The sequence below is a fragment of the Streptomyces sp. TRM68416 genome (assembly GCF_014596915.1).
Classification (GTDB): Bacteria; Actinomycetota; Actinomycetes; order Streptomycetales; family Streptomycetaceae; genus Streptomyces.
This window is the reverse complement of record NZ_JACVWU010000026.1, coordinates 1-55176: the sequence shown is the minus strand read 5'-3', so window position 1 is coordinate 55176 and position 55176 is coordinate 1. Positions and strand designations below refer to the sequence as shown.

General features: G+C 69.9%; 56 protein-coding genes, 2 pseudogenes and 1 riboswitch (1 of these 59 only partly in view). Of the genes and pseudogenes, 30 read left to right on the top strand and 28 right to left on the bottom strand.

Annotated elements, in window-relative coordinates; genetic code table 11:
* Positions 1 to 1255 carry the 3' portion of a cytochrome P450 gene (locus tag ICC28_RS32790; protein WP_188292424.1) on the top strand. Its footprint begins 122 nt before the window's first position, so the window shows 1255 of its 1377 coding nt (coding positions 123-1377); the start codon falls outside the window, past its left edge; the stop codon is at positions 1253 to 1255.
* Positions 1256 to 1361: 106 nt separating this feature from the next.
* Here ICC28_RS32790 and ICC28_RS32785 read toward each other — a convergent pair whose 3' ends face one another.
* The 6 genes from ICC28_RS32785 to ICC28_RS32760 form a co-directional block, all read right to left on the bottom strand.
* Entirely contained in the window at positions 1362 to 2375 is a 1014-nt protein-coding gene (locus tag ICC28_RS32785) for a ribonucleotide-diphosphate reductase subunit beta (RefSeq protein ID WP_188292423.1), read from the bottom strand.
* Complete coding sequence (locus ICC28_RS32780; RefSeq protein WP_188292422.1) at positions 2375 to 4729, bottom strand: ribonucleoside-diphosphate reductase subunit alpha; 2355 nt, start codon at positions 4727 to 4729, stop codon at positions 2375 to 2377. Before ICC28_RS32780 ends, ICC28_RS32785 begins: the two co-directional genes overlap by 1 nt.
* Before the next feature lie 145 nt (positions 4730 to 4874).
* Positions 4875 to 4952: riboswitch (cobalamin riboswitch) on the bottom strand.
* Between the two features lie 77 nt (positions 4953 to 5029).
* Complete coding sequence (locus ICC28_RS32775) at positions 5030 to 5536, bottom strand: GNAT family N-acetyltransferase (protein ID WP_188292421.1); 507 nt, start codon at positions 5534 to 5536, stop codon at positions 5030 to 5032.
* 81 nt (positions 5537 to 5617) lie between these two features.
* On the bottom strand, positions 5618 to 7216 hold the full coding sequence (mctP, locus tag ICC28_RS32770; protein WP_188292420.1) for a monocarboxylate uptake permease MctP: 1599 nt from the start codon (positions 7214 to 7216) through the stop codon (positions 5618 to 5620).
* The gene (locus ICC28_RS32765; RefSeq protein ID WP_188292419.1) at positions 7213 to 7470 is read right to left on the bottom strand and encodes a DUF3311 domain-containing protein; all 258 of its coding nucleotides are present in this window, start codon (positions 7468 to 7470) and stop codon (positions 7213 to 7215) included. The genes mctP and ICC28_RS32765 overlap by 4 nt, the downstream gene beginning before the upstream one ends.
* 183 nt (positions 7471 to 7653) lie before the next feature.
* Positions 7654 to 8418, bottom strand: a complete 765-nt coding sequence (locus ICC28_RS32760; protein ID WP_188292418.1) for a GntR family transcriptional regulator — start codon at positions 8416 to 8418, stop codon at positions 7654 to 7656.
* Positions 8419 to 8727: 309 nt separating this feature from the next.
* On the opposite strand from ICC28_RS32760, the gene ICC28_RS32755 reads away from it, so the two are divergent.
* The 4 genes from ICC28_RS32755 (at position 8728) to ICC28_RS32740 (ending at position 13382) form a co-directional block, all read left to right on the top strand.
* Entirely contained in the window at positions 8728 to 10005 is a 1278-nt protein-coding gene (locus ICC28_RS32755; protein ID WP_188292417.1) for an extracellular solute-binding protein, read from the top strand.
* A 78-nt stretch (positions 10006 to 10083) separates the two neighbouring features.
* On the top strand, positions 10084 to 11067 hold the full coding sequence (locus tag ICC28_RS32750) for a carbohydrate ABC transporter permease (protein WP_188292416.1): 984 nt from the start codon (positions 10084 to 10086) through the stop codon (positions 11065 to 11067).
* The gene (locus ICC28_RS32745; RefSeq protein WP_188292415.1) at positions 11064 to 11894 is read left to right on the top strand and encodes a carbohydrate ABC transporter permease; all 831 of its coding nucleotides are present in this window, start codon (positions 11064 to 11066) and stop codon (positions 11892 to 11894) included. The genes ICC28_RS32750 and ICC28_RS32745 overlap by 4 nt, the downstream gene beginning before the upstream one ends.
* 9 nt (positions 11895 to 11903) lie before the next feature.
* Positions 11904 to 13382 (top strand): glycoside hydrolase family 3 protein, encoded by a 1479-nt coding sequence (locus ICC28_RS32740; RefSeq protein WP_188292414.1) that lies wholly within the window; start codon positions 11904 to 11906, stop codon positions 13380 to 13382.
* Between the two features lie 165 nt (positions 13383 to 13547).
* Here ICC28_RS32740 and nagB read toward each other — a convergent pair whose 3' ends face one another.
* Together nagB and ICC28_RS32730 are read right to left on the bottom strand one after the other, a co-directional pair.
* The gene (gene nagB / locus ICC28_RS32735) at positions 13548 to 14333 is read right to left on the bottom strand and encodes a glucosamine-6-phosphate deaminase (protein ID WP_188292413.1); all 786 of its coding nucleotides are present in this window, start codon (positions 14331 to 14333) and stop codon (positions 13548 to 13550) included.
* A 159-nt stretch (positions 14334 to 14492) separates the two neighbouring features.
* The gene (locus tag ICC28_RS32730; protein ID WP_188292412.1) at positions 14493 to 15245 is read right to left on the bottom strand and encodes an SDR family oxidoreductase; all 753 of its coding nucleotides are present in this window, start codon (positions 15243 to 15245) and stop codon (positions 14493 to 14495) included.
* Between the two features lie 96 nt (positions 15246 to 15341).
* Between ICC28_RS32730 and ICC28_RS32725 the strand changes: the two genes are divergently transcribed.
* Both ICC28_RS32725 and ICC28_RS32720 read left to right on the top strand, forming a co-directional pair.
* The gene (locus ICC28_RS32725) at positions 15342 to 15974 is read left to right on the top strand and encodes a TetR/AcrR family transcriptional regulator (RefSeq protein WP_188292411.1); all 633 of its coding nucleotides are present in this window, start codon (positions 15342 to 15344) and stop codon (positions 15972 to 15974) included.
* 415 nt (positions 15975 to 16389) lie between these two features.
* Positions 16390 to 17856 (top strand): sensor histidine kinase, encoded by a 1467-nt coding sequence (locus ICC28_RS32720; RefSeq protein WP_188292479.1) that lies wholly within the window; start codon positions 16390 to 16392, stop codon positions 17854 to 17856.
* A gap of 206 nt (positions 17857 to 18062) precedes the next feature.
* Here the strand turns inward: ICC28_RS32720 and ICC28_RS32715 are convergent, their stop codons facing one another.
* A complete protein-coding gene (locus ICC28_RS32715) occupies positions 18063 to 18320 on the bottom strand; it encodes a WhiB family transcriptional regulator (RefSeq protein ID WP_006142322.1) in 258 nt (85 codons plus the stop codon).
* A gap of 319 nt (positions 18321 to 18639) precedes the next feature.
* Positions 18640 to 19608, bottom strand: coding sequence for a diacylglycerol/lipid kinase family protein (locus ICC28_RS32710; RefSeq protein ID WP_188292410.1), 969 nt, complete (start codon positions 19606 to 19608; stop codon positions 18640 to 18642).
* A 136-nt stretch (positions 19609 to 19744) separates the two neighbouring features.
* On the opposite strand from ICC28_RS32710, the gene ICC28_RS32705 reads away from it, so the two are divergent.
* Complete coding sequence (locus ICC28_RS32705) at positions 19745 to 20179, top strand: hypothetical protein (RefSeq protein ID WP_188292409.1); 435 nt, start codon at positions 19745 to 19747, stop codon at positions 20177 to 20179.
* Between the two features lie 689 nt (positions 20180 to 20868).
* Here ICC28_RS32705 and ICC28_RS32700 read toward each other — a convergent pair.
* The 3 genes from ICC28_RS32700 to ICC28_RS32690 form a co-directional block, all read right to left on the bottom strand.
* Positions 20869 to 22011: an RNA polymerase sigma factor SigF gene (locus ICC28_RS32700; protein WP_317454143.1), complete on the bottom strand. Its 1143-nt coding sequence runs from the start codon at positions 22009 to 22011 to the stop codon at positions 20869 to 20871.
* A gap of 17 nt (positions 22012 to 22028) precedes the next feature.
* Entirely contained in the window at positions 22029 to 22442 is a 414-nt protein-coding gene (locus ICC28_RS32695; protein ID WP_015657891.1) for an anti-sigma factor, read from the bottom strand.
* Positions 22443 to 22662: 220 nt separating this feature from the next.
* Positions 22663 to 22962, bottom strand: coding sequence for a UBP-type zinc finger domain-containing protein (locus ICC28_RS32690; protein ID WP_188292407.1), 300 nt, complete (start codon positions 22960 to 22962; stop codon positions 22663 to 22665).
* Positions 22963 to 23048: 86 nt separating this feature from the next.
* On the opposite strand from ICC28_RS32690, the gene ICC28_RS32685 reads away from it, so the two are divergent.
* A complete protein-coding gene (locus ICC28_RS32685) occupies positions 23049 to 24644 on the top strand; it encodes a Na+/H+ antiporter (protein ID WP_188292406.1) in 1596 nt (531 codons plus the stop codon).
* A 32-nt stretch (positions 24645 to 24676) separates the two neighbouring features.
* On the opposite strand, the gene ICC28_RS32680 is transcribed toward ICC28_RS32685, so the two are convergent.
* Together ICC28_RS32680 and ICC28_RS32675 are read right to left on the bottom strand one after the other, a co-directional pair.
* Positions 24677 to 25570 (bottom strand): 1-aminocyclopropane-1-carboxylate deaminase/D-cysteine desulfhydrase, encoded by an 894-nt coding sequence (locus tag ICC28_RS32680; RefSeq protein WP_188292405.1) that lies wholly within the window; start codon positions 25568 to 25570, stop codon positions 24677 to 24679.
* Positions 25571 to 25671: 101 nt separating this feature from the next.
* Positions 25672 to 26250, bottom strand: a complete 579-nt coding sequence (locus ICC28_RS32675; RefSeq protein ID WP_188292478.1) for an N-acetylmuramoyl-L-alanine amidase — start codon at positions 26248 to 26250, stop codon at positions 25672 to 25674.
* 302 nt (positions 26251 to 26552) lie between these two features.
* Between ICC28_RS32675 and ICC28_RS32670 the strand changes: the two genes are divergently transcribed.
* The 3 genes from ICC28_RS32670 (at position 26553) to ICC28_RS32660 (ending at position 30020) form a co-directional block, all read left to right on the top strand.
* Positions 26553 to 27959, top strand: a complete 1407-nt coding sequence (locus ICC28_RS32670; protein WP_188292404.1) for a family 2B encapsulin nanocompartment shell protein — start codon at positions 26553 to 26555, stop codon at positions 27957 to 27959.
* 121 nt (positions 27960 to 28080) lie between these two features.
* Positions 28081 to 29229: a family 2 encapsulin nanocompartment cargo protein polyprenyl transferase gene (locus ICC28_RS32665; RefSeq protein WP_411158637.1), complete on the top strand. Its 1149-nt coding sequence runs from the start codon at positions 28081 to 28083 to the stop codon at positions 29227 to 29229.
* A 194-nt stretch (positions 29230 to 29423) separates the two neighbouring features.
* Positions 29424 to 30020: a GNAT family N-acetyltransferase gene (locus tag ICC28_RS32660; protein WP_188292402.1), complete on the top strand. Its 597-nt coding sequence runs from the start codon at positions 29424 to 29426 to the stop codon at positions 30018 to 30020.
* A 94-nt stretch (positions 30021 to 30114) separates the two neighbouring features.
* Here ICC28_RS32660 and ICC28_RS32655 read toward each other — a convergent pair whose 3' ends face one another.
* Positions 30115 to 30705: a TetR/AcrR family transcriptional regulator gene (locus tag ICC28_RS32655; protein ID WP_188292401.1), complete on the bottom strand. Its 591-nt coding sequence runs from the start codon at positions 30703 to 30705 to the stop codon at positions 30115 to 30117.
* Between the two features lie 113 nt (positions 30706 to 30818).
* Here ICC28_RS32655 and ICC28_RS32650 point away from each other — a divergent pair, with 113 nt between their 5' ends.
* The 6 genes from ICC28_RS32650 (at position 30819) to ICC28_RS32630 (ending at position 33986) form a co-directional block, all read left to right on the top strand.
* Positions 30819 to 31403: a dihydrofolate reductase family protein gene (locus tag ICC28_RS32650; protein WP_188292400.1), complete on the top strand. Its 585-nt coding sequence runs from the start codon at positions 30819 to 30821 to the stop codon at positions 31401 to 31403.
* 18 nt (positions 31404 to 31421) lie between these two features.
* Complete coding sequence (locus ICC28_RS32645; protein ID WP_188292483.1) at positions 31422 to 31703, top strand: hypothetical protein; 282 nt, start codon at positions 31422 to 31424, stop codon at positions 31701 to 31703.
* Between the two features lie 95 nt (positions 31704 to 31798).
* A complete protein-coding gene (locus tag ICC28_RS32640) occupies positions 31799 to 32215 on the top strand; it encodes a YciI family protein (protein WP_188292399.1) in 417 nt (138 codons plus the stop codon).
* Positions 32216 to 32220: 5 nt separating this feature from the next.
* The gene (locus ICC28_RS32635) at positions 32221 to 33420 is read left to right on the top strand and encodes an RNA polymerase sigma factor (protein ID WP_411158636.1); all 1200 of its coding nucleotides are present in this window, start codon (positions 32221 to 32223) and stop codon (positions 33418 to 33420) included.
* Positions 33421 to 33429: 9 nt separating this feature from the next.
* On the top strand, positions 33430 to 33747 hold the full coding sequence (locus tag ICC28_RS40860) for a DUF952 domain-containing protein (RefSeq protein WP_223190135.1): 318 nt from the start codon (positions 33430 to 33432) through the stop codon (positions 33745 to 33747).
* Positions 33744 to 33986 carry a hypothetical protein gene (locus ICC28_RS32630; protein ID WP_188292398.1) on the top strand — a complete coding sequence of 81 codons (243 nt, stop codon included), beginning with the start codon at positions 33744 to 33746 and terminating at the stop codon, positions 33984 to 33986. Before ICC28_RS40860 ends, ICC28_RS32630 begins: the two co-directional genes overlap by 4 nt.
* Here the strand turns inward: ICC28_RS32630 and ICC28_RS32625 are convergent.
* The 3 genes from ICC28_RS32625 to ICC28_RS32615 are packed head-to-tail and all read right to left on the bottom strand — an operon-like array spanning position 33983 to position 35577.
* Positions 33983 to 34711 (bottom strand): VOC family protein, encoded by a 729-nt coding sequence (locus ICC28_RS32625; RefSeq protein WP_188292397.1) that lies wholly within the window; start codon positions 34709 to 34711, stop codon positions 33983 to 33985. The two genes, ICC28_RS32630 and ICC28_RS32625, sit on opposite strands and share 4 nt — an antisense overlap.
* A gap of 15 nt (positions 34712 to 34726) precedes the next feature.
* On the bottom strand, positions 34727 to 35149 hold the full coding sequence (locus ICC28_RS32620; protein ID WP_188292396.1) for a VOC family protein: 423 nt from the start codon (positions 35147 to 35149) through the stop codon (positions 34727 to 34729).
* 35 nt (positions 35150 to 35184) lie between these two features.
* Positions 35185 to 35577: a helix-turn-helix transcriptional regulator gene (locus ICC28_RS32615; protein WP_188292395.1), complete on the bottom strand. Its 393-nt coding sequence runs from the start codon at positions 35575 to 35577 to the stop codon at positions 35185 to 35187.
* 78 nt (positions 35578 to 35655) lie between these two features.
* On the opposite strand from ICC28_RS32615, the gene ICC28_RS32610 reads away from it, so the two are divergent.
* Both ICC28_RS32610 and ICC28_RS32605 read left to right on the top strand, forming a co-directional pair.
* Positions 35656 to 36228 carry a TetR/AcrR family transcriptional regulator gene (locus tag ICC28_RS32610; protein ID WP_188292394.1) on the top strand — a complete coding sequence of 191 codons (573 nt, stop codon included), beginning with the start codon at positions 35656 to 35658 and terminating at the stop codon, positions 36226 to 36228.
* A 59-nt stretch (positions 36229 to 36287) separates the two neighbouring features.
* On the top strand, positions 36288 to 37313 hold the full coding sequence (locus tag ICC28_RS32605; RefSeq protein ID WP_188292393.1) for an SDR family oxidoreductase: 1026 nt from the start codon (positions 36288 to 36290) through the stop codon (positions 37311 to 37313).
* On the opposite strand, the gene ICC28_RS32600 is transcribed toward ICC28_RS32605, so the two are convergent.
* Entirely contained in the window at positions 37310 to 38125 is an 816-nt protein-coding gene (locus ICC28_RS32600) for a peptidoglycan-binding protein (protein ID WP_188292392.1), read from the bottom strand. The genes ICC28_RS32605 and ICC28_RS32600 overlap by 4 nt on opposite strands.
* Before the next feature lie 142 nt (positions 38126 to 38267).
* Between ICC28_RS32600 and ICC28_RS32595 the strand changes: the two genes are divergently transcribed.
* The 6 genes and pseudogenes from ICC28_RS32595 (at position 38268) to ICC28_RS32575 (ending at position 44498) form a co-directional block, all read left to right on the top strand.
* Entirely contained in the window at positions 38268 to 39020 is a 753-nt protein-coding gene (locus tag ICC28_RS32595; protein WP_223190133.1) for an SCO4225 family membrane protein, read from the top strand.
* 96 nt (positions 39021 to 39116) lie between these two features.
* Positions 39117 to 39311 (top strand): annotated as a pseudogene (locus ICC28_RS41605) (sigma factor); the annotation flags it as partial.
* Positions 39312 to 39336: 25 nt separating this feature from the next.
* A pseudogene (locus tag ICC28_RS32590) lies at positions 39337 to 39651 on the top strand (RNA polymerase sigma factor); the annotation flags it as partial.
* 29 nt (positions 39652 to 39680) lie between these two features.
* Positions 39681 to 40724: a hypothetical protein gene (locus tag ICC28_RS32585; RefSeq protein WP_188292482.1), complete on the top strand. Its 1044-nt coding sequence runs from the start codon at positions 39681 to 39683 to the stop codon at positions 40722 to 40724.
* Positions 40725 to 41341: 617 nt separating this feature from the next.
* Positions 41342 to 43156, top strand: a complete 1815-nt coding sequence (locus tag ICC28_RS32580) for a hypothetical protein (protein WP_188292391.1) — start codon at positions 41342 to 41344, stop codon at positions 43154 to 43156.
* Positions 43140 to 44498, top strand: a complete 1359-nt coding sequence (locus ICC28_RS32575; protein WP_188292390.1) for a hypothetical protein — start codon at positions 43140 to 43142, stop codon at positions 44496 to 44498. The genes ICC28_RS32580 and ICC28_RS32575 overlap by 17 nt, the downstream gene beginning before the upstream one ends.
* A 110-nt stretch (positions 44499 to 44608) precedes the next feature.
* Here the strand turns inward: ICC28_RS32575 and ICC28_RS32570 are convergent, their stop codons facing one another.
* The 4 genes from ICC28_RS32570 to ICC28_RS32555 are packed head-to-tail and all read right to left on the bottom strand — an operon-like array spanning position 44609 to position 47040.
* Positions 44609 to 44968 carry an ASCH domain-containing protein gene (locus ICC28_RS32570; RefSeq protein ID WP_188292389.1) on the bottom strand — a complete coding sequence of 120 codons (360 nt, stop codon included), beginning with the start codon at positions 44966 to 44968 and terminating at the stop codon, positions 44609 to 44611.
* Positions 44965 to 46080 (bottom strand): hypothetical protein, encoded by a 1116-nt coding sequence (locus ICC28_RS32565; protein ID WP_188292388.1) that lies wholly within the window; start codon positions 46078 to 46080, stop codon positions 44965 to 44967. Before ICC28_RS32565 ends, ICC28_RS32570 begins: the two co-directional genes overlap by 4 nt.
* 28 nt (positions 46081 to 46108) lie before the next feature.
* The gene (locus ICC28_RS32560) at positions 46109 to 46585 is read right to left on the bottom strand and encodes a hypothetical protein (RefSeq protein ID WP_188292387.1); all 477 of its coding nucleotides are present in this window, start codon (positions 46583 to 46585) and stop codon (positions 46109 to 46111) included.
* A complete protein-coding gene (locus tag ICC28_RS32555; protein ID WP_188292386.1) occupies positions 46579 to 47040 on the bottom strand; it encodes an ATP-binding protein in 462 nt (153 codons plus the stop codon). Before ICC28_RS32555 ends, ICC28_RS32560 begins: the two co-directional genes overlap by 7 nt.
* Positions 47041 to 47213: 173 nt before the next feature.
* Here ICC28_RS32555 and ICC28_RS32550 point away from each other — a divergent pair, with 173 nt between their 5' ends.
* Together ICC28_RS32550 and ICC28_RS32545 are read left to right on the top strand one after the other, a co-directional pair.
* Positions 47214 to 48470 carry an XRE family transcriptional regulator gene (locus ICC28_RS32550; protein WP_317454142.1) on the top strand — a complete coding sequence of 419 codons (1257 nt, stop codon included), beginning with the start codon at positions 47214 to 47216 and terminating at the stop codon, positions 48468 to 48470.
* Positions 48467 to 49285, top strand: coding sequence for a class I SAM-dependent methyltransferase (locus tag ICC28_RS32545; protein ID WP_188292384.1), 819 nt, complete (start codon positions 48467 to 48469; stop codon positions 49283 to 49285). The genes ICC28_RS32550 and ICC28_RS32545 overlap by 4 nt, the downstream gene beginning before the upstream one ends.
* 12 nt (positions 49286 to 49297) lie before the next feature.
* Here ICC28_RS32545 and ICC28_RS32540 read toward each other — a convergent pair whose 3' ends face one another.
* The 4 genes from ICC28_RS32540 to ICC28_RS32525 all read right to left on the bottom strand — a co-directional run bounded on the left by ICC28_RS32540 (position 49298) and on the right by ICC28_RS32525 (position 53854).
* A complete protein-coding gene (locus ICC28_RS32540) occupies positions 49298 to 50986 on the bottom strand; it encodes a relaxase/mobilization nuclease domain-containing protein (RefSeq protein WP_188292383.1) in 1689 nt (562 codons plus the stop codon).
* Positions 50976 to 51581 carry a hypothetical protein gene (locus tag ICC28_RS32535; protein WP_188292382.1) on the bottom strand — a complete coding sequence of 202 codons (606 nt, stop codon included), beginning with the start codon at positions 51579 to 51581 and terminating at the stop codon, positions 50976 to 50978. Before ICC28_RS32535 ends, ICC28_RS32540 begins: the two co-directional genes overlap by 11 nt.
* A gap of 319 nt (positions 51582 to 51900) precedes the next feature.
* Positions 51901 to 53073: a DUF3631 domain-containing protein gene (locus ICC28_RS32530; RefSeq protein WP_188292475.1), complete on the bottom strand. Its 1173-nt coding sequence runs from the start codon at positions 53071 to 53073 to the stop codon at positions 51901 to 51903.
* 586 nt (positions 53074 to 53659) lie between these two features.
* On the bottom strand, positions 53660 to 53854 hold the full coding sequence (locus tag ICC28_RS32525; RefSeq protein WP_019889361.1) for a helix-turn-helix transcriptional regulator: 195 nt from the start codon (positions 53852 to 53854) through the stop codon (positions 53660 to 53662).
* A gap of 120 nt (positions 53855 to 53974) precedes the next feature.
* Here ICC28_RS32525 and ICC28_RS32520 point away from each other — a divergent pair, with 120 nt between their 5' ends.
* Together ICC28_RS32520 and ICC28_RS32515 are read left to right on the top strand one after the other, a co-directional pair.
* On the top strand, positions 53975 to 54478 hold the full coding sequence (locus ICC28_RS32520; protein ID WP_186285306.1) for a helix-turn-helix domain-containing protein: 504 nt from the start codon (positions 53975 to 53977) through the stop codon (positions 54476 to 54478).
* 21 nt (positions 54479 to 54499) lie between these two features.
* The coding region (locus tag ICC28_RS32515) for a tyrosine-type recombinase/integrase (protein ID WP_188292381.1) at positions 54500 to 55176 on the top strand (677 nt) is incomplete at its 3' end.

The window sequence follows — 55176 nt, the reverse complement described above, 5'->3', positions numbered from 1 at the left end:
GCTGGCCTTCATGGCCCAGCTGCGCGAGCACGGCGACGTCGTCCGGCTCAAGCTCGGCCCCAAGACGGTGTACGCGGTCACCACCCCGGCCCTCACCGGAGCGATGGCGCTGAGCACCGACTTCAAGATCGACGGGCCGCTGTGGGAGTCCCTGGAGGGACTGCTCGGCAAGGAGGGCGTGGCCACGGCGAACGGCCCGCGCCACCGGCGTCAGCGGCGCACCATCCAGCCCGCGTTCCGGCTGGACGCCATCCCCGCGTACGGGCCGATCATGGAGGAGGAGGCGCACGCGCTGACCGTGCGCTGGCGGCCGGGGGAGACGATCGACTGCACCTCGGAGTCGTTCCGGGTGGCCGTGCGGATCGCGGCGCGGTGCCTGCTGCGCGGCGACTTCATGGACGAGCGGGCCGAGCGGCTGTGCGTCGCGCTCGCCACCGTCTTCCGCGGCATGTACCGACGGATGGTGATACCGGCCGGGCCGTTGTACAAGCTGCCCCTTCCGGCCAACCGCAAATTCAACCGGGCGCTGGCCGATTTGCATCTCCTCGTCGACGAGATCGTCGCCGAGCGACGGGCATCTGGTCAAAAGCCGGACGATTTGCTGACGGCATTGCTGGAGGCAAAGGACGAGAATGGCGAGCCCATCGGGGAACAGGAGATCCACGACCAGGTCGTCGCGATACTCACCCCCGGAAGCGAAACCGTGGCCTCCACGATCATGTGGCTGCTGCAGGTGCTCGCGGAACACCCGGAGCACGCCGACAAGGTGGCCGCCGAGGTCGAATCCGTCACCGGTGGCCGGCCCGTCGCATTCGAGGACGTCCGGAAGCTCAGGCACACCAACAATGTCGTCGTCGAGGCGATGCGATTGCGTCCCGCCGTATGGATTCTGACGCGGCGGGCGGTCACCGACACCCAGCTGGGCGGCTATCGCATTCCGGCCGGGGCGGACATCGTGTACAGCCCGTATGCGATCCAGCGCGACGCGCGTTCGTATGCGGCCCACCTTGAGTTCGATCCGGACCGTTGGCTGCCGGAGCGGGTCAAGGAGGTGCCGAAATACGCCATGAGCCCGTTCAGCGTCGGCAATCGCAAGTGCCCGAGCGACCACTTCTCGATGGCACAGCTCACGCTCATCACGGCGGCGGTGGCGGCCAAGTACCGCTTCGAGCAGGTGTCCGGGTCCAACGACACCACGCGGGTGGGCATCACGCTCCGTCCGCACAACCTGCTGCTGCGGCCCGTCCCGAGGTGACTCGGGCGGCCCGCGGCCCTCGTCCCGTACCGACGGGTGCCCTCCCCGGCACGACAGCGACCGCGAGGGTCATGCCGGCCGGGGAAGCCGTGCCGCTCAAGGTGACCTAGAAGTCCTCGTCCAGGTCGACGGTGCCCTCCACCGCGACCTGGTACGCCGACGGACGGCGCTCGAAGAAGTTGGTCAGCTCCTGGACGCCCTGGAGCTCCATGAAGGAGAAGGGGTTCTCCGAGCCGTACACCGGGGCGAAGCCGAGGCGGGTCAGCCGCTGGTCGGCGACGCACTCCAGGTACTGGCGCATCGAGTCGGTGTTCATGCCCGGGAGGCCGTCACCGCACAGGTCGCGCGCGAACTGCAGCTCGGCCTCCACGGCCTCCCGGAGCATGTCGGTGACCTGCTGCTGGAGCCGGTCGTCGAAGAGCTCCGGCTCCTCCTTGCGGACGGTGTCCACGACGTCGAACGCGAAGCTCATGTGCATCGTCTCGTCGCGGAACACCCAGTTGGTGCCGGTGGCCAGGCCGTGCAGCAGACCTCGGCTGCGGAACCAGTAGACGTAGGCGAAGGCGCCGTAGAAGAACAGGCCCTCGATGCAGGCGGCGAAGCAGATCAGGTTGAGCAGGAAGCGGCGGCGGTCGGCCTGGGTCTCCAGGCGGTCCAGCTTCTCGACCTCGTTGATCCACTTGAAGCAGAACTCGGCCTTCTCACGGATGGAGGGGATGTTCTCCACCGCGTCGAAGGCGGCGGCCCTGTCCTCCGGGTCGGGCAGATAGGTGTCCAGCAGCGTCAGGTAGAACTGGACGTGCACGGCCTCCTCGAACAGCTGGCGCGACAGATACAGGCGCGCCTCCGGGGAGTTGATGTGCTTGTACAGCGTCAGCACCAGGTTGTTCGCGACGATCGAGTCGCCCGTCGCGAAGAAGGCCACCAGACGGCCGATGAGGTGCTGCTCGGCCGGGCTGAGCTTGGCGAGGTCGGCGACGTCCGAGTGGAGGTCGACCTCCTCCACGGTCCAGGTGTTCTTGATGGCGTCCCGGTAGCGCTCGTAGAAGTCCGGGTAGCGCATGGGGCGGAGTGTCAGCTCGAAGCCCGGGTCGAGCAGGTTCTTGGCTTCGCTGGTCATTACTGGCAGGCCTCGCAGGACTCGGGGTTCTCAAGGGAGCAGGCGACCGCGTCGGGGTCGGCGGCCTGCTGGACGGGGACGGTCGCCTGGGCGGCGCGGGCGATGCGGGTCGCCGGGCGAGAGCGCAGGTAGTACGTCGTCTTCAGCCCGGACTTCCAGGCGTAGGCGTACATCGAGGAGAGCTTGCCGATGGTCGGCGTCTCCAGGAAGAGGTTGAGCGACTGGGCCTGGTCCAGGAACGGGGTGCGCGCCGCCGCCATGTCGATCAGACCGCGCTGCGGGATCTCCCACGCCGTGCGGTACAGGGCCCGCACGTCCGCCGGGATCCAGGCGAAGTCCTGCACCGAGCCGTTGGACTCGCGCAGCGCCTCACGGGTGCGCGCGTCCCACACGCCCAGCTCCTTCAGCTCCTGCACCAGGTAGGAGTTGACCTGGAGGAACTCGCCGGACAGCGTCTCGCGCTTGAACAGGTTGGACACCTGCGGCTCGATGCACTCGTACACGCCCGCGATCGAGGCGATCGTGGCGGTCGGCGCGATGGCGAGCAGCAGGGAGTTGCGCATACCGACGGCGGCGATACGTTCCCGCAGGGCCGCCCAGCGCTCGGGCCAGGTGAACTCGACGCCGTAGTGGTCGGGGTGCAGCACACCCCGGGCGGTACGGGTCTTCTCCCAGGCCGGCAGCGGGCCGTTGCGCTCGGCGAGGTCGGCGGAGGCCTCGTACGCGGCGAGCATGATGCGCTCGGCGATCCGCGTGGACAGGGCCTTGGCCTCGGGGGAGTCGAAGGGCAGGCGCAGCTTGAAGAAGACGTCCTGGAGGCCCATCGCGCCCAGGCCCACCGGGCGCCAGCGGGCGTTGGAGCGGCCCGCCTGCTCGGTCGGGTAGAAGTTGATGTCCACGACACGGTCGAGGAAGGTGACGGCCGTACGGACGGTGGCGTCCAGGCGCTCCCAGTCGAGGTCGCCCGCCGTCTGGTCGACGAACGCCCCCAGGTTCACCGACCCCAGGTTGCACACCGCCGTCTCCCCGTCGTCCGTGACCTCCAGGATCTCCGTGCAGAGGTTGGAGGAGTGGACCACGTGGCCCGGCTCGGCCGTCTGGTTGGCGGTGCGGTTGGCGGCGTCCTTGAAGGTCATCCAGCCGTTGCCGGTCTGCGCGAGGGTGCGCATCATCCGGCCGTAGAGGTCGCGGGCCGGGATGGTCTTCCTGGCGAGACCGTCGGCCTCGGCCTTCCGGTAGGCCGCGTCGAACTCCGCGCCCCACAGGTCGACCAGCTCGGGCACGTCGGCGGGGGAGAACAGGCTCCACTGCTCGTCCGCGTTGACCCGGCGCATGAACTCGTCCGGGATCCAGTGCGCGAGGTTCAGGTTGTGCGTACGGCGGGCGTCCTCGCCGGTGTTGTCGCGCAGCTCCAGGAACTCCTCGATGTCGGAGTGCCAGGTCTCCAGGTACACCGCGGCGGCACCCTTGCGCCGGCCGCCCTGGTTCACGGCGGCGACCGAGGCGTCGAGGGTCTTCAGGAACGGGACGATGCCGTTGGAGTGCCCGTTGGTGCCGCGGATCAGCGAACCGCGGCTGCGGATGCGGGAGTACGAAAGACCGATGCCGCCGGCGTGCTTGGAGAGGCGGGCCACCTGGTGGTAGCGGTCGTAGATGGAGTCCAGCTCGTCCAGCGGGGAGTCGAGGAGGTAGCAGGACGACATCTGGGGGTGCCGGGTGCCGGAGTTGAAGAGCGTGGGGGAGGAGGGGAGGTAGTCGAGGCGGCTCATGAGCCCGTAGAGCGCGGCGACTTCGTCGACGGACCGGGTGGTGTCGTCCTCCGCCAGGCCCGAGGCGACGCGCAGCATGAAGTGCTGGGGCGTCTCGACGACCTTCCGGGTGATCGGGTGCCGCAGGAGGTAGCGGCTGTGCAGGGTGCGCAGGCCGAAGTAGCCGAAGCGGTCGTCGCCGGCCGGGTCGATCAGCGCGTTCAGCCGGTCGCCGTGGACACGGACGAACTCGGCCGTACGGTCGGCGACGAGCCCTTCCCGGTGTCCGACCGCGACCGACTCGGTGAAGGACGTGACGCCCTGCGAGGCGGCCTCGGCGGCGATGGAGATCGTGAGGAGCCGGGCGGCCAGCCTGCTGTACGCGGGGTCCTCGGAGATGAGCCCGGCGGCCGTCTCGGTGGCCAGCTCGCGCAGCTCCGACACGTCGGCCCGGGCGGACCGGCCACGCAGCGCGGCGGCGGCGACCCGGCCGGGGTCGGCGTCGGGCAGGTCGGCGGTCAGCTCGGTCAGGGTCCGCAGCAGCGCGGCACCGGGACTGTCGGTCTCCACCAGGGCTGAAGCCGGATCGGCTGGCGCGATGGTCACGTGGGGGCTCTCCCTCGCTCGGCACGGGGGCCTTGCGGAGGGCAGGAGGCAGCTCACGAGCGCACACGGCGTCGCGTCCACCGGCCCATTCCACGAGACCCGGACGTCAGGGCACCCGGCCGGACGGCCGGGCACGCTGTCGGCAGGTCCTCGGACTGGACAGGCGTGCGGAAGCACGCAAGTACACCGTTGCGGGACAGTTCCGGATTCGCACCGGATTCCCCTGCGGCGACAGCGAGCATGAGCATACATCTTGTGCCGGGGCGCGGTGACGCCCCCAGATGTTGTGTCGCGTCGGCTTCAGAGCGTCAACCGATAGGTGAGGAGAGTGAACTCGCCGTGCTCCGGGATCGGGTTCCAGTCCCGTTCCGGGGCGCGGACGAAGCCGAGCCGTTCGTAGATGCGATGGGCGGCGTGCATGGCGGGCTGGGTCGACAGGATGACGGCCGTGCAGCCGGGGGTGTTTCTCGCGCGGTCGACGCAGGCGCGTACGAGCGCCTCTCCGGCGCCGCGGCCGCGGGCCGTGCGGGCGACGGCGAGCATGCGGATCTCGGCCTCTCCGGGGCGTGCGAGGTCGGCCATCGGGCCGCCGGCGGGGACGAAGGTGACCCCGCCCAGGACGCGGTCGTTCTCGGCGGCCACCAGGACGTCCGCGGCGGCCGCCCGCTTGGCCACGTCCCTCAGTTCGCCGAGGTACCGGTCGCTCCCGCCGAAGGTGAGGAGGCCGTCGTGCAGGTAGGCCTCGGCCGTGAGGGTGCCGAGGGTGTCGTATTCGGTGGGTTCTGCCTGCCGGATCACGATGTCCATGCGGCCGAGTGTGCCGGACGGCCGTGAGGACGGGCCGCCGGATTCCTCCGGCGGCCCGTCGGTCACGAGTGGGGCGGCTGCCTAGTGAGTGCCCACCGGCAACTCCGTCTTGACCCCCGGGTCCCCCGCGTCCGCCGTGTAGTCCTCCGGCTTCGTCTCGTCGACGCCCTCCGGAGCCTTCATCGCCTTCAGGACGAAGGTCAGGCCCACCGTCACCACCAGGTTCAGCACGAACGCCGTCAGGCCGATGTAGCCGATCTCGCCGATTCCGGGGATCTCCTTCGAGGAGCCGCCGAAGTGCTTCTGCGTGGGCGAGGCGACTCCGTACGCGGCCACTGTGCCGTAGATCATGCCGACCGCCCAGCCGCCGAGCAGGGCCCAGCGGTGGAACCAGCGGGTGAACAGGCCGCCGACCAGGGCCGGGAAGGTCTGCAGGATCCAGATGCCGCCCAGCAGCTGGAAGTTGATGGCGACCGTCTTGTCCATGGTGAGGACGAAGGCCAGCGCGCCGACCTTCACCAGCAGCGAGACCAGCTTGGAGACCTTGGTCTCCTGCGCGGCCGTGGCGTCGGGCTTGAGGAAGTCCTTGTAGATGTTGCGGGTGAACAGGTTCGCCGCCGCGATCGACATGATCGCCGCCGGCACCAGGGCGCCGATGCCGATTGCCGCGAACGCCACGCCCGCGAACCAGGCCGGGAACATGTTCTCGAACAGCTGCGGGATCGCCAACTGCCCGTTCTTGACGTTGACTCCGGCCGCGATCGCCATGAAGCCGAGCAGCGCGAGCAGGCCGAGCATCAGCGAGTACAGCGGCAGGATCGTGGTGTTGCGGCGGATCACCTCACGGCTCTTGGAGGAGAGCGTCGCGGTGATCGAGTGCGGGTACATGAACAGCGCCAGCGCGGAGCCCAACGCCAGCGTGGCGTACGTCCATTGGCCCGCCTCGGGCGGAATGAGACCGCCCGCCCCGGCGGCCTCGTACTTCTCGCCCGCCTTGGCGAAGATCTCGTCGAACCCGCCCAGCTTGATCGGGATGTAGATGATCGCCACCGCGATCACGAGGTAGATCAGGGTGTCCTTCACGAACGCGATCAGCGCCGGGGCCCGCAGCCCCGAGGAGTACGTGTACGCGGCCAGTACACCGAAGGCGATCAGCAGCGGCAGGTCCTTGATGAACCAGTTGGTGTCCTCGCCGCCGCCGACGCCCATCACGTCCAGTACCGCCTGGATGCCGACGAGTTGGAGCGCGATGTACGGCATGGTCGCGAGGATGCCGGTCAGCGCCACGGCCAGCGACAGGCCCTTGGAGCCGAAGCGGCCGCGCACGAAGTCCGAGGTCGTCACATAGCCGTGCCGGTGGGACACCGACCACAGGCGGGGCAGGAACGTGAAGATGAGCGGGTACACCAGGATCGTGTACGGCACCGCGAAGAAGCCGGCCGCGCCCGCCGCGTAGATCGCCGCAGGGACGGCCACGAAGGTGTACGCCGTGTACAGGTCGCCGCCGAGCAGGAACCAGGTGACCCAGGTGCCGAACGAGCGCCCGCCCAGGCCCCATTCGTCGAGACTGTGCTCGTTCTCGGCCTTGCGCCAGCGCGCGGCCAGGAAGCCCATGACCGTGACGGCCGCGAAGAATAAGATGAAGACGGCGAGCGCGACGCCGTTCACGCCGTCGTTCACCGGCCCGCACCTTCCCGGCGGGCGCGCTGGTCACGCTGCCACAGCTTGTACGCGATCATCGTCAGGGCGGTGGAGATCGGCACCCAGGCCATCTGGTACCAGTAGAAGAACGGCATGCCGATGAAGACCGGGTCGGTCTTCGCGTACGACCCCACCCACAGCATCGCCACGAAGGGCGCGACGAGGCAGAGGGCGATGACGACGCGCACGGGTGTCACCACCGGCTCTCTGCGCGCCTCTGGGGCATCTGACATCACTGCGACTCCGTCCCCTCACCGATCGCCTGTGTAACGCGCAGGCAATCTAGGTCACGGCGTCGCAGAAGCGGAACCCCTCGTCCGCATATCGGTCCCCGGTCTCATCCCCTTCGCAAACCCCGGGGTGTCAGCCCTTCACAAACCCCGACTCCGGCTTCACAGAACCCGACTCCGACCCGCTCAGTCCTGCGGCCGCTTCAGGCGGGCCACGAACTTGTACCGGTCCCCCCGGTACACCGAGCGCACCCATTCCACCGGCTGTCCGTCCCGGTCCAGCGAGTGTCGGGAGAGCATCAGCATGGGCAGGCCCACGTCGGTGCCGAGCAGGCCGGCCTCGCGCGGAGTGGCCAGCGAGGTCTCGATGGTCTCCTCGGCCTCGGCGAGGTGGACGTCGTAGCCCTCGGCCAACGCCGTGTACAGGGAGGTGTACTTGACGAGGGAGCGGCGCAGCGCCGGGAAGCGCTTGGCGCTCAGGTGGGTGGTCTCGATCGCCATCGGCTCGCCGTTGGCCATGCGCAGGCGCTCGATGCGCAGCACCCGGCCGCCGGCGGTGATGTCGAGGAGGCCGGCGAGCCGGTCGTCGGCGGTGATGTAGCCGATGTCCAGAAGCTGCGAGGTGGGTTCGAGGCCCTGGGCGCGCATGTCCTCGGTGTAGGAGGTGAGTTGCAGCGCCTGCGAGACCTTCGGCTTGGCGACGAAGGTGCCCTTGCCCTGGATGCGCTCCAGGCGGCCCTCGACCACCAGTTCCTGGAGGGCCTGGCGCACGGTGGTGCGCGAGGTGTCGAACTCCGCCGCCAGCGTCCGTTCGGGCGGGACCGGCGTGCCCGGCGCCTGGGTCTCCGTCATGTCCAGCAGGTGCTTCTTCAAGCGGTAGTACTTGGGCACGCGCGCGGTACGGACGGTGGGCCCACCCTCGTTCTCCGCACTGCTGACGTCGGTGCTCATGCTCTGCCTTCCCGGCTCCGGATGCGGGTCACATCGTGATCCCTTCTGTATACCGTCACCACCTGTTTTGGTCTAGTCCAAAAGGTCAAGTGGTCTAGTGGAGGAGAGTACTCCGCCGGGGCTGTTTTCGCTGCCTTCTTACTTAAAGGTTCCTTCATATGTAGGTCGGATAACGGCTGGTCAGAGGCGGTTCGAGCACCCTTGACACGCTTCCTGGTCTGGTCCAAGCTCCCGGTACTGGTCTACACCATTGGTCCAGGTCCCAGCTCCATGGGCGGGGGGGTGTGGGCATCCCTTGAGGAGGGTGGCGTGAAGCGCAAGCTGATATCCGCGATCGGTGTCGCGGCAATGATGGTCTCCATCGCGGCATGCGGTGGCGACGACGGCAGCGACGAGGGCAAGACCGGCGCCGACGGGTACGCGGGCCAGACCCTCACCGTCTGGGTGATGGACGGATCCTCCCCGGACCAGTGGCAGAAGGACGTCGCCGCCGCCTTCGAGAAGAAGACCAAGGCGAAGGTCAAGTTCGAGATCCAGCAGTGGAACGGCATCCAGCAGAAGCTGACCACCGCCCTGTCGGAGGAGAACCCGCCGGACGTCTTCGAGATCGGCAACACCCAGACCCCGGCCTACGCCAAGACCGGCGGCCTCGCCGACCTCGCCGACCTCAAGGCCGAGATCGGCGCCGACTGGACGGAGTCCCTGAACAACTCCTCCGTCTTCGAGGGCAAGCAGTACGCGGCCCCCTGGTACTTCGCCAACCGCGTCGTCCTCTACAACAAGAAGGTCTGGGCCGAGGCGGGCATCAAGGACACCCCCAAGACCCGGGACGAGTTCTACGACAACCTCAAGACGATCGGCGAGAAGACCGACGCCGAGCCGATCTACCTGCCCGGCCAGAACTGGTACCACTTCGTCGGCCTCACCATCGGCGAGGGCGCCGAGCTGGTGAAGAAGGACGGCGACAAGTACGTCTCCAACCTCGACGACCCCAAGGTCGCCGCCGCCATGGAGACCTACAAGAAGTTCCAGGCCCTGTCCAAGGCCCCCAAGGACAAGGACGAGGCCACCCCGCAGCAGGGCGAGGTCTTCGGCAAGGGCAACGTCGGTGCCTTCATCGGCATGGGCTGGGAGGCCGGCATCGCCATCGAGGCCAACCCGAAGATCGAGAAGGAGATCGGCTACTTCACGATCCCCGGTCCCACGGAGGCCAAGCCCGAGGGCGTCTTCCTCGGCGGCTCCAACCTCGCCGTCGCCGCGGGCAGCAAGAAGCAGGAGCTCGCCAAGGAATTCCTGCGGATCGCCCTGTCGGACGAGCACGAGGGCCAGCTCGCCAAGCTCAACGGCGTCATCCCCAACAAGGAGGCGCTGCAGACCAACCTGGCCGGCAACGCCGTCGCCGAGGCAGCCGCCCCGGCCGCCGCGGGCGGTGGCACCACGCCGCTGATCGCCGAGTGGGCCGCCGTCGAGAACGAGCCCAACCCGATCAAGTCCTACATGACCGCCGTGCTGAACGGTAAGTCCCCGGCCCAGGCCGCAAAGCAGGTCGAGGACGAGTTCAACAAGCGCCTTTCGCAGCAGCAGTAGAGGCACCGGGGTGGAGGGCCGCCGCACGGCGGCCCTCCACCCCGCGTATCGGCAGGTCGAGGAGAAGAGAACGCGAGCATGACCGTGCAGACCGAACGGCCGCCCTCCGGCCCGGCGGACGTAACCAAAAGGGGCGAACGGCGGCCCGCGGCCCCGCGATCCGCCTCCCGCGCCGGGGCCCTCGCCCCGTACCTCCTGCTGCTGCCGGCCTGCACGGCCTCCGTGCTGCTGCTCGGTTGGCCGCTGCTGAAGGACGTACTGCTGTCGTTCCAGAACCTCAACATGGCGCAGCTGATCCAGCACGCCACCGAGTGGAACGGCATCGACAACTACAAGGAGGTCCTCACCGGCGAGGACTTCTGGCGCGTCACCCTCCGCTCGATCGTGTTCACGGCGGTCAACGTCGTCCTCACCATGGTGCTCGGCACCCTGGTCGGCCTGCTGCTGGCCCGCCTCGGCAAGCGGATGCGGCTGCTGCTGATGATCGGCCTGGTGCTCGCCTGGGCGATGCCGGTGGTCGCGGCGACCACCGTCTACCAGTGGCTGTTCGCCCAGCGCTTCGGCGTCGTCAACTGGGTGCTGGACAGGCTCGGCTGGCACTCCATGGCCGACTACAGCTGGACCAGCAGCCAGATGTCGACATTCTTCGTCGTCACGCTGCTGATCGTCTGGATGTCCATCCCGTTCGTCGCCATCAACCTGTACGCGGCCACCACCGTCATCTCCGCCGAGCTGTACGAGGCCGCGGCCCTCGACGGCGCGGGCGCGTGGAAGAGCTTCACCACGGTCACCCTGCCGGTCCTGCGGCCCTTCCTCTACGCCACGACGTTCCTCGAAGTCATCTGGATCTTCAAGGCGTTCGTGCAGGTCTACGTCATCAACGCGGGCGGCCCCGACCGGCTCACCGAGATCCTGCCCGTCTACGCCTACATCGAGGGCGTCGGCAACCAGCACTACGGCATGGGTGCCGCCATCGCCGTCCTGACCATCCTGATCCTGCTCGCCATCACCGCCTACTACCTGCGGATCGTGCTCAAGCAGGACGAAGAGGGGGAGCTGTGAAGCGCACGCTCTTCGGCCGCATCTGGCCCAACGTCACGGCCGCCGTCCTGTTCGTCGGCTGCGTCTTCCCCGTGTACTGGATGTTCTCCACGGCCTTCAAGCCGACCGGCGACATCATCTCCGAGAACCCCGTCTGGTTCCCCACCGACTTCACCTTCGAGCACTTCAGGACCGCGACGAGCGTCGACCACTTCTGGACCTATGTGTCCAACTCGCTGATCGTCACCAGCCTCGCGGTCGTCTTCTCCCTGATCATCGCGCTCGCCGGGTCCTTCGCCCTGGCCCGGATGCGGTTCAAGGGCCGGCGCGGCTTCATCGTCGGCTTCATGCTGGCCCAGATGGCACCCTGGGAGGTCATGGTCATCGCGATCTACCTGATCGTGCGGGACGCCTCCCTGCTGAACAGCCTGATCCCGCTGACCGTCTTCTACATGATGATGATCCTGCCGTTCACCATCCTGACGCTGCGCGGCTTCGTCGCCGCCGTGCCGAGGGAACTGGAGGAGGCGGCCATGGTCGACGGCTGCACCCGCGTCACCGCGTTCCGCAGGGTGATCCTGCCGCTGCTCGCGCCCGGCCTGATGTCGACCTCCATGTTCGGGTTCATCACCGCCTGGAACGAGTTCCCCCTCGTCCTGGTCATCAACAAGGAGGCCGAGTCCCAGACCCTGCCCCTGTGGGTGTCCAGCTTCCGCACCGCCTTCGGTGACGACTGGGGTGCCACGATGGCGGCCTCCTCCCTCTTCGCCGTCCCGATCCTGATCCTCTTCGTCTACCTCCAGCGCAAGGCCGTCAACGGCCTGACCGATGGCGCCGTGAAGGGATAACGCCACCCGATGACGACTTTCGCCAGCGATACCCTGACGCGGGACGCCCTCACCGTCCTCCAGCCCGGCTTCTCCGGCACCACTGCCCCCGACTGGCTGCTGCGCCGCCTCGGCGAGGGCCTCGCCTCCGTCGGCCTGTTCGGCCGCAACATCGCCTCGCCCGAGCAACTGGCTTCCCTCACCGCCCAGTTGCGCGCCGAGCGCGAGGACGTGCTCGTCGCGATCGACGAGGAGGGCGGTGACGTCACCCGCCTGGAGGTGCACACCGGCTCCTCCTTCCCCGGCAACCACGCCCTCGGCGCGATCGACGACGTGGAGCTGACCCGGGAGGTGGCCGCCGAACTGGGCCGCCGCCTCGCGGCCTGCGGCGTCAACCTCAACTGGGCCCCGTCGGCGGACGTGAACTCCAACCCGTCGAACCCGGTCATCGGCGTCCGTTCCTTCGGCGCCGACACCGCCCTGGCCGCCCGGCACACCGCGGCCTATGTCACCGGCCTGCAGTCGGCGGGTGTCGCGGCCTGCACCAAGCACTTCCCGGGCCACGGCGACACCGCCGTCGACTCCCACGAGGCGATGCCGCGCATCGACGCCGGCCTCGACGTCCTCGCGGAACGCGAACTGCCCCCGTTCCGGGCCGCCATCGCCGCCGGGACCCGGGCGGTCATGACCGCCCACATCCTGGTCCCGGCGCTGGACCCGGCCCGCCCGGCAACGTTGTCCCCGCGCATCCTCACCGACCTGCTGCGCGGCGAACTCGGCTACGACGGCCTGGTCGTCACCGACGGCATGGAGATGCGGGCCGTCGCCGCCACCTACGGCATCGAACGCGGCAGCGTCCTCGCCCTCGCGGCCGGTGTCGACGCCATCTGCGTGGGCGGCGGCCTGACCGACGAGGAGACGGTACGACGCCTGCGCGACGCGCTGGTCACCGCGGTCCGCACGGGCGAGCTCCCCGAGGAACGCCTGGCGGAGGCGGCCGCACGCGTCCGCTCCCTGGCCCGCTGGACGACCGCGACCCCGGCCGCGGAGGCGGCACCCCGCCCGGAGATCGGCCTGACGGCCGCCCGCCGAGCCCTGCGGGTGACGGCTCCCCGGCCGCACGAGCCCCTGGCCGAGGCCCCCTACGTGGCCGCCCTCACCCCGGTGGCCAACATCGCGGTGGGCGACGAGACCCCCTGGGGCGTGGCCGCCGAACTCCGTGAGCTCCTGCCGGGCACGGAGACGGCCACCTACACCGACGAGACCGCGGCCCGGGCGGCCCTGGAGGCAGCGGGCCCCCGCCGCATCGTCGCCGTCGTCCGCGACGAACACCGCCACCCCTGGATGTCCAAGACCCTGGACACCCTCCTCCACGAACGCCCCGACACGATCATCGTCGAAATGGGCGTCCCCCAGTCCCCGCCCAGAGGCGCCCTGCACATAGCGACGCACGGCGCGGCAAGGGTCTGCGGCCGGGCGGCGGCGGAGATCATCGCAGGGCGCCGGTAACGGCTACGACGACAAAGGCGCCGGTCCCCGTGGAAAAGGGGACCGGCGCCGTCACGCGCCCAAGGGGCGCGGGGCTGTATCGATCTGCGGCTCCGCCGCGTGGGCGCGACAAGCCACACACCACCCGCACTCCGAAGACCACAGCCCCGGCAGACGAGCCCGCTGCTAAATCCCCTGCCAATCAGGCTTGTTCGCATACGTGTGCCGGAAATAGTCCGCCAGCTTCAGCTTGGAAGCGGCCCCCTCGTCCACCACGACCGTCGCATGCGGATGCAACTGCAACGCCGACGCAGGACACACCGCGGCAACCGGCCCTTCCACGGTCGCGGCAACGGCATCGGCCTTGCCCTCACCCGTGGCCAGCAGCACCAGGTGCCGCGCCTCCAGAATCGTGCCGATCCCCTGAGTGATCACGTGATGCGGCACCTGCTCGATGTCACCGTCGAAGAACCGCGCGTTGTCCACCCGCGTCTGTTCCGTCAGCGTCTTGATCCGCGTCCGCGAGGCCAGCGACGAGCACGGTTCGTTGAAGCCGATGTGCCCGTCCGTCCCGATCCCCAGCAACTGCAGATCCACCCCGCCGGCCTCCGCCAGCGCCGCGTCGTACGCCGCGCACGCCGCCTGCACGTCCTCGGCCGTCCCGTCGGGCCCCATGAACGCGTCCATGCCGATCCCGAGCGGCTCCAGCACCTCTCGCCGCAGCACCGAGCGGTACGACTCCGGATGCTCGGCCGGCAGCCCCACGTACTCGTCGAGCTGCGCGATCCGCGCCCGCGAGGTGTCCACGGCACCGGACCGCACCTTCGCCGTGAGCGCCGAGTAGATGGGCAGCGGCGTCGAACCGGTGGCCACGCCGAGCAGGGCGTCGGGCTTGCGCCGCAGGAGCTGTGCCATGGCCTCGGCGATGAGCTCGCCGCCCGCCTGGGCGTCCGGAACGATGACTACTTCCACGCTGGGCCTGCCGATCTGGAGAGGGGGCTCAACCGGTGACTCAAACCGGTACCCGAGAGGGGCAATGTGGTTTAGACCAATCTAACAGAGGAGGGCCCCGCCTCCCAGGCGAACCAGTGCCGGACACGCACGGAGGGCGCGTGTCCGGCGGCGGACGTCTCAGGTCAGTGAACCTCCCGTCGCGTCCACCCAGCTCCCCGTCACCCACCGTCCGTCGTCCGAGGCGAGGAACGCCACCACGTCCGCGACGTCGGCCGGCTGCCCCACCCTGCCCAGCGCCGATATCGCCTCGGCCTGGGCCATGCCGCCCGCGGGGCCGTAGAGGAACTCGGCGGTGATGTCGGTGTCGATGAGCCCGGGCGCCACCGAGTTCACCGTGATGCCCCGCGGGCCGAGGATCTTGGACAGGTCCCGGGAGAAGACGTCCAGGGCGCCCTTCGTCATGGCGTAGGCGATGTTGTCCGGCATGACCGCGGTCCGGGCGAGCCCCGAGGAGATGTTGATGATCCGGCCCCCGTCCCGCAGCCGTGCCACCCCGTGCTTGACGACGAAGAACGGTCCCTTCACATTCACGGCGAAGACCCGGTCGTAGGCCTGCTCGTCGATCGCGTCGATCGGCGGGGTGTTCCCGATGCCCGCGTTGTTCACCAGGATGTCCAGGCCGTCCGCGTGCCGGTCGAACTCCTCCCACAGTGCCTCGGCGTCGCCCGGCACGCCCAGCTCCACGCCGATCGCGAACGCGGAGCCGCCCGCCGCCTCGATCGCGGCGACCGTCTCCTTCGCCGCCGTCTCGTTCCGGCCGTAGTGCACGGCGACCCGTGCGCCGTCGCGGCCCAGCCGCTCGGCGATGCCGCGTCCGATGCCCCTGCTCGCCCCCGTCACCAGAGCGGTCCTGCCTGCAAGTACGCCCATTCCGGCGCCCCCTCGTCATTTATCTAGTGGTCGCTACAGAAAGACCGTAGATCACGGCGGCGGCGTTTGTCTAGCGCCCGCTATAAAATGCACTCCATGGTGACCAGCGAGCAGACGAAGGCGCAGGCCGGGGCCTCGACGAAGCGCCGCGGCCGACCCCGTTCCTTCGATCGGGAGACCGCACTGGAGAAGGCGCTCCTCGCGTTCTGGGAGCGTGGTTACGAGGCCACCTCCGTCTCCGACCTCACCCGGGTGATGGACATCGGCGCCCCGAGCCTGTACGCGGCCTTCGGGGACAAGCGGTCCCTCTTCGAGGAGGTGGTCCGCGAGTACGGCACGAGGTACGGCTCCTTCACCGACCGGGCCCTCGCCGAGGAGCCCACCGCCCGCGCCGCCGTCGCCCGGATCCTGCGCGAGGCCGCCGCCGAGTACACCGACCCCGGGCACCCCTCCGGCTGCCTCGTCGTCCATGCGGCCACCAACTGCTCGACCCCGGAGGTGGAGGAGTCGCTGCGGGTCCGGCGCAATGCCAACATCGCCGCCATCGAGAGCCGTATCCGGGCGGACGTCGCCGCGGGCGAACTGCCCGCCGGAACCGATGCGGGCGCGCTCGCCCGGCACGCCGGCGCGATGATCCAGGGCATGTCCCAGCAGGCGCGCGACGGCGCGAGCCGTACGGAGCTTGAGGCACTCGCGGAAATTGCCCTGTCCATCTGGCCCCGCACATGAACCCACAAGCGTTAGGCTGCGTGGTGAATGCTGGGACGTCCGACCAACCGGAGTCCCGGACCGGAAGCGACAACAGCAAACATCCTCCACCGCATGGACACATCGAGTGGTCTAGTCCACAATGGTGAGCAGTCCATGTGCATGTGATACGAGGACGCAGGCTTCCGCCTTCCCCGCACAGGAGGGCGGACCGAGGAACCGGTGCTCTCTGCCCTGACTGCCCCGGCTCCTCATCCTTCGGCCGACGGGACCGCACACCCCCCGGCCGATATTGCTCCGGGCTGCGGTGCCGGGAGGGTTGAGGGTCCCTCTCAGGCGCCGCGGCCCGCGGGTGTCCCCGACGGCCCTTCCGAAACGGCGGCCGTATATTTCAGGGCCGTACAAACCGCCAGGTACGCTCACCCACGTGCCCTCCATGAACGAGCTGGTCCACCAGCACACCGCCCTCGACGAGTCCGACCTCGAGTGGCTCCATCTGCTGGTCTCGGAGTGGCAACTGCTCTCCGACCTCTCCTTCGCCGACCTCGTCCTGTGGGTCCCCACCAGCGACGGCACCCGCTATGTCTCCGTCGCCCAGATGCGGCCCAACACCGGCCCGACCTCCTACCAGGACGACATGGTGGGCCACCTGGTCCCGCGCGGCCGCCGCCCCATGCTGGACGCCGCCCTCGACGAGGGCCGGATCGTGCGCGAGGGCGACCCCGAATGGCGCGAGGAGGTCCCCGTCCGGGTCGAGTCGATCCCCGTACGACGGGACGGGCGCGTCCTCGGCGTCATCGCCCGCAACACCAACCTGCTCACCGTGCGCACCCCGAGCCGACTGGAGCTGACCTACCTCCAGAGCGCCTCCGACCTCGCGCAGATGATCGCGGCCGGCTCCTTCCCGTTCGCGAACCAGCAGGTCGACATGGACGCCTCGCCCCGCGTCGGCGACGGCCTCATCCGCCTCGACGCGGACGGCGTCGTCCAGTACGCCTCCCCGAACGCCCTGTCCGCCTACCACCGGCTCGGCCTCGCCGCCGACCTCGTCGGCCACCACCTGGGCAAGACCACCGCCGAACTCGCCCCGACCCACGGCCCGGTGGACGAGGCGCTGGCCAAGGTGGCCAGCGGATGGGCGCCCCGCGAGTTCGAGATCGAGTCCGACGACGGAGTGATCCAGTTCCGGGCGATCCCGCTCAAGCCCAAGGGCACCCGGATCGGCTCGCTCGTCCTGCTCCGCGACGTCACCGAACTGCGGCGCCGCGAACGCGAGTTGATCACCAAGGACGCGACCATCCGGGAGATCCACCACCGGGTGAAGAACAACCTCCAGACCGTGGCCGCCCTGCTGCGCCTGCAGGCCCGGCGCATCGAGTCCGACCGCGGGCGCGAGGCGCTCGAAGAGGCGGTACGCCGGGTCGGCTCGATCGCGATCGTCCATGAGACGCTGTCCCAGAACCTGGACGAGCGGGTCGAGTTCGACGAGATCGCCGACCGCGTCCTCGCCATGGTCGCCGAGATCTCGCCGGGCAAGGTCACCGGCCGGCGCACCGGCCGCTTCGGCATCCTGGACGCCGAGGTCGCCACCCCGCTGTCGATGGTCCTGACCGAAGTGCTGCAGAACGCCCTGGAGCACGGCTTCCGGCAGGGCGACACCGGCACCGTCGAGGTCTCCGCGGTCCGCGGCGGCACCTCCAAGGAGGCCCGCCTCCTCGTCACCGTCCAGGACGACGGCGTCGGCCTGCCCGAGGGCTTCGACCCGCACACCGCGGGCAACCTCGGCCTGCAGATCGTACGGACCCTGGTGGAGGGGGAGTTGGGCGGTACGTTCGACATGGTCCCGGCGCCGGAGCGCGGCACGCAGGTCATCCTGGACATCCCGGTGCGGGCGCAGAAGTAGCCGCCGAAGCGGATGCGGGCATCCGTGGACAGCAATGAGCCCCGGGCCGTCATCGGTCCGGGGCCAAAAGCTCATGCGATGGGGGTACCCCCATGCTCTTCAAGCTATGGGGGAGCATTGGGGGTACTGCGCGCTGCGGCTCGGGGGCGGGAGATGCGTACTCGCTGTACGCGCCGCCAAGCTCAGGCTGTTGCGGGGCGGGTGTGTCAGGCGGAGGCCTGACGGGCCCGGTTGCGGGCGGCGCGGCGCTTCATGGCGCGGCGCTCGTCCTCGCTGAGACCACCCCAGACGCCGGAGTCCTGACCGGACTCGAGCGCCCACTGCAGACACTGATCCATGACGGGGCAGCGACGGCAGACGGCCTTGGCTTCCTCGATCTGCAGCAGCGCAGGACCGGTGTTGCCGATGGGGAAGAAGAGCTCGGGGTCTTCCTCGCGGCAAACGGCGTTGTGACGCCAGTCCATGGCTGCTACCTCTCCTTGGTATTACGTGCAAGTTGCTTGTGAATGTGAACGCTTTCACGAATCCCTCAACAAGTGAAGGGCCGACCGACAGGTTGCCCTGGCGTGGTCCTGTGAATTGAAGAGGGGTTCCGGTGATCTCTGGAGCCGGTGTTGCGGGCTGTCCCGATCGCCACGTAGAGACTCGCAAACCTCAGCGGCGGATACAACCCCTTCCGGAAAGTTTTTTTTGATTCCTCGGTGTCGACTAGGTCACAGCCGTACTTCCATGGGGTGGATCCTGGCCTAAACGTTCGAGTGAAAGGACTTTAGCCTCTTCTGCTCACACAATCACACGCAGTGCACGGCGTACGCCTGTGAACGTCACGCTCGTACGCAGTCCCAGGTGGTCGCCGTCCATCTGCAGGGGCAGCGGCACCTTCGAATGCAAGGTGAACCGGTCCAGGTCGTGCAGTGAGACGGCATGCTTCCCATGAGGGCCACGCTCAGGGGACGAAGTGAGCAACTGGGTGCCATACCGGGCGACGGCGGTCGTCGTCATTCGGCTGAGACCGAGTACGTCGAGCCCCTTGTCGAACGAGGCTTTAGGCGACGCGTACATCGGGTGATTGCCCAGGAACGTCCACGGAGACGTGTTCGACACTATGGACAGCACCAGATCGGTCACCGGCTCGGCGTCCGCCCGCTCCAGCGTGATCGTCCCGTGCCGGCGGTGCGCCTCGCCGAAGAACTGGCGCAGGGCCTGGCGGACGTAGAGCGCGTGGGTGGATTTCCTGCCGCGCTCCCGCTGCTGCTCGACCCGGCCGACCACTCCGGCGTCGAAGCCGAGGCCCGCGTTGAAGGTGAACCAGCGCGAGGGCACCGCCTCGTCCTCGGTGCCGGGCGTTCCCGAGGTCAGTCCCAGGCCCACCGTGCGCTCGCTGCCCTCGCGCAGGGCGTCCAGCAGGGCGCCGGTGGCCTCCACGGCGTCGTTGGGCAGGCCCAGGGCGCGGGCGAAGACATTGGTGGAGCCGCCGGGGACCACCGCGAGGCCGGGCAGGTGCTCGGGGTCGGGTCCGGCGTGCAGCAGGCCGTTGACGACCTCGTTGACCGTGCCGTCGCCGCCCAGGGCCACGACCAGGTCGACGTCCTGGCTCTCCGCGGCCTGCCGACCCAGGTCGCGGGCGTGGCCGCGGTACTCGGTGGTGACCGCCTCGAGCTTCATCTCGCTCGCGAGCGCATGGATCAGGACATCGCGCGTACGTGCGCTTGTGGTGGTTGCCGCCGGATTGACCACGAGAAGTGCACGCATGGACTGCAGCGTACCTACTGGGTGGTACCGATCCCAGGCCGAGTAGGGATCTCGTAAGAGAATCAGTGCGTGAACCTCGCCACGGGCGCCCCCACCTGCCCCGGGGCGCACGCCCCGCGAGGGCTACCCTTCAGGGGTGAGTGCTGAGCAGAACCCCGCCCCGGAAGACGGACCCCGCCCGCGGCGGCTGACGTACGCGGCGGCGCTCGCCGCACTGGAGGGGCTCGCCCTGGTCGTGGGCGGCGTCTGGATTTTCGTCCTCGGCCTCATGGGCGACGCGGACGACCGTCAGCAGGCCGTCACCGGCGGTGTGACGCTCGTCGCGCTCGCGCTGCTGCCCCTGCTGGCCGCGCGCGGGCTGCTCGCCCGGCGCGGCTGGGCCCGCGGCCCCGCCGTCATCACCCAGATCATGGCGCTGCCCGTGGCCTACAACCTGCTCCAGGCCGACAGCATGGCCATCCCCGCCGGAATCGCCCTCGGCCTGGTGGCCGTCACCGCCCTGGTCCTCCTCATCAACGCCGAGACCACCCGGGCCCTCGGGATCCGGGGCCCCGGCAACGCACCGGAGTAGCGCCGCAGAGGCTGCGCCTCGCCAGACGCCTCCGCCCAGCCTGCGCGCCGACCGACGCCTTCCGCCGGACCGCTTCTCGGTCGGCGGCTTCCGTCGGATGGCTCCTCGACCGATGTCTCCCGCCGGGGGTGCTCGTCGGTCGGGTGGCGGCTTGTGCCGGGCTGCTTCTCGGTCGGTGGCTTTCGTCGGATGGCTCCTCGACCGATGTCTCCCGCCGGGGGGGCTCGTCGGTCGGGTGGCGGCTTGTGCCGGGCTGCGCCTCGGCCGGTGGCTTCCGTCGGGGTTGCTCGTTGGCGGGCGGCTTCCGCCGGGGTTGCTCGTCGGGCAATGGATCCGCGGGGCTCCTTCTCGGCCGGGCGGAGCCGTCGGTCAGTGGCCCCGCCGGGATGCTCTGCGGCCGGCGGTTCCCGCCGGGCCGCTTCTCGGTCGGCGGCGTGGCTCGTTCCGCTCCCCGTCCGGAGCGGCCGGCGTCACCTCAGCCGCAATCCCCATGGGCTGCGGCCTCGGCTCCGGCGGGCGGGATCGCCACGGGCTGCGGCCCGGCTCCGACGGCCGGAACCGCTGGCGCAGGGCCCGACCCACAACCCCCGCTTCCGCCGGGGCCGCTTGTCGATCGGCGGCTCCGGCGGCCTGCGTCGCGGCCCGCAGGTTCCGTCGGTCTGGCGGCGTGAGCCGTGGGTTGCGGTGGGCTACTCCTCCACCAGCAGCTTCTCCCGAAGTTGTGCGAGGGTGCGGGCCAGCAGGCGGGAGACGTGCATCTGCGAGATGCCGACCTCCTGCGCGATCTGCGACTGGGTCATGTTGCCGAAGAAGCGCAGCAGCAGGATCCGCTTCTCGCGCGGCGGCAGGTCCTCCAGCAGCGGCTTGAGGGACTCGCGGTACTCGACGCCCTCCAGCGCCTCGTCCTCCGCCCCGAGCGTGTCCGCCACGGCCGGCGACTCGTCGTCGGTGTCGGGGACGTCCAGGGACAGCGTGGAGTACGCGTTGGCGGACTCCAGGCCCTCCAGGACCTCCTCCTCCGAGATGGCCAGCTTCTCGGCCAGCTCATGGACCGTGGGGGAGCGGCCGTGCAGTTGGGAGAGCTCGGCCGTGGCCGTCGTCAGCGCCAGGCGCAGCTCCTGGAGCCGGCGCGGCACGCGCACCGCCCAGCCCTTGTCGCGGAAGTGCCGCTTGATCTCGCCGACCACCGTCGGAGTCGCGTACGTGGAGAACTCCACGCCGCGGTCCGGGTCGAAGCGGTCGACCGACTTGATCAGGCCGATGGTGGCGACCTGGGTGAGGTCGTCCAGCGGCTCGCCGCGGTTGCGGAACCGGCGCGCGAGATGCTCCACGAGCGGCAGGTGCATGCGGACCAGCTGGTTGCGCAGCTCCGCGTACTCCGGGCTGCCGTCCTTCAGCCCGCGCAGCTCGACGAACATGGCGCGCGCCCCGCTGCGGTCCTGAGAGGCGTGCTGCGTGGCCTGCCCGCTGTGCGCACCCAACGCATCGTCCCCGGCGTGTCGCTCGTGCTCGCTCATCGTCCCGCCCGTAGCCCTTCCCCGAGCCCCCGCCCCGGCCCGGACAGGGGAGGCCCCGATCCGTTCCGCCAAAGGCGTGGCCTGCACGGCACCCTGTCGATCCCGCCGCCCGTCGGCCGGGCCGCCGGCCTCGGCCGAGGCGCCGGAGTCGTCCTCCGGGTGCGGCCGGGCCTGCTCGGGGATGCCGTCGACGCCGTGCGCCATGCGCCGCGAACCGAGCGCCGAGTTCTCCCGCAGGTCCTCGGCGTCGCTCGGGCGGGGCGCACCCCCGCCCTCGGCGGGCAGCTCCCGTGTCCCGCGCTCTTCGTCCCGCACCGGCCCGTCCCCGTTCCTCACGCCGGCCCGGGTCCCGCGCCGCGCTGTTTGTAGAGGCTGATCGAAACGGTCTTGTCGTCGTCCACGGCGGAGGAGACCTTGCCCGCGAGCGCGGACAGCACGGTCCAGGCGAAGGTGTCCCGTGACGGTGCGTGACCGTCCGTGGTCGGAGCCGAGACCGTCACCTCCAGTGAGTCGTCGACGAGGCGGAAGACGCAACTGAGCACCGAGCCGGGCACGGCCTGCTGCAGCAGGATCGCGCAGGCCTCGTCCACCGCGATGCGAAGGTCCTCGATCTCGTCGAGGGTGAAGTCCAAACGGGCGGCGAGGCCGGCAGTCGCCGTACGCAGCACCGACAGGTAGGCACCCGCAGCCGGCAGCCGGACTTCCACGAAGTCCTGGGTCGCGGGCTCGCCTGCGATCTGGGACACCCTCACCTCCAAGGTGGTACAAGCGTTTCGGGGCCGGGGGTCGCCCCCCGGGTAACGCGATGTGTGGTTCAGCGGTGACGCTATCGCGCTCTCAACTTTCCTGTCCCCGGGACCCCAACCCCCTGCTGTCACTCATAGTAAACCTATGGATACGCTCCGTGGCTAGGGGTTTGCCGGGCCCAAATGGGAAGAGCGCGCGCCGGGTTGACGTACCCAGGCGTCAGACGGTCGAACCGTCCGGATCCCGAGTCGTGGCGGGCGCCACGAGGACATGGTCGACGAAGCACCAGCGCCAGGCCTCACCCGGCTCGAAGGTCCGCATGACCGGGTGGTCGGTGTCCTCGTGGTGCCGTGTCGCGTGCCGCCCCGGCGACGAGTCGCAGCAGCCGACGTGACCGCAGGTGAGACACAGCCGCAGCTGTACCGGGTGCGTCCCGTCCGCCAGGCACTCCGGGCAGGTCTCGGTCAGCGGCGGCGGCTCCGGGTGCGGCAGCGCGTCGGCGTGCGTGCACTGTTTCATGATTGCCAGGTTACGACGGCCGCGCGCGGGGCCGCGCGGAAAAACGAGGGTGGGCGAACGACGATGGACGAGGGCGGGCGAGACGCATGGACGTGATGCCGCTGCTGTTGCTGGTGGCGGGCAGCGCCGCGGTCGCCGCCGCCGCGAGACGCACCCCGGTGCCGGCACCCCTGCTGCTGGTCGCTGCCGGGCTGGCCGTGTCGTACCTGCCGGGAGTGCCCGACTACACCCTCGACCCGCACATCGTGCTGCCGCTCATCCTGCCGCCGCTGCTGCACACGGCCGCCACCGACAGCTCCTACCTCGACCTGCGGGCACAACTGCGGCCCGTCGCGCTCCTGTCCGTGGGCTACGTGCTCTTCGCGACCCTCGTCGTGGGCTGGGCCGCCTATCTGATCGTGCCCGGGCTGCCGCTGACCGCCGCCCTGGTGCTGGGCGCGGTGGTGGCACCGCCGGACGCGGTCGCGGCCACGGCCGTCGCACGCCGGGTGGGGCTGCCGTCCCGGATCACCACGATCCTCCAGGGCGAGTCCCTGGTGAACGACGCGACCGCGATCACCGCCTACCGGGTGGCGCTCGCGGCCGCGGTCGGCGAGGGCGCCACCTGGGCCGGCGGGATCGGCGAGTTCCTGCTCGCGGCGGTCGGCGGCATCGGGATCGGCCTGGTGCTGATGGTGCCGATCCAGTGGCTGCGCACGCACGTGAAGGAGGCGCTGTTCCGCAACACGCTCTCCCTGCTGATCCCGTTCGTCGCCTACGCGGTCGCCGAGCAGGTGCACGCCTCCGGAGTGCTCGCGGTCGTGGTGGTCGCGCTCTGGCTCGGCCACCGCGCGTGGGAGGTCGATTTCGCCACCCGCCTCCAGGAGGAGGCCGTGTGGAGGATGGTCGCCTTCGTCCTCGAATCGGCGGTCTTCGCGCTGATCGGCCTGCAACTGCCGGTGGTCCTCAAGGGCCTCGGGGAGTACGAGGGCGGCAGCGCCGCCTGGTACGCGGTCGCCGTCTTCCTCGTGGTCGTCGCCTCCCGGTTCGTGTGGGTCTACCCGGCGACCTTCCTGCCGCGCCTGCTGTCGGCGCGGATCCGGGAGCGCGAGGAGAACCCCACCTGGAAGGGGCCGTTCATCATCTCCTGGGCCGCGATGCGGGGCGTGGTGTCCCTCGCCATCGCCTTCTCCGTCCCGCTCACCGTCAACGGCGGCGAGGAGTTCCCCGAGCGCAATCTGATCCTCTTCCTGACCTTCACCACCGTCATCGGCACGCTGGTCGTCCAGGGCGTCACGCTGCCGTCGCTGATCCGCCTGCTGAAGCTGCCCGGGCGGGACGCGCAGGCCGAGACGCTCGCCGAGGCCAACGCCCAGGCGCAGGCCTCCCGGGCCGCCGAGCGGCGCCTGGAGGAACTCCTCTCCGACGAGCGCAACGCCCTGCCGCCGCCCCTCGCCGACCGCCTCCGCGCGGTCCTGGAGCGGCGCCGCAACGCCGTCTGGGAGCGGCTCGGACAGGTCAACCCGGTCACCGGCGAGACCGTCGACGACACCTACCGGCGGCTGTCCCGGGAGATGATCGGCGCCGAGCGGGAGGTCTTCGTCAGACTGCGCGACGGGCGCCACATCGACGACGAGATGCTGCGCACGCTGCTGCGCCGGCTGGACCTGGAGGAGGCGGCGGCGTACCGGGAGGCCGGGTAGGGGCTGCGTGCTGCGGGGCTCTGGGCCCCTGCTCAGGGGAACGGGCGGCCGGTGACGACGGCCGCGACCGTCGTCCCGCGCGCGAAGGCGCCCTCCGCGGCGAGGGCGACAAGTCCGTACAGCAACTTGGCGACATACAGCCGTTCCACGGGCAGGCCGTGGCGGTCCTCGAAGTCGTCGGCGAAGGCGTGGAGTTCCGGGGGCGTACGGGCGTAGCCGCCGAAGTGGAAGCGGTCGTCGAGCGACCAGGTGCCCCGAGGGCCGCCGAACGCCTCCTGCTGCAGAGCCTGTATGTCGGCGGTCAGGAAACCGCCCTTGAGCACCGGGACCCCCAGGACCCGCCCGCCTTGCCCGAGTCCGGCGGCCAGGCCGGCCAGGGTGCCGCCGGTGCCGCAGGCGAGCGCGACGACGTCGGCGTGGCCGCGCAGTTCGGTGCCGAGCGCCTGGCAGCCGCGTACGGCGGCGGCGTTGCTGCCCCCTTCCGGGACGACGTACGCCCCGCGCGCGTCCGCCGCGCGCAGGATCGCCGCCAACGTGTCCGGTTCGTTCTTGCGGCGATACGTCGACCTGTCGACGAAGTGCAGCCGCATGCCGTCCGCGGCGCACCGCGCGAGGGAGGGGTTCAGGGCGCGGCCGGCCAGTTCCTGCCCGCGGACCACCCCGACCGTGGACAGGCCGAGGAGACGGCCCGCCGCGGCCGTGGCGCGCAGGTGGTTGGAGTAGGCCCCGCCGAACGTGACGACCGGCCTGCCCGCCGCCGCGCCGAGGTTCGGCGCCAGCTTGCGCCACTTGTTGCCGATCAGCTCCGGGTGGATCAGATCGTCCCGCTTGAGCAGCAGACGCACACCGCGACGGGCGAACCGGTCGTCGACGAGTTCCTCCAGGGGCGAAGGAAGCCGCGGCCGAAGTACGTCGATGCTGCTCACGGTGACATTGTCGCGCGGGGTGAGGGCAGCGCCCCGAAGGGGCGCGGGGAACTGCGCGATCAGCCCCACCGCACCCGCACCTGTAGCCGGACCCGAACCCCCTAGTTCAGACGCTTCCGGATCCGTTCGCGCATCGACTTCATCGTGAAGCCCCGGGGGTCCACCTTCCCCGGCTGCCACTCCAGGTGGCCGATGACGGATCGCTCCGTCCACCCGTGGTGGCGACAAATCGCGGCGGAAGCGCGTTCGATCGCGTCCAGTTGGGCCGCCGGCCACGGGTCGACCCCGTCGCCGAGGTTCTCGCACTCGAAGCCGTAGAAGTGGCGGTTCCCGTCGGTGTTGGCCTCGTTGTCGGGGGGCAGGGCCCGCTCCGCGATGACGGCGCGCAGGACGTCGTCGTCGCCCAGACCCGCGTGGTTGGCACGGCCGTAGCCGACGAGGTGGATCCTGCCGTCCTTGGTGATGACGCCGTGGCACAGCGGGCCGGGCAGGCCGGCGTAGCCGTTGCGGCACACGTCCACGGTCCGCTTGCTGCCCTTGGTCACCGTGTGGTGGATCATCACGCCGTGGACCGGCCCCCACGGACCCTTGTGATTGCGGTTGTGATTCTTCCAGTCGCCGACCTCGACGACGGTGGCGCCCTCGGCCCGAAGTCTCGCCAGGAATCTGCTCGCCGACATGGGTGAGGCCACGGCCGCCTCCTCCGTGCTGTGCGTCGGCCGCCGTGCGCGGCCTCCTCGTACCGCTGCTTGTACCGAAACGGAATGATCGGGAATCGGGCGAGCGCACGGCCGGCGTGCAGTTTCGGCCAATCCGCGGAATGGGCGGCGACGGGCCGGAGCCCCTATGTGCCCAGCCCGCGGAAGATCCATTCCCGCTCTTTCGGGTAATAGCACCGACACGCTCCGTGAGAAAGGCTGGGCCGTGAAATCGATGCCCGGCGCAGACCGGCGCCGGAGCATGACCGGGAGGGCATTTCTTTATGTCGGTAGGCGAAGAGGTCCGCACAGAGCAGGGCAAGCCGCAGCAGAGCCTCGGCCCGGCCGCCGCGCGGAACCTGGCCACCACTACCAAGTCCGCACCCCAGATGCAGGAGATCAGCTCGCGCTGGCTGCTGCGCATGCTTCCGTGGGTGAACGTGCAGGGCGGCACGTACCGGGTGAACCGCCGCCTGACGTACGCCGTGGGGGACGGCCGCGTCACCTTCGTGAAGACCGGCGACCGCGTCGAGGTCATCCCCGCGGAGCTGGGCGAACTGCCCGCTCTGCGGTCGTACGAGGACGAGGAGGTCCTCGCCGAACTGGCCCGCCGCTGCCAGCAGCGCGAACTCGCCGCGGGCGAGGCGCTCGCCTCCTTCGGCAGTCCGGCCGACGAGGTGTACCTGCTGGCACACGGCAGGGTCGAGAAGATCGGCACGGGCCCGTACGGCGACGACGAGTCCCTCGGTGTCCTCGCCGACGGCGCCTACCTGGGGGACCAGGCGCTGACCGACGCGGACGCCATCTGGGAGTACACCGTCCGCACGGTCACCGCGTGCACCGTCCTCGTCCTGGCCCGCCAGGACGTCGAGCAGGTCGCGGAGCGCTCCGACAGCCTGCGCGAGCACCTGGAGCAACTGCGCGCGGTCCCCGCCCAGCGCACCAACAAGTACGGCGAGAAGGAGATCGACCTCGCGGCCGGCCACAGCGGCGAGCCGGACATCCCGCACACCTTCGTCGACTACGAGGCAAGGCCCCGCGAGTACGAACTGAGCGTCGCCCAGACCGTGCTGCGCATCCACTCGCGCGTGGCCGACCTGTACAACCAGCCGATGAACCAGACCGAGCAGCAGTTGCGGCTGACGGTCGAGGCGCTCAAGGAGCGCCAGGAGCACGAGCTGATCAACAACCGTGAGTTCGGCCTGCTGCACAACTGCGAGTACGACCAGCGGATCCAGCCGCACGACGGCGTGCCCAGCCCGGACGACCTGGACGAGCTGCTCAGCAGGCGCCGCGGCACCAAGCTGCTGCTCGCCCACCCGCGCGCGATCGCCGCGTTCGGCCGTGAGCTCAACAAGCGCGGGCTCGTCCCCGAGACGATCGACGTGGCCGGCAACCGCATCCCCACCTGGCGCGGGGTGCCGATCTACCCGTGCAACAAGATCCCGGTCACCGAGGCCCGTACCACCTCGATCATCGCGATGCGTACCGGCGAGGCGGAGCAGGGCGTCATCGGGCTCCAGCAGGCCGGCATCCCCGACGAGATCGAGCCGAGCCTGTCCGTGCGGTTCATGGGCATCAACGAACAGGCGATCATCAAGTACCTGGTGACGGCGTACTACTCGGCCGCGGTCCTCGTGCCGGATGCGCTCGGCGTCCTGGAGGACGTCGAGATCGGGCGCTGGCGGTGACGCTCCCCGCAGCCTGCGGTGTCCCCGCCCTCCGGGGCGGGTACACCCCTGGGGGTACACGACCGGCCGCAGCGCAGGCCACCGCCCGCCGACCCGACCAGGCGATCCGATGGGTGAGTTCATGACGGAGACGCAGCAACGCCCCGCCGGCCGACGGCGACCGGCCGCCCTGCCTCGCGAGGGGCCGAGGGCCGCCAGGACCGGCGCGGAGACCGGCCCCGGCCCGCTCGACGGGCACGAGGCGACCGCCATCCTGGAGCGTTCCAGGGCGGCCGTCGACCCCGAACTGCGCGCCGCCCTCGACTCGTTGCCCGGCTCCATGCGCCGCGTCTCGCTCTACCACTTCGGCTGGGAGCACGCCGACGGCACCCCGGCGGCGGGCAACGCGGGCAAGGCGATCCGGCCCGCGCTCGTCCTCGCCGCCGCCGAGGCGCTCGGCGGGCGCCCCGCGCGTGCGGCAGCCGTCCGGGCGGCCGCCGCGGTGGAACTGGTCCACAACTTCACGCTGCTGCACGACGACGTGATGGACCGCGACAGCACCCGACGCCACCGGCCCACCGCCTGGACCGTGTTCGGTGACGCCGACGCGATCCTCGCCGGGGACGCCCTCCAGGCACTGGCCCTGCGGCTGCTCGCCGAGGACCCGCACCCGGCGTCCGCGGCGGCCGCCGCCCGGCTCGCCGCCTGCGTCGTCGAACTGTGCGAGGGCCAGCACGCCGACACCGCCATGGAGAGCTGCCGCCCCGCGGAGATCTCCCTCGCCGAGGTGCTCGCCATGGCCGAGGCCAAGACGGGCGCGCTGCTGGGCTGCGCCTGCGCGCTGGGCGCGCTGTACGCGGGGGCCGCCGAGGAGGAGGTGGCGGCGATGGACGCGTTCGGCCGTGAGGCCGGGCTCGCCTTCCAGCTCATCGACGACGTCATCGGCATATGGGGGGACCCCCGGCACACCGGGAAACCGGCCGGCGCCGACCTGGCCGGGCGCAAGAAGTCGTTGCCGGTGGTCGCCGCGTTGGCCTCCGGCACGCCGGCCGCCGCGGAGCTGGCCGAGCTGTACGAAGTGCCGTACGGCGAGGGCGGCTTGACGCCGGAGGAGGAGACCGCCCGCACGGCGCTGGCGGTGGAGCGGGCCGGCGGACGCGACTGGGCGCAGGCCCAGGCCGCGGACCGGATGGCCCGTGCGATGCAGGAACTGGCGCGGGCGGTGCCCGACCCGGAGGAGGCGGGAGGCCTGCTGGCGCTGGCCGAGTTCGTCACCCGCCGCAGTACCTGACGCCCCGCCGCAGACCGCCGGAGGCGGCGCCCGTACGGCTCCTGACCCCGTACGGCCACCGCCCCCGGCCACGGGTCCCGCACATCCCCACGGTGTGCGGGGCCCGCTCCCACACTCACAATGTCCGGATCCCTCTCGGCACATCGTCTCCAACCCCCTTACGATCAAGTCAGGTTGAGGCGAAGGGGCAGGGCATGGGTGTGGTGATCCGGGCGGCCGGGGCGGAGGACCGGGAGCTGGTGGTGCGGCTTCTGGACGAGGCCTTCCAGGACGATCCGGTGAGCGGCTGGGTCTTTCCCGGTGCCGCGTACCGGCGGGCGACCCACCACCGGCTCATGGCGGCGTTCGCCGACATCGTGCTCGCGGAGGGGTGGATCGACCTGGCCGAGGACGGCTCGGCCTGCGCGCTGTGGCTGTCCGTGCCCGCCGGGGGCCACGACGCCGACGACGACGGTCCCGCGCAGCTCCGTGCCGCCGTCGACCCGGAGAACGAGCGGGTGGAGCTGATCGGCAGGCTGACCGCGGACATCCACCCCTCGGACCGCGCCCACGCCTACCTGTGGATGATCGGCGTGGACCCGGGCCGGCAGGGGGAGGGGCTCGGCACCGCGCTCATCACCTCGGTCCTCGACCGTTGTGACAGGGAGGGCCTGCCCGCCTATCTGGAGGCGAGCAGCGCCCGCAGCCGGGGCCTGTACGAGCGGCTCGGCTTCGAACTCCTCGACAGCCCCCTCGACCTGCCCGACGGCCCGCAGATGTGGCCGATGTGGCGAGAGCCGGCCGCATCCTGAACGAACGCCTCCGGCAGAGCGAACGCTTCCGGCAGAGCGAACGTCTCCGGCAGGGCGAACGCCTCCGATAGAGCGAACGCCTCCGGCAGAGCACTCACGCCTCCGGCACGATCGTCTCCACGACCCGCTCGATCAGCCCGTCCGGTACCGCGACCCCGGGCAGTACGCCCTCCAGGACGTCCGGCAGCGTCAGGTGCTCCAGGATCAGCCCGAGCATCGCGAGATAGAGCACCGCGACCGTCCCGTCGCCGCCGGGCAGGCCCATGTCCCGGTGGAACTCCATGCCCTCCTCCAGGTCCGCGCGCACCGACTTGGTGTAGGACGCGCGCAGTTCGGGGCGGCGAGTGGCCTCCAGGCGCATCTCCAGCAGGCCGAGATAGGCGTCGCGGTCGCGCGTGGCGCGGGCCATCAGGTCGTGCATGAACGCGGTGACCAGTGAGCGGTCCTTCGGGCGCCGCATCAGCCCGGCGAGCACCTCGGGGTCGGGCGCGAGCCGTTCGTGCAGTCGGGCGTCGATCTGGCGGAGCAGGTCGTCGCGGCCGGTGAAGTAGTTCGAGGCGGTGCCCACCGGCACCCCGGCCGCGGCGTCCACCGCGCGGAACGTCAGCCCGCGCGCCCCCTCGCGCGCGAGCACCGCGACCCCCGCGTCCACGAGCGCGGCCCGGCGCTCCGGATTCCTGGCCAATGCGGAATCTCCTCCCTCAGTTGCTGCGAGTCGGTGAAACACCCTTGCAACCACTACAAGTGAAGCACTACAAATGGAGTTGTTCACAGGTCACCCTACGGAAAGAGACCGGCTTGCGAAAGCTCACGTACTACGTCGCCTGCTCCATCGACGGCTTCATCGGCGACCCGAAGGGCGACGCCTCGTCGATGTACGCCTACCTCGACGACGAGTTCCTCGGCTGGCTCACCTCGGCCTACCCGGACACCCTCCCGGCCCAGGGCCGCGAGCAACTCGGCGTCAAGGACGCCGCGAACCCCAACTTCGACACGGTGATCCAGGGCCGGGCCAGCTACCAGCTCGCCCTCGACGCCGGCATCACCAGCCCGTACTCCCACCTGCGCGAGTACGTCGCCTCCCGCACCCTCGGCGCCTCCCCCGACCCGAACGTGACGGTGATCGAGGGCGACCTGGTCGCCCGGGTCCGGGAACTGAAGGCCGAGGAGAGCGACCTCGGCATCTGGCTCTGCGGCGGCTCACGGGTGGCGGGCGAACTCCTCGACGAGATCGACGAACTCGTCATCAAGACCTACCCGCAGGTCTACGGCACGGGCATGCCGATGTTCGGCACCGACTTCAGCGTCACGGACTTCACCCTGGAGGGGGTGCGCACCTTCGCCAACGGAGTGCTGGTGCGCACCTACGCACGAAAGCGCTGACCGGCCTACCCTGGGACCATGGGCAGCGACGCGCATGCCTGTCCCGTCTGCGGACAGTCCGTCGAAACGGTCGTCCGGCGTCACAAGACGCTGGGCGCCTGGGTCCCGCGCTGGGTGGCCGGCCCGTGCCGCAACCCCGACTGCGAGGCCTATGTGGAAGAAGGCTCCGAGGAGGAGTGCCGCGATCCACATCACCACCACGGGCACCATCCACGCCACAAGCACCCCGACCACCACGAGCGCGCAGAGGATCGAGGCGAGCCCGAAGGGCCGGGGGAGCCCGCGGAGAAAAATTCCTGAACCGCCGGCCCCCACCATGTCGAGAACGCCGATCCGGCTCCGACGTCCCCTGTGAGAGCCGCCCGACGGGTGGCGCGAACCGAAGGAGCCCAGTCATGAAGTACCTGGTCATGGTGCAGGGAACGCAGGCGGACTACGAGGCCATGCAGGGCCGGACCTCCGAGCACTCCCCGGCGGCCTGGACCGAGAAGGACATCCAGGCGATGTTCGCCTGGATGGGCGCGATCAACGACGACCTCGCCGAGTCCGGCGAACTGGTCGACGCCCAGGGGCTGACCGAGCCCGCGAAGGCCCGGCACGTCAGCCGCGGCGCGGACGGCAAGCCCGTGATCACCGACGGCCCGTACGGCGAGACCAAGGAGCTGCTGGCCGGCTACTGGGTCCTCGACTGCGCGAGCCTGGAACGGGTCACCGAGATCGCCGCCCGCGTGGCCCAGTGCCCCGTGCCCGCCGGGGCGCCCGAGTACCCGGTGGTGATCCGGCCCATCGGCGAAGGCGGCGGGGACGTCTGAACCCCGTGAGCGACACCGTCGAGGACCTGCTGCGCCGCCACGCGCCGCAGGTCCTCGGCGCACTCGTCCGCCGCTACGGCCATTTCGACGCCGCCGAGGACGCCGTACAGGAGGCGCTGCTCGCCGCCGCCGGGCAGTGGCCCTCGGCCGGGGTGCCGGACAACCCGCGCGGCTGGCTGATCAAGGTGGCCTCGCGCAAGCTGACCGACGCGCTGCGGGCGGACGACGCCCGGCGGGCGCGGGAGGAGAAGGCGGTGGCCCTCGGCGAGCGCCTGGCGTCCGGCGCGGACCGCGCTCCCCGCGAGGACGACACCCTCTCGCTGCTCTTCCTGTGCTGCCACCCCGACCTCACCCCGCCCGCCCAGGTCGCCCTCACCCTGCGCGCGGTCGGCGGCCTGACCACGGCCGAGATCGCCCGTGCGCACCTCGTCCCCGAGGCGACCATGGCCCAGCGGATCAGCCGCGCCAAGCAGAAGGTGCGCGGGGTGGGCTTCGGCTGCCCGGACAACTGGGCCGAGCGGCTGCCCGCCGTCCTGCAGACGCTGTACCTGATCTTCAACGAGGGCTATACGGCGACCTCGGGGCCGTCCCTCCAGCGGCGCGACCTCGCCGCCGAGGCGGTCCGGCTGACCCGCGCGGTCCACCGGCTGCTCCCGGACCACGGCGAGGTCACCGGCCTGCTCGCCCTCATGCTGCTCACCGACGCCCGCCGCGAGGCCCGCACCGGCCCGCACGGCGATCTCGTGCCCCTCGACGAACAGGACCGCGACCGCTGGGACAAGGCCGAGATCGAGGAGGGCGTGGCCCTGATCACCCACGCCCTCTCGCACGGTCCGGCCGGCCCCTACCAACTGCGCGCGGCCATCGCCGCCGTGCACGACGAGGCGCCGTCCGCCGAGGCCACCGACTGGCGCGAGATCCTCGGCCTCTACGACGTCCTGGTGGACCTCGTCCCCGGCCCCGTCGAACGCCTCAACCGTGCCGTCGCCGTGGCCATGGTCCACGGCCCCCAGGCGGGCCTGGCCGAACTGGACACCCTCGACGTCGACTTGGGCCACCGACTCGACGCCGTACGCGGACACCTCCTGGAGCGCGCCGGCTCCTACGACGAGGCCCGCGCCGCCTACGAGTCGGCGGCCGCGCAGACCATGAGCCTGCCCGAGCAGCGCTACCTGCTGGGGCGTGCGGCGCGGATCAGGCCGTAACGTGAAGCCATGACCGACCCCGTCCTGCACCTCACCGAGCGTTCCCTGTGGGAGGCGGCCCGCGCCAAGGGCACGTACGAGATCTCGACGCGCGGGAGGACCCTCCGGGAGGAGGGCTTCATCCACTGCTCCACCCGGGCCCAACTGCCGCGCACGGCGGCGGCGTTCTTCGCGGACCTGGACGATCTCGTCGTCCTGGTCGTGGATCCCGGGCGCCTCGGCGTCCCGCTGAAGTACGAGGCGGCAAAGCCCGGCGGCGAGGAGTTCCCGCACATCTACGGTCCGATCCCGGTCGAGGCGGTCGTGGCCGTGGAGCCGTGGCCGTGACCGAAGGGCGCCGCCGGTGGCGGTGGGCCGTGGCGGTGTGGGCGGCCGTCGTGATCCTGGGCGGCGGGCTCACGCTGTGGCTGCAGGACACGGACGAGCAGCCGGTACCGCACGGCGGTGCGGAGACCTTCGAGCCGCCATCAGTGGGCCCGGACTCCGACTGCCCCGGCCCCGGCCTCACCCCGTCCCCCCGCTCCGACGGGACGATCGTCCTGTGCGCCTACAGCACGGGCCGTTAGCGGCTGCCTGTCTCCGGGTTCCGCCCCGTCAGGCAGTACGCACCGCCGGCCGGATCGCGCATGACCGTCCAGTGCGAGCCGTGGGAAACCGTCTCCGCGCCCAGCTCCTCATGGCGGGCCCGGGTCGCCGCGATGTCCGCGCAGGCCAGGTCCAGATGGGCGGAGAGCGGGCGCTCGGTGCCGAGACGCTGGAGCAGGATACGGATGGGCAGCCCGGCCGGGGGTTCGACCACGTGGAACTCCGGCAGCGAGCCGGGGTGGGACGCCCATCCCGGCAACAGCGTGCTCCAGAACGCGACTTCGGCGTCGTAGAGCGAGGGCGGGATGTCCAGGCACACCTGGTCCAGCCGGGTTCCCCGCACCACGGGCGGCCGGGTCGCCTCCCCCTGCCAGGGCACGGCACAGAACAACTGCCCCGCGGGTGAACGAAGTACGGCCCACCCCTCGTGCTCGGCCGCCATACCGGCCCCGAGCCGCAGTGCCTCCTTCACGGATTCCGCTACGTCGTCCACGGCGAAGTCGAGATGCGCGCCGCCCTCACCCTCGGCGACGCCCTGGACCTTGACGCACGGGTCCCCCGAGTCGGGCAGCAGGGTCACGAACTCACCCTGATCACCACGGAGTTCGGAAAGCAGCGTCCCCGTGACCGCGGTCCAGAAGTCGCAGGCGGGGCCGAAGAGCGGGGCGGGGCGGTCGATGAAGGCGTACGTCCAGCGAAGGGTCATGCCGGGGATCGTAGGTCAGCCGGCCTGCATGAACCGCAGCATATTTCCCGCCGGGTCCCGGAACGCGCAGTCGCGCACGCCGTACGGCATGTCCGTCGGCTCCTGGATCACATCGGCGCCCGACTCCCGTACCCGCGCGAACAGGGCGTCGCAGTCGGGGGTGGTGAAGTTGACCCCGCGCAGCACACCCTTGGCGAGGAGGCGCGCCATCGCCTCCCGGTCGGCGGGGGAGATGTCGGGGTCGGCGGCGGGCGGCTCCAGCACGATGTCCACGTCGGGCTGGAGCGGCGAGCCGACGGTCACCCAGCGCATCCCCTCGTACGAGACGTCGTTGCGCACCTCCATGCCCAGGACGTCCACGTAGAAGGCGATCGCCTTGTCGTGGTCGTCGACGGCGAGGAAGCAGTTCTTGAGTTTGACGCCCGGATTGCTGTCCATGACAGCAGGCTAGGCCGCCACGACCGTTTCGGCAGCTACGACCGTTTCGGTCGGGTGAAGCGACGGGCCACGCAGGGCGGGATGGCCGCGCTGTCCGTGTGCTCGCGGGCCCGGTAGGCGCTCGGGGTCTCGCCGACCAGCTGGGTGAAGCGCGAGCTGAACGAGCCGAGCGATGTGCAGCCGACGGCCATGCAGACCTCCGTGACCGTGAGGTCCCCGCGGCGCAGCAGCGCCTTGGCGCGCTCGATGCGGCGGGTCATGAGGTAGCCGTACGGCGTCTCGCCGAACGCCTCGCGGAAGCTGCGCTGGAAGTGGCCCGGGGACATCAGGGCCGTGCGGGCAAGGGCCGTCACGTCGAGGGGCTCGGTGTACTCGCGGTCCATGCGGTCCCGCGCCTGCCGCAGCCGGACCAGGTCCTCGATGTTCACGGAGCCAGCATCGCACGCCACGCGGGGGTGATGAAGGCAGGTAGCGGAAAATATGCAGACCGGTCTATTGTCCTGCCCATGGGTGTCAAGGGCGAGGAGACGCGCTCCCGGCTGATCGCCGCCACGCGCGCACTGATCGAGGCGCGGGGCTACTTCGGCACGGGCCTGAACCAGGTGCTGGCCGAGAGCGGGGCGCCGCGCGGCTCCCTGTACTTCCACTTCCCCGCGGGCAAGGACCAGTTGGTGGCCGCGGCGCTGACGGAGAGCGGCCAGGAGGTCGGCGACCTGATCGCGTCCCTCGGTGCCGACCGGCTGTCCGCGCTGGAGATCGTCCGTCGGCTGCTCGACGTCTTCGCCGAGCGGATGGAGGCATCCGACTACGACAAGGGCTGCCCGCTGGCGACTGTGGCGCTCGAAGTGGCGGGTGGCAACGAGGTGTTGCGCGGCGTCTGCGCCGAGGCGTACGGGCGCTGGCAGCAGGCGCTGGCCGACTGTCTGACCGCGGAGGGGCACTCCGCCGCCTCGGCCGAGGCGCGCGCGAGTGCGGTGCTCGCGCAGGTGGAGGGGGCGCTGCTGCTGGCCAGGGTGCAGCGCAGCCGCCTGCCGCTCGAACAGGCGGCGCGGGCGGCGGAGTTGCTGCTCGCGGAGTGATCGGGGCTTGCCCCATGACCTAAAAATATGCAGACCGGTCTACTTTTTCGGAGGTTCTCATGAGCTCCACCCTGGTCCTCGGTGCCACCGGCTTCACCGGCCGCTGGCTTCTGCTCGCCCTGCTCGGCCGGGGCGTGCCGGTCGCCGCGGCGGTACGCGGCGGGAGCGCGCGCGACGCGGGACTGCGGCGCTGGCTGCGCGACCACGGCGCGGACGACCGCGCCCTCGTCACCGTGGCCGCCGACATCACCCGCCCCTGCCTCGGACTCACCCCGGCCGACGAGGAGTTGCTCGGCGACGTCCGCGACGTGTTCAACACCGCCGCGCTCTACCGCTTCGGCCTGACCGCCGAGGAGGCCCGCCCGGTCAACGCGGACGGCGCCCGCAACGTAGTGCACTGGTCGGCGACGCGCCCGCGCCTGCGCAGGCTCGTGCATCTGTCCGGCTACCGGGTCAGCCAGGAGGCCCGGCTCGACGGGCCGCGTCTCTACGCGGAGTTGGGCGCCTACGAGGCGTCCAAGACGGAGGGCGACGCGGCGGTACGCCTCACCGCGCCGCAGCTCGGCGTGCCGCTGACGGTGGTCAACCCCAGCTCGGTGATCGGGCATTCGGCCACCGGCGAGGCGGGGCAGTACATCGGCCTGGCGGGCATCGTCGAGCAGTTGTGGACGGGCCGACTGCCCGCGCTGCCCGGCAGCCGCCGTACGTTCGTCCCGGTCGTCACCGTCGACTACCTGGCCGAATTCCTGGCGTCCGTAACGGAGTTGGACCAGGACCCCGTCCACCGGCACTGGGTGCTCGACCCCGCGACCCCCTGCCTGCCGGACCTGGTCGCACTCCTCGCGGACCACCTCGGCGTCAGGGCACCGCGCCTCACCCTCCCCGTGGGCCTGATCCGCCGCCTGCCCCGGACCCTGACCGGGGCGGACCCGGAGACGCTCGGCTTCCTCTCCGAGGAGCGCTACGACACCGGATCCGCCGACCGCCTGGCCCGCGCAGCCGGCCTGCGCCACCCTCCGGTGGAGCAGGCGCTGCGACACTGGGCGTCCCGCCTGGTGGCGGACGAATTCGGGCGTGCAGCCTAGACGTTCGGGACCTTCAGCTTGTCCCAAGTCGTCTTGCCGGGCGGCCACTTGGCCTCTGCGCCGGTGAAGCCGCACTTGCGCTGCCAGGCCTCGTAGCTCTCGATGTCCGCGGGGCCGAGCGTGGGGCCGGGGCCGACCGTGTAGCGGCCGCAGCCGACGGCGACGAGCCGCTTGCCCATGGCGGTGAAGATCGGCGACTTCTTGCCCAGCGCGGGCTTGCCGTCCTTGAGGAAGAAGGCGGCGCCGGGATACGGCTCCACCTTCGGCCTGGCCGGACCGCCCCCGGTGCCGGGCTTCGTCTCGGTGCCCCCGGGCCGGGGCGCACCCTTCTGCACCCACGCGTACAGCGCCTTGCCCGGGCAGGCGGTCGCGTGTCCGTCGCGGTGGCCCTTGATCTCGTTGCCGGCGCCGTGCTTGCGCAGCAGCTCGATGCCGTCGCGGATCGCGGAGAGCATGGCGTCCGTGGGTTGGGTCAGGCCCTCGCTGCCGACGAGGCCGATGATGGCGTAGTGGCCCCTGTTGAGCTCCTGGTTGCCGTTGGCGCCGGTACGGCGGCGGAGGCCGCGGCCCTCCAGCAGGTAGCCGTGCGGGCAGGCGCCGTAGTTGTAGGCGATGTCGGAGTAGTTCTCCACCGTGTTCGCCAGGTGCGACTTGCGGATCTGCTGCCAGTGGTCGACGCACAGGTCGTGGTGGGCGAGGAGGTTCTTGGAGACGGGTGAGCCCGCGTAGTGCACCTTGACGCCCTTGGTGGACGTCTGGGTCGGCGCGGCGGATGTGGGCCAGCCGAGCTGGCTCCTGGTGACGAGTTTCATGATTCCCCCTGTTCACGCGCTCCAGCGCACTGGTCCGGGCGCCGAAGGCAAGGGAAAAGTACCGAATTTGACGGTCGCGGAGCATGCGTTTTCCGTATCGATCCGGGCGACTGTCCCCAGACGGGTCTGAGCATGCGTACTCATGTCCGAACCCGTCCGCCGGGCCATCGTGGAGAACACACCGACCACGGAACCGTCCGAGGAGCCCGCGATGACGCACGACGCCCACCCCCGCCGCCTTCCGCGCCTGCGCCGGCTGTCGGCGCTCGCCACGGGCACCTGGCTCGGCCGCGGCTACCTGGCCGTCTTCGGCGCCTCCGTCCCGGCGGTGTTCCTCTTCCCGGACAGCCCCGTCGCCGCCGCCCCGATGCTGCTCACGGCACCCTGGTCCTTCTTCGCCATGGCCCTGCCCTTCGGCCCCGGCACCGACGGCGGAGGCGCGGCCCAGGTGCTCGCCCTCACCTTCACCGCCGCATGGCTCCTGCTGGCCGCCTTCGTGAACGCGGCCGTGCTCGGCGCCCTCACCGCGAGGCAGGGCGCCGCCGCGCTCGGCACCCGCACCGCCGGCCCACGGCCGCACAGGCTCCGGGACCTGCTCGCTCCCGCCGTCGACAACTGGCTCGCACGCGGATACCTCGCCGTGGTCGCCGCGGCCCTGGGCTTCTGCTTCTACGCCGTCCACCTGTCGCCGGACCCCGGCTTCGCGGGCATCTGGCCCCTCATGACCACGGCCCCCTTCAGCCTCCTCGCCGTCCTGGCCATGCCCACCGGCGACTCCTGGCTCACCTCCCTGATCTTCTTCACCGGCACCGCCGCAGCCGGCCTCCTCAACGCCGTCCTGCTCGGCCGCCTCGCCCGCAGGGTGGGCACCGGGGAGCCCCATCCGGCGGCCTGACGGGTTGGTTGCCGTACCCGTGCAACTCCTGCGCGCCACCGGACACAAACAAGGTGAGGCCATGGCGCAGGGGGAGGGGCGGGCGTGAGGAGACCGATGGACGACCCACGTGGGTTCGAAGAGGTCTATCGGCGTACGTATCTGCCCGTCCTGAGATTCCTGCGCCGGCGCCTGCCTCCCGCCGCGGCCGAGGATGCCGCGGCGGAGGTGTTTCTGGTGGCTTGGCGTCACCGGCACGAGATTCGGGGCGACGAACTGCCGTGGCTGTACGGCGTCGCCCGCCGCGTGGCGGCCAACGCGTTGGCGGGCCCGGGACCGTGCCGACCGGCTGGGCGACCGGATACGCGCGGACTACGAGGACGGAGCCGAACCCGCGGCCGAGGAGGCGGTCCTGCTGAGGCTGGGGGCGCAAGGCGTGCTGGACCGGCTCCCGGCGCAGGAGCAGGAAGTGCTGCTCCTGGTGGCCTGGGACGGGCTGAGCGCCCGCGACACGGCGAAGGTCCTCGGCTGCAGCGCAGGGGCCTTCAAGGTCCGCCTGCATCGGGCCCGCCGCATGCTGGAGGCGGCGGTGGCCGAGGACGGGGCTCAGCTACCCGAGGTGGGACTGCCGGTGGACGGGAGGACGCGGTGAGGGGAGATCTCAGGAAGGTGCGAGCGCTCATGCCTCCCGATCCGGAGGCCGGGTTCGCACGCGACGGCGTCCTTCCGGACCGCGCCGAGCGTGAGTTGGCAGCGCTGCTGGCCACAGAGGATCCGAAACCGCGATCGCCCAAGGGCATGCCGCGCCGGAGCATTCTTCTGGCGGGCGGTGCGGTGGCCTCGGCGACCGCTGTGGCCGCCTCGGGAGAAGTGGGCCGGCTGCTGGGCGCGTCGGGCGGGGAGGCTGCGGCCGCGACGACGCAGCCGGTACTGGTGCTGCGCCGCATCGCCGGCAGGTCCTCGCACGACGTGCTGACAGAACTCGCCGACAAGGTGGGCAAGCTCGCTCCCGAGACCGTGCAGGGCCCGTACCTCTACACCAAGAGCTGGGGTTGGTGGCTGAACTCGGCCGGAGATGTACCCGGCGGGGTCGCCAACGCCGCCGTGCCGACGGTGACGGAGCAGTGGATCAGGACGTCGGACGGCTCCGGCCGCGAGCGTCGCCGGTACGGCAGGCCGTACTTCCCCAACCCGGATCAGGAACGGGACGCCCGCGAGGCGGCTTTGATCGAGGGCAAGGGCGTAGAGGACAAGACCTACGGGACCGGGCATTTCACCCCGTACCCCGAATGGCAGCAGCTCATCCCCTTCTCGACCGACCCTGACCGGCTCCTCGCCCAGATGAAGCAGGTCAACTGGGAGGCCGGGCGATTGATCTACGGCGTCTCGGCCATGCTCAACGCAGCCCAACTGACTTCCGGCGTCGTAGCTCCGGAGCTACGCGCGGCAGCCCTCCGAGTCCTCGCCAAGTGCACGGACGTCACGGTGACCACCACAACGACCTGGCAGGGACAGCAGGCGCTAGCCGTCACCCAGGAAGGCAGGCACAAGAACGCCACCTTCCGCGACTCCCTGCTCATCGACCCGACGGACGGCTATCCCATGGGCCACGAGGACGCCCTGCTCGGCGATCCACTGGCCCTGAACATCGCGGTTCCAGGAACGCTGTCGGTGAACGAGACCCTGGCCCGCGGCACGGTGAAGGACACCAGGAGCAGGATCTGACCCACTCCTCCGACGCACTTCCCCACAGAAAGAAGACCGCACCCGGACCGTCACGGACGCCATGTTCGGCGGCCTGCGGGCCGGGTGCGGGCAGGTAGGCGATGTGACCCGCGAAACAGCAGGTCAGAAGGCCTCGCCATGGATCAGGCCTTCTTGGTCTCCTAGTAATGGGCCGGGTCGGTGACCTGCGGGGATGTTTCCTGTGGGGCGCTGACCTGGCCTTTTGGTGATTGGTGGCGATGGGGTGCGACGGTCCTGATCGGGTGTTCTGCGGACTGTGTGCGGACTGGGCCGGGACTGATGCGATATCACTGAGCGTTTTCATTGCGGCCACTGATCAGGCGACGGGGGCGATGTGAGGTCGGGGTGCGCAACGGACAGGGCTCCCGTGCTGCTGAGTTGGGACTTCGAACACTCCCCTGGGCGAGGCAACCATGATCACGACCTACAGCTTGAGTACTCGAAGCCGAAAACGGCCGCGTGTGAGCGTTGGACGTAGCTGGCGGCGGACGTTGGGAGGAGCTCTCGACGAAGGTTCCTACGTGGCGGGCCAACCACCGCTTGATTATCCGGATAATCCGATCCGGGCCCTGGCGAGCGCGTGGCAGACTGGGCGGATGGACGCAGGTGATATCCCGTGGCAGTTGGGCGCACAAGTTTCACCCACGAGCCCAGGGGCAAAGGTCAGCTTCGCAGCTCTACGCGAATTGAGTCGCGAGGATGCCGAGCAGGCGCAAGAGTCGAGCAGGTTTCTCGAGCGACTCGCGGCTGCGACCGGATACGCCCAGCTCGTCGATGCATATCAGCAGCTTGACAAAGCTCTCAAGCGCCAGTCGACTCCCGAGCGACGTGCGATCGAGATGAATTCGGCTGCACGGGCCCTCGGCGCTATCGCTGCAGACTTTTCGGACGGGCTGAGGCGATCAGCTGAGCAGGACTTCGGAGAGGCAAGCGAGCAGTTCGCCCAGATCGAGGCTGCGATCTCCGAGGAAACCGCTCGTCCGCCGTTTCGGCTCCTGATAGCCGTCGGTTCGCTCAATGCCGGCCCGTTCATTGCGTTGGGCGGGGGCATCGGCATCGAATCCGAAGCGCTCAGCCAGCTTGCCGTCGCAGTAGACGGAGTTGGTCCCGGATTGGACCTGATGGCATCGCTCTTCAGCGGTGTCGTCATCGCACAGCGGCTCATCGGTCGCCAGCTTCAGACATACGCATCACTCATCAACAACCACTCCCTCCGCCTGCGCCAGCTTGCCGCAGAGGTCCCTGACGGTAACGCGTGCCTGTTCCGGTGGAGATCTATGGAAGGGGAAGCTGGCAGCAAGCGAAAGATGACCATGGATATCGTGGCATTGCCTCTAGATAAAGGCGTCCTTCTACATCGCGCACTGTCGTTCACCCAACAGTTTCTGAAATCGTCCTCGGGCTCACAAATCCGCTCAGCTCCTCCGCCTGCATCGGACCCCCGACCGCCTCTAGCGGCGCAAGTTGTCGATCCGGTGGGCGTTGGCGATGAGGGCTCGTCCCCACCTGCTCAGGAGGCCAAGGAGTTTGACGATCAAGCCCAGGACCTCGATGCGCTCGCAAAGCACGCCACAGAGTTCTCCGATGAGCTAGAAAGAGCGTGGTCGACGGCGATGGACCGGGCCCTTCTGACGGAAGCTCAGCAAGAGACCCAGGCGCGCTACGCAAGCCTCCTGTCAGCAGTCCAGAGGCGCGCGAGTTCCTATGACCGAGCCCTTCAAAAGGCCGGAGTCGATCCCGGCCTTCCCGCCTTCCCGACGCCACCTCACGAGGCGGCGCGCTACAGCTACAACAGTGATCGGGAACAGTGCGTGCTGCAGGCACGCCTTGCAGAGATCGAGGCGGTTACCCTGCTGCTTGGTGCCGTTGTCGCCATGCGCGAGCCGTCAGCACGGCGGACCTTCTCCAAGGGGCGCGCTGCCAAAACCGAAACGTGGTGGGAAGCTGGAGCCTTCTCCCTCGTGCGCGAGCGGGCCGCCCATCTCCTACGCGTTAGCAGGAACACAGCTGCACTCCTAGATGGTGCCCCAGAGGCCCGCTCGCCATCGATGGCGACGGCATTCGATCAGATGAGGTTGGCGACCATCGCATATGGTCGAGGCGATATGGAAGCCTCCGTGATGCACGTGCGGCTGGCCCTTTTCCACCGCGCCGCAACTGAGCGGGATGACGTACCGGACGACCTCCTGGAGCGGCTGGCGCGATATGTGCCACGTGCAGATCACGCGAATGCGCTTCGTCTCGTTGAAGTCGCCGCTCAACGAACAGCCAAGGGCGTGCTTCCGGAGGTCGCTGTGACGGCCCTCGTCGCACCTCTCGCGCTTTCTGTTCTCGGCGAGCTTCTGCGTGCACCGCAGGTCTTTGCGGACGCCCTGTCGGAAGGAGGGAGTGAAGATGGCAAAGAAGCCTGACCTGGACGCATTCGGACTCCTCAAGGCACAGGGACGCCGGGTGATCCGGTTTGGGCCGGTGGATGTGTCTACGGCGTTCACTGATGGGCAGGTCAACGTTGCAAGGAACACCGGAAATGATGCTCGGGTAAAGCTCGACCTTGAGCGTAGCGCAGCAACTCCGGACTACTTTGCCGGTCTCGGCGTGGCGGTGGAGCAGGAGGGCACAGTCATTCCGCGATTCACGGGAACCGTGGCGGCCGCCGAGCCGTATGCCGACGGAGTCTCCGTGCAGGCGCTCGGAGTGCTTTCGCTGTCCGAGGCAGTCCTAAACACGTTTACATATCGTGGATTCAATGGCCCTGAGCTTATTTATACTCTGGCTCGCTCCGGAGGAATGCGCGATGATCAACTTAGAATCGAAGGACTCGCCGCCTTGCCGCGAGAAACCTTCGAAGTGGTCGTGCCGGTCAGCGGCATTATCGTGGAGAAGCCTACAGATTTCGCGGGGGTACATTTCATTCCCCCAGACACCGCATCACGAATCCTCGCGGGCCTCGACACTTCAGACGGTAAATACAACGGCTTTGATGCACAGGCATATGCGCTCGCGCTCGTCACGACGACGCTCGCCTTGACCGCAGAGGAACGGGGTGTCGCGGCCATCGATTTTGCGCTTGCCTGGCTGACCACCTACCTCCGCTACGGCCATGCCACACTGCCGTCAGGTGAGACGCTCCACTTCAGCAGGAAGGACTCGCTCGCCCGCCTGGCCAGGCAAGACTGGGTGGCCATACGAGGCATGCAAACCGGCCGGTTCTGGCTTCGTCGGCCCGGACTACTTCCGCAGCCGCGCTCTGTTCCTCTCACGCCTGATGGCAGAAGATTCCATGCTGATGTCCCAAGGCTGACACTGCAGGAGCGTCTTGCGTTTCTCGCCCTCGCTCGTGCCGCAAATGAATCCGATCTGCTCGCCCGTGTGCTCGCCCTGTTCGAAGCGATCGAGTTCTATGCCAGTGGAACAGCAGTCGAGCGCATGTTTGCACAGGTGGAACTCGATGCGATCAAGGCGGGCATTCCGACCACTCTGAAGCCGGAGCAGAAGGACCGAATCAACGACTTTGTTGCCAATCTCAATAGTCCACCGTTGCGGCGGCAGTTGATGAAGGCGCTAGACGTGGACGGCGTCACTTACACGCCTGACGAAATAAAAATGCTCTGGCAGCTTCGCAAACTGCGCAACGACGTTGTGCATGGGAAGAGCAAGGAGATGCCGAAGGCCGAGGACGTCGAGTACGCCACGAGCATCGTCGCGCGCATGCTGGTCTACCGGGCCGCGCGGCGTCGGCGGGAGGAGAGCTGAGGCGGTTCACGCCACCGATACTGATCAAGCCGATGCTGGAACGGTGAAGCGCTCCCGGCCTGCTGCTGGCCGGTACAGCCAGAGACAGAAAGCTGATCACACGCCGGAGGCTAGTGGTCAGCGGTACGTTCGATTTCGATGGCCAGAGCCCCCAGGGCTTCCTTCTTGGGCGGGTAGATGGCTCGGATGTTGTTGAGCTGCTGTTCGCGAGTAGCGGTTGGATTGATGTTGGCCGGTCCCTCGCCGTCGAGCAGGGCTTCGAAATTGGCGTATTCGGTCACCCGCTTGACGTTCACCCTGCAGGTTTCGTCCGTGCCCTTGACGCGGAAGCGGATGATGTCGCCTGCACCGAGATCGGTGAGGTGCGGGTATTTCACCCGCACCTCGATGGTCTTGGTGCCTGCGGCGACGAGGTCGAAGTACTGGCGGTAGAGGTTGAGTTCGTGCATGCGGGCGGTGGTGTCGGTCATGGGGCGGGAACGCTCCTGGTGGCTGGTGCGGTCATCATGCGGCCGATCTCGGCGGCCGAGTACGCGCGGAAGAAGTGGCGGGGGTCGGACAGCAAGGTATCGGTCGTGGCCAGCAGCTGCTCGGCGTACTCCGCGATGGTGCCGGGCCACTGCCGGGTGTCGAGCATCCAGTCGTCCGCACCCTCGGGCAGGGGAGCGCGGCCCTCGCGGATCAGCGACTTGGACAGCTTGGCGCCGGTGTCGGTGACGACCTGCGGGCAGAACAGGCGGGCGGGGAGCTGGGCGCGGGTGAGGCCGACCGCTTGGAGGGCTTCGTCGACCAAGTGGGAGCCGAAGACCCAGTCGCCGCCCTTGACCATGACGTGCAGCGTGCCGTGGGGGTTGGACACGGAGAGTTCCTTGACCGCATTGCGGTACAGGGTGGCCAGGTCGAGGTAGGCGCCTCCGGTTGGGGTGATGGTCGCCTGGTAGGGGCCGTGGTGGAGGCATACGGCAGCGACTTGCGCGGTCTCGCGGTCGGTGAGGTGGACTCGGATGCGTTCGGCGTGCTTCTCGGCCCAGCCGCAGCCGGGGTGTGGGCAAGGGACGCGTAGGTGCGGGTTGCCGGTCGAGGGGGCGAGCCACCAGCGGGCGGCGTCGAGGCGGGGCAGGAGGCGGAGCCAGGTGCGGCGGAAGTGCTCGCCGGCCTGCTGCTGGCTGTAGGTCTCGATCCGGTGAGGGATGCCCAGGTGCCGAGAAAGCGCGGTGAACAGGGGCTGGTAGAGGGCGGTGACGAGGTCGGTCAGAGCCTCGTGGCCGAGGGCCTGGGCGTAGGCGCGTTGGTATCGGTGACCACTGACCGGGTCGGTGGTCAGTTCGTAGGGGGCGTTGTCGAGAGCGCTGAACAGGACTTCGGTGGGGCTGCCGAAGCGGTCACGGAGGCGCGCGGCCATGGCGAAGGCCAGGGACTGCACGAGTGAGGTGCCGATGTGCGGGGCGCCGTTGATTTGGGTGCCGACGACCAACACGATCCGCTCGGGTGGAGTGGCCAGGATGCGTGGGGTCAGAACGTCCTCGGTGTGGTGGAGGGCGTTGGCCAGGACTGTGTTTGGTGAGACGGGGTGGGGCGTCACGGGATGTCCCCCTGGGGTGGGTTGGGGTTCACTCGGATCGGGTGTGGCCGAAGAGGAGGCGCTGGAGGAGCGTGGCGCGGTCCAGGTAGGAGTCGATCTCCGCAGGTGCGGCGCTGCGGGAGAGTGGGTCGAGGCCGAGGACGAGGGCCACCGGGGTTCCTTGGCCGAGCAGCAGAGTCCAGGGGCGGCCGGTGGGGATGCGTTTGCGGTACGGGGTGCCGTCGAAGCGCAGGGCCACTTCAGCCGGGGCGATCAGATGCAGGCGTGGCCCGATGTCCGGCGGGGGTGTGGTGGCGGGGCCGAGGTGTAGCGCTTCGGCAACGGCGCGCATGCGTTGCTCGATGACGGCCGGCGTCTCGTAGCAGCTGTGGGGCGGTTGGGGCACTAGAAGGAGGCAGCACAGAGTGGCGCCGGTCGGAGTGGTGTCCAACCACGTGGTGGTGGCCAGGGAGGCGATCAAACCGGCGGAAGGCGCGAAGGGCTCGGTGCGGGCAGGCGTCAGCATGTGGGCACCGCGCTGTGGTGGAAGGTGGCCCAGACGTACTTGCCGGGGCCATGGCGTTTCTCGACGCCCCAGTGGTCGGCGACGGCAGAGACCAGCAGGAGGCCGCGGCCGTCGTCGGTGGTGCTCCGTGGCTCCTGCTTGGTGGGTGTGCCGTTGCCGCCGTCGTGCACCTCGATGCGCAGCACGGTGGTGTGCAGTTCGACTCGTACGAGGACCTGACCGCCTGCGGGAGCTCCGTGCAGGACGGCGTTGGTGGCGAGTTCGGAGGTGCACAGCCGGATGTCGTCGAGGCGTTCGGTCCGGCCCCATTGGGTAAGGGTCCCGGCGACGAAGGAGCGGGCGGCGCCTGGGGTGGTCCGGCGCCGGTCGAAGAGCATCGTTTCGTGCTCGACGGCGCCGTCGAGGGCTTGGTCCGGTGCGAGGGTGTCCGGCTCGTCGGGCAGTCTGCTGGGCATGGCCAACAGCCAACCGCCGTCGCTCGTTTGGGTCGGGAGCCAGCGTGAGGGCCATGCGGGGGGCCACTATGGGGGCCAGAGTTCGCATGTTCCTGGGAGATGGGATGGGTGACACGGGGATCGGTGCGTTGCTCATCCGGTTGCGCACTGGGCGTGGTTGGACCCAGCAGCGGGTGGCCGACGAATACAACGCCCTGGAGGGGCGGGCCGCCAAGACCGGTAAGGAGATTGGGCGTTACGAGCGCGAGGCGCGCATCCCGGTTCCGTACACCCGCAGGTACCTGGCTCAGGTGTTCGGCGTCGACATCGGAATGCTCGACCGTGCTGTGGCGGTCAGCAAGGGCCGCCAGGGTGGAGACAAGGCTGCGGAGACCGTTCCGGCGCGGCCTGTGGTGCCCTCGCGATCAGGTGCTATGTCGGCGGCGGACGCGGCGATGTCGGCGGACTTCGCCCGGTTCATCGCGCAGCGCAACGCCGACGAGTTCGTCGTCGAGCAGTTGGAAGCCGATGTTGCTCGGCTCGCTCGCGCCTACGTCAGCCATCCGCTGATGGAGCTGTACATCGAGATCAAGCGGCTGCGGGACGGGGCGTTCGAGTTGCTGCGCGGGCGCCAGCATCCCCGGCAGACTGCTGACCTGTACGTCGCGGCCTCACGGTTGTGCGGGCTGTCCGCGCACGTCTGCTTGGACCTGGGCGACTACGACTCCGCTGCCACCCACGCCCGTACCGCTCGGGCGTGTGCGGAGGCGGTCGGGCACGAGGGGATGCTGGCCTGGGTGCGGGCGGTGGAGTCCCTGATCGCCTACTGGACTGGGCGATACGAGCAGGCGGCGCGGCTGGCGCAGGCCGGCCGCCACCACCGGGCTCCCGGCAGCATCGGAGCCCGGCTGGCGAGCCTGGAGGCGCGTGCGCTGGCCGTAGCCGGAGACCGGGTGGGCGCGGTGGCCGCCCTTGCGGATGCCGAGCGCTCCCGTGAGGCAATGCCCGGCCATGACGAGGTGCCGGGCATCTTCGCCTTCCCGGCCGCCAAGCAGTTCGCGTACGCGGGCACGAGCCACTTGGCCGTGGGCGGGAGGGAACACGTCCAGCAGGCCATCGTCAGCGCGGACAGTGCGATCCGGCTCTACCGCAGTGCCGAGGACGACGACCAGTCGGTCGGCGACCTGTTCGCCGCCCATGTCGATCTCGCCCGCGGTCACCTGCTCCTGGGCGACCTGGACGGCACCGAGGCGATGCTCGGATTCGTCCTCGAATCCCCGCCTGAGCGCATGTCGGCCAGCATCGTGCGCCGGCTCACCGCTCTGGGCCGGGAGCTGGGAGGGCCGCAGTACGGTGGAGCCGCGCAGGCCGCCCACCTACGCGAACGACTCCAGCACACGGCCGTCCTCGCGGCCTCACCCGCCGCCCACTCACCGGAGCTGCCGACGTGACCGAACTGTCCGCCGCACGCGACGCCGCCGTCACCGACCGGAGCCGCCTCGCCGGAAGCGCCTACAACAGCGACCGGGACCTGGCCGCCCGCCAGTCGCTCTACCAGTGGCAGACACCCCGTTACGACCTGCCTGGCATCGTCGCCGAACAGCTGAGCGGCGTACGCGGGCGCGTGGTCGATGTCGGCTGCGGCAACGGCAAGTTCATTCAGCGGCTCCGCGGCGACCGGCCCGAGCTGGCCCTGCTCGGCCTGGACATCGCCCCCGGCATCCTCGCCGGCGTGCCCGGCCCTGTCGCCGTCGCGGATGCCACCCGCCTGCCGTTGGCCACGGCGAGCGTCGATGCCGCCTTGGCGCTGCACATGCTGTACCACGTCCCGGACATCCCGCAGGCGGTCAGGGAGCTGTCCCGTGTCGTGGCCCGTGACGGGCTGGTGATCGCCTCCACCAACAGCGACCTGGACAAGGCCGAACTCGACGACCTGTGGCAGCGGGCCGCGGGCGACGTCCTCGGCACCGGACGCGGCCCGGCCCGCATCTCGCTCAGCGCCCGCTTCTCCCTGGAGAAGGCTCCGGCCTTCCTGCGGGAGGAGTTCGGCCGGGTGGAGACGATCGAACTGCCCGGCACCATCACGGTCCACAACCCCGAGCCCGTCATCGCGCACATGGCCTCGTACCGGGCGTGGGCGGACCAGCACGAGGTGCCCTTCGAGGCCACGATCGAGCGGGCCCGCACGATCCTTGCCGATCACATCGCCCGAAAGGGCACCTTCGAGGTCAGGTGTCTCGGCGGCATCATCGTCTGCCGTCGCTGAGAGGCGACTTGGCTATCGCCGGCGGCCGCGTTCCGCAGGCCGTTCGATCACCGTCGTGGGCGTGGGTTGTGGCGTGGGCGTCACGGGTGTGGTGATGCGGCTGCTCCGGCTGCGAGCTGCCTGTGCTCGCCTGTTCGGCTGCACGGTGATGCGCCAGTTGAGAACCTCGGCAGGGCGTTCGGCACTGTCGAGTTCTCGCCGTGCGGCGACCTCGGCCAAGAGATGTCGGGGGTTGTGGCCGGCGGTCTCGGCGCGGGCGAGGGTCGTGGTCAGGGCTGGCCAGGCGGCATCAGCGAGGACGCGGGCGGCGTGGTCGGGGAGGACTGCGCGCAGATCCTGCTCGAAGCGGTTGGTGGTTGTGGCGCTGGGGGCGCGACGGGTGAGATCCGCCAGGACTGGCTGGGCGGTCTGCTGGTAACCGGCCTGGAGGTGGCGGAAGGCTTCCTCGGCCGCGGCGGCCTGCTGCTCGTGGCCGTGCTGCTCATGCCACTTGGCGGCGGCGCGCGCCAAGTGGAGCGCGGCGAAGATCAGGGCGACGGCGAGTCCGCCCGGACCATGTGGGGCGTAGGCGAGTTCCTTGGCGGCTTTCCGGAAGGCGCTGGCGGCCTGGTGGTCGGCCCGGATCGCCGAGCGGCGGGCGCGGTTGAACGCCCGTGCGGCGGCTTGCAGTTCGGCCCGGTGCTCGCCGTTGGTGGCGAGGGCGAGGTTGTGGAGGGCGTCGCCGAAGGCATCCAGATGCCCCTGGGCCACCGCGTCGTCGCCTGAATCGAGGACGGTGCGGGCGCCGCGGATGGCGGTTTCGGCGCGGTGCCACGGTTCGGCCGGGTCCGCCAGCTGTTGAGGGCGGTCGGCCAACTCCTGGGTGGGAAGGCGTTCGCAGAGGCGGTTGCAGGACAGGTCGGGGGCGAGCTTTGAGCCGCTGTACCAGACCGGCTCGCCGTTGGCCGTGTCGCCAGGCGCGGCCAGGCTGTAGCCGGTCACCTCGCCGGTCTCGGGGCCGATGCGCGGCCTGACCTGGATGCCGAGGGAGCGCAGCACGGTGAAGTACTCGTCGATGCTGCGTACGGCGGCGGCGACCGCGTACGCCTGCTCGCGCAGCCACTCCCGCGCGGTCTCCTCCCTCCCTTGGCGCTCCGCCTTGGCGCGCTCGGCTCCGGTCGGGGTACGCGGGGCGGTGAGATCACCGGACTTCAGGCGGCGCAGCCCGAACTCGGCCTCGATCTTGCGGCATTCCAGCTGTGCCCGCCAGCCGTCCCGGTTCGTACGAGGGCGGCGGCCGTCGGCTCGGACGGTGGTTGCCATGAGGTGGATGTGGTCGTCGGCGTGCCGGACCGCGATCCAACGGCACGCCTTCTCGTCTCCCTCAGGGGCGATTCCCGTGGCAGCTACGACGCGGCGGGCAACCTCGGCCCACTCGGCGTCAGTGAGGTAGCGGTCACCGGGCGCAGTGCGCACAGGGCAGTGCCACACATGCTGCGGCGGCTTTCCGCCGAGCTCCCGGGTGCGCAGGTCGACGTGGTGGTCCAGGCGCCGGGCGAGCTGGGTGTAGGTGGCCTCGGGGTCGAGGCCGGGGTCGGGGGCGCCGGCCATGTCCCAGGCGGCCACGATGTGGGGGTCCGTGTGCTCGTCGCGCCGCCCCTTGCCGAAGAGATAGTTGATCAGGCCGAGGGTGCTGGAGCCGGTGGAGACGTCAGGCACCATGACCGGCTCCTTCCGCCAGGAGCCGGTCCATGAGTGCGTAACTGGCCTGGGCGGCCTGCTCGATACGGTCGAGGACGGCCTCGGTGCGCTCGGGTATCGCGCCGGAGTGGACGGCTGCCGTGATCTGGTTGAGGTTGGTGCCGATTCGGTTCAGCGCCTTTGTGTGCGCTTCGATGGCCTCCACCAGCGGGCGGATGGGGTCGTCCTCCGGGCTGCCGACCATCCCCGCTTTGCCGAGCGCGACGGCGAGGGCGGCGTCGCCGACGAAGCCGGCGAACTTCTGGTGGCGCCGCTTGGCCTCGGCGTCGATGAGACGGATTGCGGTCGGCGTGAAGCGGATCTTCTTCTCTTGGTCGCGCTTCTCGATGGTGCGCTTGCGGTTCATCCGCGCGGGCAGTGCGGGGGCGTCGGGCTCACGCCACGAGGGCTGCTCAACGGCGGCGCGCGGTTGCCGGGCAGACGGCTCGGCGTGTGGGGTGACGGAGTCGGCGACGGGCTGCGTGGCGCTGTCGGCGGTAGACGCGGTGCGGGGCTCGTTCACCCCCTCCTCAGGCTCGGGCGCCCGCTGGCGCCCGGCCCCCTCTCCCTCCGCCACCCCAGGGGCGGGGGCAAGCGCGGACGAAGCCTCTTTAGGGGCTCGTTCGCTCCAGCTTGCTGCTGTTCGTCGGTCCCGGCTGAACCAACCCCAGCGGCGGGACGAAGAGGGGTTCGTGTCGTTCTCGGTGTGCATGGTGGTGCTCCGCAGGAGAGGGGGGATCGGGCTGTGTCACGTCCGTCGCATCCGTCGCATGCCTGGTCAGCACAGGTACGGACACGTGGGCAGGTACGGAGAACTCCGTCCCGGCGAGAGAGTCCGTCCCCGCGCTGACCTGCGCGGGGACGGATGCGACGGAGTGATACGGACCCCGGCGGGATCAGAGAGCGCGCTTCGGTCCGGCGGGGCCACCTGGCGGGCCGACAGGCAGCGTCCCCGCCGGGGCGGCGGGCGGCCTGCCCTGCGGCATGCGGGCGGGAGCGGCGCCGCGTTCGGGCTCGGGTGCCGCCTCGACGAGGTCGGGGCAGTTGCGGGCCCAGGCGTCCAGGAACCGGTTGCGCATGTACGCCTTGGCCTGCCTGCCCTTGTCGAACCGGTAGTTGGCCGGGCTGATGTTGAAGTCCCGCAGAAGGTTGCTCAGGTGGTACGCGTTCAGCCCTTTGGTGCCGTACTCCGCCCACGGGGCCTCAGCGTCCTGGAGCATCGAGGCGACCAGATCCTGAGTGGCCAGGGCCTCGGGGTTGTCCGCCTGCGCGAAGATGCGGTGGATGTCGCGCAGGAGCCGCGTCTTCAGGCTGCTCTGCTCGTCCTGGGCCGCCTCGTGGCGGGTCATGGCCAAGCAGGCGGCACGAGCCTGGGCGGGCCACTGGCCGCCTGCCAGGTCGGCGATGATGACCAGCGGCTCCCAGGTGTCCGCCGCCCGGTCTTCTACCGGCATCTGCGGCACCATTCGGGCAGCCTGCCCGCGCAGGGGACCCAGCCAGGCGGTCAGCCGGTCACGCAGCGCGTTGAGTTCCGGCACCGAATACCGGGAGCGGAACGGGGTGACCTTTTCGCCCGGCTTACGCTTCTGCATCCGCAGAACGACCGCCCGATCCATGACCGTGTCCGGCAGGTCGCCGATACCTGCGATGGCAGCCATGGCGAAGGTGGGGAACGGGGTCGGTTTGTGATCCGGACCGGAGATTCGCCAGGCGGGCCGGTTGCGCTGGTGCCCGGCATTCAGCAGGCCGCGCAGGATCTCACTGTCACCGCTCGCCTTCGGGCCGAAGATGGTGTCCGCCTCATCCACCAGCAGGGTGGGTGGGTTCTTGCCGATGACCCGGAAGATGACCGCCGGGGAGGTGTTCACCGTCATCATCGGCTGGTGCACGGTCTCGTGGAGCACGTCCAGAACCCGGGACTTGCCGCACCCCTTCGTCGGGCTCACCACTGCCAGACGCGGAGCATGCTGCAGAGCCGTCTGGATGTGCGTGGCCGCCACCCACAGGGTGACAGCGGTCAGCGCCTCCTCGCTGGGCAGCACCACGTATTTGCCGATCGCTGCCCGCAACTCGTCCAGCAGCGCGACCCCGTCAGTGGCTACCTGAGCACCGGCGCCTTCATGGCCGTCGGCGAGCGTCCCGCCATCGATGGCTGCGACCTCTTGTTGCTCAGCCCGCTCCACGGGGACGTCTGTCCCCGGCGACAGGTGAGTGCCGTTGTCCCGGTCCCCAGTGCGGTCCCCTGGTGCAACTCCAGAGTCTTGGGGACCGGTCCCCGTTGGCGCGCCGATGCCGCTGACCTGCACGTCTCCAACCGATGTGGATATGGGGACGGTGGCTCGCGCCGCCAGGGGACCGGATGTATCGCGGGCACGGTCCCCTGATACCGCAGCAGCAGAATGCGCGTCCCCGCGGCGTCCGGGGACGCCTTGGCCGGGGACCGCGACCTCGGGCCAGCTGACCTTGGGGACCGTGTTCGGGTTGGTGGGGGACGTAGAGTCCTCCATAGACGTTCCTCTCAGACGAGGGGCAGGACGGGCAAGGTCCAGCCCCTCGTCGGCTTGTTCGTTCAGGGATGGGCTGTGTGCGGGGGACTCTCCGGCCTTCGGCGTTGGCGCGCCGAGGGCCGTTTCCGTGTCCCGGGCCTCCGGCGGCTCAGGAGGCCAGACCCCACTCGTCTCGGCCCTCGATCAGCGCCCGCTCGTAGCGCAGCAGCTCGGCCTCGGGGTACAGCACCCGCTTGCCGATCTTGATGCCGCGCGGGCCCTTCTCGATCTGGCGCCAGTAGCGGACGGTGCTCTCCGCTGTGCGGTAGCGCTCGGCGACCTCGGCGGTGGTCAGATATCGCATGCATTCCCAATCGACTAGGCAGCAATCCGGTCTGCATAGGTTGTACTCGACGATCGCCGGTTAACCAAATCGGCAAGCGTATGGTTCAATTGGGAAAGTGATGGTCATGGTGGAGGTCCGATGACAGGCGACAAGGTCGACGGCGGTGAGGTACCGCTGCTCTACAGCGAGGGCAACATCGCCGCGCGGGTGGCACTGGAGCGCGAGGTCAGGGGGTGGAGCACGATCGAGCTGGCGGATCGGGTGTCCAAGGCCGGCGTCAAGATGAACCAGACCGCGGTCTGGCGCATCGAGAACGGCACCCCGCGCCGCCGCATCAATGTCGACGAAGCCCTCGCCTTCGCTCGCGTCTTCGAGCTGCCCCTCGAAGAGCTGATGTCCCCGCCGCTGGAAGGGCTGGACCTCGACAGCAGACGGCTCGTCCAGGAGGCCGTCGAGGCGTACTACGAGACACGCGACGCCGAGGACCGGCTGCACCACGCCGTCGTCGGCATCGCCGAGTACATCCAGGCCCACCCCGACAGCTCACGGGCCATCCACGAGCAGTGCCTTCGCCTCATGGGCGATGAGCGCGACGCCCGCACCCTCACCGAGCACATCGAGGGCGGCGGCTACCACCGATAACCAACCCAAGGGAGAAGCCACTTGGCGAACATCCAGAAGCGCCCCAATGGCAAATGGCGGGCCCGTTACCGCGACCTCGACGGCAAGGAGCACGCCCGCCACTTCGACCGGAAGCTCGACGCCCAGCGCTGGCTCGACGAGGTCACGGCGAGCATCGTGACCGGCCAGTACGTCGACCCACAGGCCGGACGGATCACGTTCGAGAAGTACGCGAAGAAGTGGGAGGAGTCGCTCATCGCCAGCGAGGCGGGCGAGCGGATCACCGACAACGCGCTCCGGCTCCACCTCGTCCCGGCCCTCGGCGCCCGCGCCATGGCGGCGATACGCCGCAACGACCTCCAGGTGCTCTTCAAGAGCCTGTCGGAGCAGCTCGGCCCCGGCAGCGTGCGTAACGTGTACGACGTCCTCGTACGCCTCATGGTCGCGGCCGTCGAGGACAAGGTCATCGCCTCCAGCCCGTGCCGCCGGATCACCCTTCCGCCCGTGCCCGACGAGGAGGTCACCCCGCCCACGGTCACGCAGGTCGAGGCCATGGCCTGCGTGATGCCGCCGTACATCCGCGCGGCGATCGTCACGCTCGCCGGATCAGGCTTGCGAATCGGCGAGTTGCTCGGCCTGAAGGTGTCAGACGTCGACTTCAAGGCCGGCACCATCCGCGTCGAGCGCCAGCGCCTCCAGTCCGGGAAGATCGGTCCGCC

Excerpts from the sequence above, each read along its gene's own strand:
- ICC28_RS32785 (WP_188292423.1), bottom strand. The coding sequence starts at position 2,375 with ATGACCAGCGAAGCCAAGAACCTGCTCGACCCGGGCTTCGAGCTGACA.
- ICC28_RS32775 (WP_188292421.1), bottom strand. The coding sequence starts at position 5,536 with ATGGACATCGTGATCCGGCAGGCAGAACCCACCGAATACGACACCCTC.
- ICC28_RS32765 (WP_188292419.1), bottom strand. The coding sequence starts at position 7,470 with ATGTCAGATGCCCCAGAGGCGCGCAGAGAGCCGGTGGTGACACCCGTG.
- ICC28_RS32760 (WP_188292418.1), bottom strand. The coding sequence starts at position 8,418 with ATGAGCACCGACGTCAGCAGTGCGGAGAACGAGGGTGGGCCCACCGTC.
- ICC28_RS32750 (WP_188292416.1), top strand. The coding sequence starts at position 10,084 with ATGACCGTGCAGACCGAACGGCCGCCCTCCGGCCCGGCGGACGTAACC.
- ICC28_RS32740 (WP_188292414.1), top strand. The coding sequence starts at position 11,904 with ATGACGACTTTCGCCAGCGATACCCTGACGCGGGACGCCCTCACCGTC.
- ICC28_RS32730 (WP_188292412.1), bottom strand. The coding sequence starts at position 15,245 with ATGGGCGTACTTGCAGGCAGGACCGCTCTGGTGACGGGGGCGAGCAGG.
- ICC28_RS32725 (WP_188292411.1), top strand. The coding sequence starts at position 15,342 with ATGGTGACCAGCGAGCAGACGAAGGCGCAGGCCGGGGCCTCGACGAAG.
- ICC28_RS32720 (WP_188292479.1), top strand. The coding sequence starts at position 16,390 with ATGAACGAGCTGGTCCACCAGCACACCGCCCTCGACGAGTCCGACCTC.
- ICC28_RS32715 (WP_006142322.1), bottom strand. The coding sequence starts at position 18,320 with ATGGACTGGCGTCACAACGCCGTTTGCCGCGAGGAAGACCCCGAGCTC.
- ICC28_RS32710 (WP_188292410.1), bottom strand. The coding sequence starts at position 19,608 with ATGCGTGCACTTCTCGTGGTCAATCCGGCGGCAACCACCACAAGCGCA.
- ICC28_RS32690 (WP_188292407.1), bottom strand. The coding sequence starts at position 22,962 with ATGAAACAGTGCACGCACGCCGACGCGCTGCCGCACCCGGAGCCGCCG.
- ICC28_RS32685 (WP_188292406.1), top strand. The coding sequence starts at position 23,049 with ATGGACGTGATGCCGCTGCTGTTGCTGGTGGCGGGCAGCGCCGCGGTC.
- ICC28_RS32675 (WP_188292478.1), bottom strand. The coding sequence starts at position 26,250 with ATGTCGGCGAGCAGATTCCTGGCGAGACTTCGGGCCGAGGGCGCCACC.
- ICC28_RS32670 (WP_188292404.1), top strand. The coding sequence starts at position 26,553 with ATGTCGGTAGGCGAAGAGGTCCGCACAGAGCAGGGCAAGCCGCAGCAG.
- ICC28_RS32665 (WP_411158637.1), top strand. The coding sequence starts at position 28,081 with ATGACGGAGACGCAGCAACGCCCCGCCGGCCGACGGCGACCGGCCGCC.
- ICC28_RS32660 (WP_188292402.1), top strand. The coding sequence starts at position 29,424 with ATGGGTGTGGTGATCCGGGCGGCCGGGGCGGAGGACCGGGAGCTGGTG.
- ICC28_RS32645 (WP_188292483.1), top strand. The coding sequence starts at position 31,422 with ATGGGCAGCGACGCGCATGCCTGTCCCGTCTGCGGACAGTCCGTCGAA.
- ICC28_RS32640 (WP_188292399.1), top strand. The coding sequence starts at position 31,799 with ATGAAGTACCTGGTCATGGTGCAGGGAACGCAGGCGGACTACGAGGCC.
- ICC28_RS40860 (WP_223190135.1), top strand. The coding sequence starts at position 33,430 with ATGACCGACCCCGTCCTGCACCTCACCGAGCGTTCCCTGTGGGAGGCG.
- ICC28_RS32625 (WP_188292397.1), bottom strand. The coding sequence starts at position 34,711 with ATGACCCTTCGCTGGACGTACGCCTTCATCGACCGCCCCGCCCCGCTC.
- ICC28_RS32620 (WP_188292396.1), bottom strand. The coding sequence starts at position 35,149 with ATGGACAGCAATCCGGGCGTCAAACTCAAGAACTGCTTCCTCGCCGTC.
- ICC28_RS32610 (WP_188292394.1), top strand. The coding sequence starts at position 35,656 with ATGGGTGTCAAGGGCGAGGAGACGCGCTCCCGGCTGATCGCCGCCACG.
- ICC28_RS32605 (WP_188292393.1), top strand. The coding sequence starts at position 36,288 with ATGAGCTCCACCCTGGTCCTCGGTGCCACCGGCTTCACCGGCCGCTGG.
- ICC28_RS32600 (WP_188292392.1), bottom strand. The coding sequence starts at position 38,125 with ATGAAACTCGTCACCAGGAGCCAGCTCGGCTGGCCCACATCCGCCGCG.
- ICC28_RS32595 (WP_223190133.1), top strand. The coding sequence starts at position 38,268 with ATGTCCGAACCCGTCCGCCGGGCCATCGTGGAGAACACACCGACCACG.
- ICC28_RS32585 (WP_188292482.1), top strand. The coding sequence starts at position 39,681 with ATGCCTCCCGATCCGGAGGCCGGGTTCGCACGCGACGGCGTCCTTCCG.
- ICC28_RS32580 (WP_188292391.1), top strand. The coding sequence starts at position 41,342 with ATGGACGCAGGTGATATCCCGTGGCAGTTGGGCGCACAAGTTTCACCC.
- ICC28_RS32575 (WP_188292390.1), top strand. The coding sequence starts at position 43,140 with ATGGCAAAGAAGCCTGACCTGGACGCATTCGGACTCCTCAAGGCACAG.
- ICC28_RS32570 (WP_188292389.1), bottom strand. The coding sequence starts at position 44,968 with ATGACCGACACCACCGCCCGCATGCACGAACTCAACCTCTACCGCCAG.
- ICC28_RS32560 (WP_188292387.1), bottom strand. The coding sequence starts at position 46,585 with ATGCTGACGCCTGCCCGCACCGAGCCCTTCGCGCCTTCCGCCGGTTTG.
- ICC28_RS32555 (WP_188292386.1), bottom strand. The coding sequence starts at position 47,040 with ATGCCCAGCAGACTGCCCGACGAGCCGGACACCCTCGCACCGGACCAA.
- ICC28_RS32540 (WP_188292383.1), bottom strand. The coding sequence starts at position 50,986 with ATGGTGCCTGACGTCTCCACCGGCTCCAGCACCCTCGGCCTGATCAAC.
- ICC28_RS32525 (WP_019889361.1), bottom strand. The coding sequence starts at position 53,854 with ATGCGATATCTGACCACCGCCGAGGTCGCCGAGCGCTACCGCACAGCG.
- ICC28_RS32520 (WP_186285306.1), top strand. The coding sequence starts at position 53,975 with ATGACAGGCGACAAGGTCGACGGCGGTGAGGTACCGCTGCTCTACAGC.